This is a genomic window from Symplocastrum torsivum, from assembly GCF_059505465.1.
In genome coordinates this window covers 1-57671 of record NZ_JCACKQ010000121.1, presented here as the reverse complement: position 1 = coordinate 57671, position 57671 = coordinate 1, and the positions used below count along the sequence as shown (strand labels likewise).

The window sequence follows — 57671 nt, the reverse complement described above, 5'->3', positions numbered from 1 at the left end:
CAAAATTAAAGCGGTCAAGGCTATCGTTAAACGATGTATCGAGACAATTGCTGGGTTGTTGTTTAATCGAGTTATTCATGTTAAACCTTGGCTAGAAGCCGTTAAAACGATGAGCCTAGAAGTCAGGCAGTAGTAGCTATGCCTATCCCAAATCGCTTTCAGGGCACCTACCACGAGTGCAACTGAACTTTATTTATAAATTGAGAAATCAGCTAGTCCTATTTTTTAGGGCAAGAGCGCCTTCTCTCTCTACCTTAAAACACAATCTCTATCTACCTATGTAGAGAATACATTACGTTAATGCAATTACTGCATTAAGCAGACGTATAGCCCTCCTGGCTGTACGTTTCCATACTTGGGATAGGTATAGGCAAGTTTCCCCAACCACAGGAGGTATGTCGTTCGCTAGAGGGAACAACGACTGGCTTCATCTAATTTTTTATAAGGTAGATAGCTTGCTAACTTAATCAAGAGCCATTCAATGAATTCTGAAGAAAAGCCACTAATTAATCTATCAATTCACGAAAGCTCTGACCCAGAGATGCTTGAACGTGATGCCGAATCAAAAACTGGTAGCAAGCCAAATGACCAAGCCTCTAGTGAGGATAAGCCTGAGGGGATAGAGCCTGACTCTGATGTCATCTACGATGACAGGATAGCGGAGCGAACGCTAAATGTTGCTTCCCCAAATGCGGCAGCGATTGAATCAGGGATAACAGAAATTTAAAAGTTGCGATCGCTTTTGTCGTCCTACTTTCATCGGATTGATCACACGGCTATTTCATCGCTGCTGATTTCCAATTTCTTACACAAGGGGCTAGGGTAATTAAATCTTCAATATTGCGTTGCATGGTGGCGCAAATTGTGTCTAAGGGCAAGTCATTGGCATCATAACCAAAAGGATTTTCGATTTCGATACCAATTTCCTCAATCCCAAATACAGCAAAACTAATCAAACCCGACACAAAACCCGTCCACCCATTCAAGCCATCAACGAGTTGAAAGGGTAGGGAGAGGCAATAGATTAACAACAACTGCTTCAGGTGAATGGAATAAGCTAAAGGAATCGGAGTTTTCAAAATTCGCTCACAAGCCCCTAAAACATCTACCATCGTATCGAGTAGCTTAAGCATACCCGTGAGTTGATAAGTATTGAGATAACCTCGCCTCTGCTGTTCTTGGAGATAGTCTCCAATCCAAAAAGCAATTTCTAGAGGTGGATGATTCATCGTTTTGAGCAGTTGATATTGCTCTTGTGACATCAACGCCTCTAGCTCACTGTTTACTGGCTCTCCTCGAAGATGTAACTTAATAGAAACAGCAAAAGCCACTAACAATCTCAGTGTCGTCACTTTTGCTGTTCGATCTTCTGGCGTATGTTCTTCAATCGCTCCCCAAATCTGCCGAGCAAAATTACGGACTGTATTCACCAAAGTTCCCCAGGCTTTACGACCTTCCCAAAACCGTTCGTAAGCTGTATTTGTCCGAAAAACCAATAGTAAACCTAAGACAATGCTAGGAACAACTCCACTCAAAACTGACAAGGATACAGAAAAACCAAAGTGGTGAAGTATTGAAATAAAAACGCCAAAGACACTGGACAAAAGGACTCTGGGAAGAATAGAGGGAATAACTGACCCTTGTAAACGTAAAGCGACTCGAAACCAGTGATTCTTCTTCCAATCTGTATCATTGCTCAGTTTTGACTTAGCCATATTTGCTCTATCGCATATCGTATCCAAACAAATTGGGGTCAACTTCACCCAAGTTTAAATCATTCAAACCATACTCTTCCCAACGTCGTTCTACCATTGCAGCAACATCTGGATCTGATTCTAAAGTTGCACCCCATTCATGGTCAGTTTCTGGAGGCATTTTTGTTGTTGCATCAATTCCCATGCGACCACCTAAGCCAATTTTTTCGCTAGCAAAGTCCAGGCTATCAAACGGTGTACTGGGCAAAATAAAGACATCCCGCACAGGGTCAACTTTAGAACTAATTGCCCAAACAACTTGACGTGGATCGCGAATATTAATCGTTTTATCAACAACAATCACAAACTTTGTGTAAGTAAATTGTGGTAAAGCACTCCAGAACGCCAATGCCGCACGTCGCGCTTGTCCGGGGTAGGCTTTATCAATGGAAATAATTGCCGCTTTGTAGCTGAGGGCTTCCATTGGTAGGAAAAAGTCAACAATTTCTGTGACTTGTTGCCGCAGAATCGGAGTATAGATGCGGTTAAGTGCGATCGCCATCATCGCTTCTTCTTTCGGTGGACGTCCACTGAACGTTGTAAGATAAATCGGGTCTTTGCGGTGTGTCATGCAGTGGAAGCGAATCAACGGCGAATCCTCTACCCCACCGTAATACCCCATATGGTCACCGAATGGGCCATCTGGCAGTATTTCCCCTGGCGTAATCGTCCCTTCTAGGACAAATTCCGAATCGGCTGGTACTTCTAGATCCACCGTCTTACATTTAGCTAGCTGAACGCCAGAACCGCCATATAGTCCAGCAAATAGCCATTCTGATAAGTCAACCGGAATCGGTGTCGCGGCTGCCATGATAATTAAGGGGTCAACACCAAGTGCGATCGCAATTTCTAACTTTTTCCCTTGTTCAGCCGCCTTCCGCAAATGCCTTGCACCACCCCGCACGGATAGCCAATGCACCGTCATTGTGTTGCGTGATTGTAGTTGCAGGCGATATACCCCAACATTCGCGGTTCCCGTCTCACAATCTTTAGTAATGACTAACCCCAACGTGACAATCTTCCCGGCATCACCTGGGTATGGGCGAATCAGTGGTAACTCCGTCAAATCCACATCATCGCCTTGAGTCACAACTTGCTGGCAAGCTGGGAAAAAATCACGTCCTGGCTTGGCTTTCACCACATCAAATAAGATTTTGCCAAACTCTACCGCCTGGGAAATCTTTTTCGGTGGCTTCGGCTGTTGCAGCATCCCTAGCTTCTTACCCAGTTCCTCAAGTTCCTCTGGGTGCTGCATATTCATTGCCCAACAAATCCGTTCCACCGTACCCATCAGGTTCACGGCTACCGGATAAGATGCCCCTTTGACATTTTCAAACAACAAGCCGGGGCCACCGCGTTGCAGCATCCGGTTGGAAATCTCCGCAATTTCCAAATCTGGGTCAACTAGAGTTGTAATTCTCCGTAATTGCCCGCGTTCCTCTAGTAGTTTGATGAATCCCCGCAAGTCTCTCGCCATAATTAGATATTAAGAAGTATGAAGCGCCATCTTTATATTATGAGGGGAATCCTAAATATGAGGATCGCCCTCTTTCAGCTCAGGAGTAAATCAGGACAACCATCGCAATCATGTTGGATAACCCCAGTGTGACACCCATTAATGATTCTGCCCTCATTGAGGAAATCAGCCTCTATATTTACCAAGCCATTCTCAAAATCCAGCAGCAGCACCCTAACTTGCTAAGGGAAAAGTATAGGAATGTTCCGTTGCACAATCCCAAAAATCAGTCTACCTTCCTCGTAAAGCTGAAAGAAGGATTCAGCAAGGCTCAAGACCAGGAAGCACTGATTATAAATGTCCAAAAATTCCTGCAAATCTTGCTAGTTTCCAGCTACTTCAAGCTACCTGATTACGATAACTTGATAGAAAAAATTCGTTCTTCAACTCAACACTTAGTCTTGGATAGCTCAACAGATGTTGGACATTCGCAGCAAGTCAAACCATTGACATCTACGCTATCGAGAGCATTACCAGAACCTTCAGAAGGAATTGCTATTTTACTTCTTGATGCGGAAAACTTAAAACTTGACGTTAATACCGAAAAATTCTTGACCGGGGTTTGTGTTTATCCTATTCAAATCAAAGTTGCTTTTGCTAACTGGAGTAAGATGGGTAAGCAAGATGTAGAATTTCATGGACGTGGCTACGAACTCATTCATGTTCCAGCGGGGAAAGACAGTGCTGATGTAAAAATGGCAACTGTTGGTTCTTCTATTTTTGTGCATTATCCGACAGCAAGAGAAGTTTTAGTTTGTTCGTCTGATGGGGTAATGACTCATTTATGTAACACGCTTCAAACTCATGGTTTAACAGTATATCGAGTTCGTAAGCAAGCAGACAATTTAACAGTATTTAATAGCAAAACAAATCAAACTCAGATTCTTTCTCTCAAGCCTTCATTAGAAGTTCCCTCGCTGGAGCAAGCAATCAGTCAGCTTAAAGAGTTAATTAAAGTAGAGCAACAAGATACCAACAATCCCTGGGTAAAACTCTCTAAAATTTCCAAATTATTTCACACCAAGTACAAACTAACTATCTCTCAAGTTGTGTCAGCTCATCTTCCAGGAAAGCGAGCTAGAGATATTTTTACCGAAAATAGCAAGGATTTTGTAGTTCATCAGCCTTCAGATGACGCTGAACTGTATCTAACTTTATTTGAAGTTAATCATCCAGATACTGTGAGTCGTCAAAATGGGGTTAAGGAAATTGAGTCAAAAACGAATTCGTTCCCTAGAAAAATCAACTCAAGAGTAGAACTAGAACAAGCCCTAATAAAACTTTTAACTGAATTAACTACAAAATCGCCTGGGAGTTACATTGGTCTTTCAACGCTTGGAACTCAGTTTAGTAGACAATATCATCAACCAATTACCAAGATGATGAAAAGTTTACAGTTGAACGGTAATTTTATAAAATTTTTACAGTCTTGTAGTTATTTTAAGCTGAAGCAAACAGGCAAGGAATGGCAAGTTGCGATCGCTCAACCTGAACCTGCTACTTTAAAATGATGCTACTTAATCACAAATTAGTGAAATAATTCCCCTTGCTTAACCAGTTCCGCTAAGCAATTCCGATATGCTAGCGTGGAAAAGCTTAATTCACCCTAACCAGCCCTTTGTCCATCAATAAGATATGTCCAGATTCATTGATTTAATTGTTGCGGGTGGCCCGGTAATGATACCAATTGTGGGGCTATCTGTCGCAACCTTTGCCTGCGCCTTGGAGCGGGGCTGGTTTTGGTTCCAGTTGTTGAGACAAGAAGATAGAATTGTCCACGATGTTCTGGCTGCAGCACGGGTTGACTTAGACAAAGCTGCCGCTATTGCCTCTCAAGCGCAGGCACTCCCGATTGGTCGCTACCTATTAGCACCATTAAAGCTCAAGAACCCTACCCCTGAAACCTTTCATCTGGCATTAGAAGCTGCTGGTGACAAAGAATTTGTCCGGATGCATAAAGGAGATAAACTTCTAGAAAGTGTGGTTGGTCTTGCACCTTTACTCGGTTTGTTAGGTACCGTAACGGGTTTGATTGTCACGTTTAATAACCTTAATATTGGCGGTGATGGTGCGAGTGAGAGCACAACCAAGGCAGCGGCTGGTATTGGTGAGGCTCTGATCACGACAGCCGCTGGTATGATTGTGGCAATCATTGCTTTGTCATTTTTCCGAATTTTCGTTACCTTACAATCGCAACAAATAGACTATTTTTCTGAAGTTGGTAGCGAATTAGAATTAATCTACCGACAAACTTGGTACGAACCCTCTTTTCCTAATAAAAGCTCATCTATCAGCGATCAGCTATCGTCTGAATATTAGGTCTTCAGAGTAAATATAATATCTAAAATCTAGAATCCCAACTTAACATAATGCGCTTCAAATCTAAGCATAAAAGCTCGCAGATGCCAGAAATTAACCTGGTGCCAATGATGGATGTCATTATGACAATTTTGACATTCTTCATCATTGTGTCCATGACTTTAACAAATCAGCAGAATGCGGTTAATGTGACTCTACCTAGCGCAGGTGAGGGACTCAGTGAGCAGAAAACACCCGATCCACTAGTTGTGAGTATTAACGAGCAGAGACAACTATTTCTAGGGAAGCAACAGATTACTGAAGAGCAATTAGCTCAACCAATGCAAGCTTATTTGCAGCAACACCCAGAAGGAGCAGTTGTTTTAAATGCAGACCGTAAATTGCCCTACGAAGAGGTTGTGAAGGTTCTTGGAAAAATGAGGGATATTGGAGGCGATCGCGTTTCTCTGGCAATTGAAAGCTAAGCACGATGCCGCTTTGTCGGTCTTATTGCTGAGAAACCTCAAGCGCGATCGCTCTGGCCAATTCCTCTGTCTCATCCCTATTCTAAGAAACCATCTGTCTTCTTAGAATAGGGATAGCAGGTTCGTTTAAGAAAGAGAAGGGAAAGGTTTGTCAGTTTCATCGTAGGTATAGCCTTGCTTTTCACGAACTAGAGCGAAACCTTCTTGTAGTGCAGTAAGGCGATCGCCCATCCAGTGGTGTCCCGGAATTAAACCAGCAATACCCAACTTTTCTAAGCGACGTTTTACCTTCCCGGTTGCCCCAACAACTATCACTTGCCGTCCCGCATCAATCGCCTCTTGAATTGCATTTTCAATTGCCAAAGAAGAGGTTACACCCAGGATAGGAACTTCCCCTAAATCGACAATCAAAACATCATAATTAGCAATGGCACTATGTTCTCTCGCAATGGCTTTGGCAACACCGAAAATCATCGGTCCACTAAGATGGAACAGTAAAACTCGCCCGTTTGCTAAATCTAAAAGTTGCTTTTCTTCGTCAGTGAGGACAATTTGATCGTCAGCGTCAGTAATTGCTTTCACGGAATTGGATTGAAGTTCGTCAAGGCGCTCGATCGTCAAGATATTCGCGATAAATACACCGACAGCTACGGCTATCATTAAATCGACAAACACCGTTAGCAGCACCACAGTATAGACAATTCCGGCTGCCTTCCAAGAAATTTTATGAACCCGTTTGAGAAAACCCCAATCAATAATATTAATCCCTACTTTTAAGACAATCCCAGCTAAGACTGCAAGGGGAATACCAGACGTTAAGGGAGCCGCCCACAACACGACGATTAAAAGAACTAAAGCCCGACTAATACCCGATAATGCAGTGCGTCCACCAGCTTGGATATTAACTACAGTAGCCGTTGTCGCTCCAGCACCCGCAATCCCACCACATAAGCCAGTAATCACATTAGCAATACCTTGACCAATTAATTCTTTATTGGATTTATGTTCGGTGCGAGTGAGACTGTCAGCTACGAGACAAGTTAACAGGCAGTCAATGGAACCCACTATTCCCAAGACTATCGAATTAACAAACATTAATTGCAAATTTTCAGGGCTAAAAGTAGGCATCTGGAAATTAGGCAAACCCGGAGTAATTTCTCCAATTGTGGCAATCGTGCGAATCTCAAAGCCACTCAATAAAGTCAGAGAAATTGCCGTACCAATGACTAAAGCGACCAGTTGCGGCGGAACTACGTTTTTAAGTTGACGAGGGTAAAAGAAAAGAATGGCTAAGGTTATTACCCCTAAAAGGGTTTCCCAAGGATTGATGTTAGTGATTAAGGTAGGTAGATTCTGAATCACGCCAAGGACACCCCCTTTAGGCGTTTCTTGTCCTATAAAAGGAGCGATTCGCAGAAAAATCAGAATGACGCCAATTCCGGTCATAAATCCAGAAATCACGTTGTAGGGCAACATCGTAATATATCGCCCCAATCGCAATACCCCAAAGAGGATTTGAAAGACTCCTGCCATTATCACAACAGTAAATGCCATTGCCAGACCATTTTCAGGATTATTAGCGGTTAGTCCGGCAATGACAGCGGTGACAATGACTGTCATCGGGCCTGTTGGTTCAGAAATTAGACTTGGTGTACCGCCAAATAAAGCGGCAAAAAATCCGACTAATATTGCTCCCCATAATCCGGCAGAAGCACCAGCCCCAGAAGCAATACCAAATGCTAATGCCATCGGTAAGGCAACAACCGCCGCTGTTAACCCCCCAAGAATATCTCCTTGTACGTTGCGAAAATGGATTTGATTGGTTATTTGCATGAAAGGTTTTCCTCTATTAAAAAATTGGTAAGCGTTCAGCTATTAGCCATCAGCCGTCAGCTTTAAAATATGCTTTTGGGCTTTGTATTGGCACGAATAGTAAGTTAGCTAAACACCTCTATAGCTAATAAAAGCTGATAGCTGATGGCTGAATGCTTACGTTAACGAAATAGCAATACAGGAATATTGCTACTTCTCAGTAGTTGGGCAGTGGTACTACCAATCACTAAATGGCGAATGCGGCTATGTCCGTAAGCTCCCATTAGCAAAAGACTGATATCATGCTGGGTAATATAGTTGGCGATCGCTTTTTCTGGTTCACCCTCTATGACGCTACAAACTGGCTCAAATCCTGCTTCTTGCAATCTTTCTTTCCCTTCATCGAGTCTAGCGTTCGCCCTTTGATATGAGTCATTTTTTGTCACCTTCAGTAGATGTATATCTAAACTTTTGAAGAAAGGATTCTCTCCTAAAAATTGCAGTATCTTCTTGGCAGTTAGACTGCCATCATACGTAACCAAAACGCGATCAATCCGTTTAAATTCACGGGGAGTCACTAAGCAAGGCTTATGACTACTACGAACAATTCGATCCACATTTGCCCCTAAATGTCCAGAAGCAAAATCTGCTGCTTCTCCCCGTTTACCTAAAACAATCAGAGCTGAATTTTCTTCAAACTCATGAAAACAATCCACCAGAAATCCTGTTTTATGAGTTAAATTAAACTTTTCTATGCCTTCAGCTTTTAGAGTCTCGGCGGCATTTTGTAAAATCAATCTTGCTCGTTGGTTGTTCAGCTTGGCTTTTTCATGTTCTAAATTCACCAACTCATTCAGCAATTGTTCGGAAGCGCCAAGCCCAATGCTACCGCTTAAGTTACCAGTAGATGCTACTTTCTGACTGCGAATATCTGTAACAGACAAAACATTGATTTGGGCATTGACTTTTGTGGCAAACCAAGCTCCATATTTATAAACATTTTCAGCAAAAGATGACCCATCGGTACAAAGTAAAATAGTTTTCATCGTGGTTTTAGACCCTGAAAATTAAAGGATTGAAACGTAAAGATACTACTGCTTTTTCAGGGCATCGGACTTTTGAGAAAGTGCCAATTTATTCAGCAAGGTCGTACTCGCTTCATTCAGCCCGATTAGCTCCACTTCTGCTCCATTGCGGCGAAATTTAAGTACCGCTTTATCGAGTACCTCCACTGCCCCTTGATCCCACAGGTGAGCATAGGTTAGATCGATAGTGACGCGCTCAACCAGTTCTGTAAAATCAAAAAACCCTAGAAACTCATCTCTCGATAAAAAGAAAATTTGTCCGGCTACTTTATAAATGCGATGCGAACCATCTTCACTCAGCATTTTATCCACAAATACCAACTGGGCAATCTTGTTAGAGAAGAATACTGTACTCATGACGATGCCTGTCACCACGCCAAGGGCAAAATTTCGGGTGAAAATTGTTACAAACATCGTCGTTAACATGACGGCGGTTTCAGTGCGGGGGATGCGGGGAAGATTTTTGAAGGATGACCAACGAAATGTACCAATTGACACCATGATCATCACGGCTACTAATGCCGCCATCGGCATTTGCTTGACCCAATCTTGCAAAAACAAAATGGCAAATAATAGGAAAACCCCAGCCGCAAGAGTTGATAGTCTTCCCCGTCCGCCAGACTGCACATTAATCACCGATTGCCCAATCATTCCACACCCAGCCATACCCCCAAAGAAGGCTGTGATGATATTGGCAATGCCTTGTCCTCTGGCTTCTTGGTTTTTATCACTGGGGGTATCGGTGAGTTCATCCACCAGTGAAGCGGTTAAGAATGAAGCCAATAAACCCACGATCGCCAAGGTCAGGGAATAGGGCAGGATAATCTCTAGTGTCTCTACAGTTAACGGGACTTGGGGCAGGGCAAATAAGGGTAGGGTGGTGGGTAACTCTCCCATATCCCCAACGGTGGGAACATCGAGTTTGAGAGCGATCGCAGCTATCGTCATCACCGCCAGTGCCACCAAGGGAGAGGGGACGACTTTGGTAAAGCGAGGCAGAATGTAAATAATCCCCAAGGAAAGGACAGTCAGCACGTACACCGTCGGCGGCACATTCGTCAGTTGGGGCAACTGGGCGAGGAAAATTAACACCGCCAGCGCATTGATATAGCCAATCATCACCGCCCTGGGTACAAATCTCATTTGGCGTCCCAGTTTTAGCACCCCAAACAAAACTTGAAAGACCCCTGTTAACAAGGTTGCCGCAAATAGATACTGCAAGCCATGATCTTTGACTAAATCAATCATCAACAGAGCCATTGCTCCTGTGGCAGCAGAAATTGACCCCGGTCTACCTCCTAAAAACGCCGTCGTGACCGCAATAATAAATGAGGCGTAAAGCCCGACTTTGGGATCGACCCCGGCAATGATCGAAAAGGCGATCGCTTCTGGAATCAGTGCCAGCCCCACGACTGCACCTGCCATAATGTCTCGCCGAGTGTTAAAAAACCACTCTCGCCTCAGAATTGTCCCGTTCAAGTTTCCTCCTCAAGTAGCTGTCTGAAAAAAAGGCAAGACTCTTGACGCACTGCGTTTGGGCACACCTATCATGCGATCGTGAGAGAAACAAGTACTATGAAGAGTAAATAAACTGTTGCTGGCGCTTTAATTCAGAGTCTACAAAGACCGCACTGCAGTAGCTAAGTACTAGGTATTGGTGAAAACGAATAACTCGTTTTAAATCATAAGGGAGCCTTTCTACAAGCTCATGCCTCAAGCACACCTGAGGGGTTAGTTAACTTACTAACTGCAACGCGAAGCAATCTAATTCAGACCAGCCTTTACTCGCCAAGCTTTGTACTGTTGGACGAGAACACCCTTTCTTCACAGCAAGACCTTAGTTCCACGCTAGGGTGGACAATTCCAAATACTTAAAGCTACTGAAGAGATTGCTTTGTGCGACATTACTTGCATCTGTTGCCGATGAATACCCATAAGGAAACTTATGGTTTGAAGCAAGCATATCACAAGGATTTTACAATCTGCAATGAAAATATATATTTTCTACTTTGTAGCCAGGAAACCATTGGATTTGAGCAATTTGCGAGTTATGCGCCGATTTTGGGATTGGCGATAATAGTGCCATTCAGCTTGTAGTAACCGCTAAAGCGGTTATAAAAGAAACTCTATGTACGAACGGTGCGATCGCCTGCTCAAATCCACTGACTCACCGCCGCCTCATCAAGTTGATCACAATTGGCACACACTCACCCAACCGGACACAACCCACTAATTATGTGTAATTATTTGTGTAAATCAATTAAAACTGTTGAATCGCCTAACAGGTGCTATTGATTAGATAGAGTCTTGTATTCCATAATTTAAGCCGTGGGTCACTATCTCGCTACAAAAACGAACCGACTCAGCCTGTTGGCGATCGCTCATCAGTGCCCACCTTAAGTATTGCCCTGTCACTATTACCTTAATTCTGGTAAAGCCTGTGTTGAGTTTCAAGAGCGGCTTTACCTATGGAATGAGCCAATCGAGTTCATGCGACTCTAGACTCTCAAGATAGGGCGAGTAGAAGGATTAAATCATGGTTGTAACATCATCTGAGTTAGAAGACGGGATTGCTCAAGCGGTTGAGCACCGTCGGAATTTTGCGATTATTTCCCACCCCGACGCGGGAAAAACAACACTAACAGAAAAGCTGCTGCTCTACGGAGGAGCCATCCAAGAAGCAGGAGCCGTAAAAGCGAAGCGGACACAGCGCAGTGCCACCTCTGACTGGATGGCATTGGAGCAACAGCGGGGAATTTCCATTACCTCCACCGTATTGCAGTTTGAGTATCAAGATCACGTCCTCAACCTGCTAGATACCCCTGGACACCAAGACTTTAGCGAAGACACCTATCGCACCCTAGCAGCCGCCGATAACGCGGTGATGCTAATCGATGCCGCCAAAGGACTGGAGACGCAAACTCGCAAGCTGTTTGAGGTGTGTCGCTTGCGCCGCCTACCCATTTTTACCTTCATCAACAAGCTCGATCGCCCCAGCCTGACTCCCTTTGAGCTGATGGATGAAATTGAGCAAGAGTTGGGCTTAGCAACCTATGCCGTTAACTATCCCATTGGCACAGGCGATCAGTTCCAAGGGGTGTTTGAGCGCAGAACGCGCAAAATTCACCTATTCGAGCGAACCGCCGCCCACGGCAAAAAGAAAGCGTCAGACACCACGATTAACCTCGACGATTCCCAGATTGAATCACTCATTGATCGCGATTTGTATAACCAGTTCAAAGAGGAATTAGAAATCCTGGAAGGCGCAGGTGCAGAGCTAGATTTGCCAGCCGTTCATCGGGGTGAAATGACACCTGTGTTCTTCGGCAGCGCGATGAATAACTTCGGGGTGGAACTGTTCTTGCAATCGTTCCTAGACTACGCGGCAAAGCCAGAAGCTTACGAGAGTAACCTAGGTGAAGTATCGCCCACTTACCCAGAATTCACCGGGTTTGTATTCAAGCTTCAGGCAAACATGGACCCGAAACACCGCGATCGCATCGCCTTTGTGCGCGTTTGCTCTGGTAAGTTTGAAAAAGACATGGTAGTGAAACACGCTCGCACAGGGAAAAGCATCCGCCTGTCCCGTCCGCAAAAGCTATTTGCTCAAGAGCGAGAGTCGGTGGAATATGCTTACCCCGGCGATGTGATTGGGTTAAACAATCCGGGAGCGTTCACCATTGGCGATACGGTTTACACGGGTGAGAAGTTGGTGTATCCCGCGATTCCATCCTTCTCACCTGAACTGTTTGCTTACTTGAGAAACGCTGACCCCAGGCAGTACAAGAACTTCAACAAGGGAGTTGCCGAGCTTCAGGAAGAGGGCGCGGTACAGATTTTGTACTCCACCGATGAGAGTAAACGGGAACCGATTCTAGCTGCCGTGGGACAACTCCAGTTTGAGGTGGTGCAGTTCCGGTTGGCTCAGGAATATGGTGTAGAAACCCGCTTGGAACCCCTAGGCTTTACCGTAGCGCGTTGGGTGACAGGAGGTTGGGACGCTTTGGAAAAAGCCGGACGACTGTTTAACACGTTTGTGGTGAAAGACCGTTGGGAGCGTCCAGTATTGCTGTTCAAGAATCAGTGGAATTTAGAGCAGGTGGTGTCTGACCAACCGAAACTCGAACTCAGTCCCATCGGCTTGCCGCCTGCTGTGGATTAGATCGCATCCCAGTCTATTCATTAGTTATTAGTTGCTACAGATAAAGCCTTAGGTCATTGAATCTATCTGTGCAAGGTTTGTCGTTGGCGAACCACTCAACGATACCTGAGTTGGTTCGCTGTTAATCTAAAGTACAGTTGCCAAACGCGAGTCTCTAAATTCGCCTTCTCCGGCGATTAACGTTGAAGCTTTTCTTTACGAAGCAGCTCTTACGCTTTGCTATCGCATAAACAACTGAGTGAAGTAATAACTGTTACCTGTGCGCCAAACCCCGATACCTGTTTCTCGATATTCAGGACGCAAGATATTCTTGCGATGACCTGGACTATCCATCCAACCCTGCACTGAGGCGGGCACGGGTTGAGGGATATTAGTACACATAAACAGATTCTCACCCAGCATGAAGTAGAAAATTATTCCTGCTGAGCGTACCCGTTCTACCATCGTGCTACCCTCCGGACTGGTGTGGCTGAAGAAGTCTTTCTCTGCCATCTCCTGACTATAGTCACGCGCAGCCTGAGCTAACTTTTCATTATTCTGAAGTTCACTCAAACCCTGCTTTTGACGAATTTCATTAATCCGCTGGCGCACCTGTGCTTCCATTTGCGCCGTTGCAGGAGATTGGGGTGTAGCAAGGGGAGTTGGTGGGGAACTGGAGGGAGTATCGAACTCAGGCAACTCCGAAAGAAATTGGGTGACAGAATCACATCCGGACAAAATCAGGGTAAGTGCCACCCAAACAGACCATCTCATAGGGTGTTTAGCTCAGGTTGATTTTTTCATTCTCGCCACTACTGGCTTTCTCGCCTGTGGTGATTGCTTTCACTAAGCCAATCGTGTGTGCCACAAAGCTTGACGGTGCATCCCAGTATTCCGCCTTCTGTACATTGACCTTAAGCAAAGCAATATCCGGTTCATCCAGTCCTTTGGGAAACCAGGCTTGGAGTTCTGGCTTCCACAATTCCTCTATCTTGCTGCGATCTTGCACTAATTGAGCGGTACCTGACATTGAGACATATCGTTGCTTATTGGGTGCTGAGAAACTAACGTTGACTTGTTGATGCTGCTCAACTTCCGTGACTTTATGGGAACTGGCATAGATGAAGAACCAGACGCTACCATCAGCTTCGATCTCCCCATTCGTTGACATCGGGCGGCTATGCAGAGTCCCGTCCTCGTCTATTGTCGTTAGCATCCCAGTGTCAATGTCTTTGACGAGTTCACGCAGCTTCTTAATTTCTTCGTTGTGGTCTATGGAAGTTGTCATCTCTAGTTGCTCTTTATTTCGACACGAGTATGAAGGTTCTCTTACGACCGTTGTAATGGCTCGTAAGGCTATGATTCAGTGTTAACGTTCATAGGTCTGGATTGCCTAAGTCTAGGGGTGGAGTTCTGCTTGTCTAGGTTTTAATTTCCATACAGCTAATCCTGGATTTTCAGCCCATACTGATTGCAAAGGGCTAGCAGTTTTTGGGTGAAACGCGATCGCACGCTCTCCGGCGAGACGATTTCGCAATCTTCCGCATACTGCATCACTTCACGGAGAAACCAGAAGGTACTCGATATTTTTCTCACACTCGCCGGACTCGCGGTTGATCGGGTTGTTGGTATTCACCCCTCACTACTAACTTCTAATTCATACTGTTGGCATTGAAGCCGCAGCTTTTGCTTTACTTGTTCACGTACACTCTCTGGCGACACCACTACACAATCTCCCCCGTATCGTAAGACTTCTCGAACTAGCCAGAAGGGATTTGACACGCGCCGCACTACTTGTCGCACTTTTTCTTCCTTTACCACTAATGTGTCATCACTTATATCTGCGTCTCTTGATTCATAGGCTTTCACCATTCCTCGTTTAAAGTGCAAGTACACTTTTAGGGAATCTAACCTTTCCTTACGCCATTGTCCGTCTATTGCAACGATTGACTTAATCCGATCCAGGCGTAGACAGCGATTGTGGATGAGTTCGGGAAAGTCACTATCTTTGATGTCTTCAGTCTCTTCACACCAGATTTGTAGGTAAAAACGCTTTTCTTCAAAGGAAATCTCGGCGTAACGAACGGTGAACGCCAACTCCTGTTCTTGGGCATTGCCATAAAGCAAACGAAAGGGTTGCTGATTGTTGATGTGTTGCTCGACAAGGATACGCCATGCCACGGTAGGCTGGCTCACCTCTTGGAGGAGAGATTGGCGCAGGGGTGATTCCAGGTTTCCCCGCTCTACCAACAGATGTGAGAGGGTTTGAGCTTCTCCAACGTATCCTGAATCAATGAGGACTTTAGTTGCTTGCCGTAGCGCTGCTACTTGAGTTGAGTTTAGGGTGAAAGACTGTCCGACTTCTAGCTGCTGTTGTGCGATCGCGACAATCAAACCTGACACACTGGGTTCTTTGCCCCAGAGAATGTTTAATCGGCAAGCAATCGCCTCTAGCTGCTCCTTGGTTCCTGGCGGAATTGACAGTGTAATCGTTTCTTTTTTTCTCGGCATTTCCTAAATACACTTGCACTTTCTAAAAAGCTATGCCAAACTCTTTAATGTAATTGTATATGACTCGATTACAGACAAGTGCAAGGGCAAGGCGAGAGAGGAATGTTTCTCGCATGGAGGTTTCCTGGCATGAACTAGTCGATCTGGCGATCAAGTTGTCAGATAAACACTGAAAAAATCCACAACAGAAATCTATCGAGCTTGAAATATCGGTAGATTTCACAGTTCCAAATCTTTACTTGCTTCCATAAACTCAGTTCTGAAACTGGGATATCCTCACGAGGCTCAGCATGATTACTGACACGGCTCAAACCAAAATACTGATTAGCGCCCTAGCCGCAGATGTCATACCTGTTAAGAGGTCGGAGTTGATTGTGGCGTTAGCAAGTAAGCCAAATGCGGTGGCGATCGCTCAAACCTTTGACGACCCCAAACTCATCAGGAAGCTAAGGCTTGCAGATAGCAACGGAGTGAGTAACATCTCTCTGGATCTGGATTCTGATGGAGATAGGGTAATTTATCAAGACCAGGAAATCGGCAAGATTCAAATTTTATTCAAGTCACCGCTACCTGGTGAATTACAAGCTCGACTGGCTATTGAAAGCGCGATAGATAGGTTTTTGGAGTATCTGCAAAAGTTACACCAGATAGTTGTGCTGGATGAAAGTAACCATCATGTGCGTGTTTTCATCCCAGTTAACAAAGCCTTAGGAGACTTCAAAACGCACTGGGAACGCTTCCTGAAAGATGTTGCTTTTTCAGCTAAGGGTAATCTCAAGTTCAAGTTACCAGGACTGGTGCAGACGTTTATCGTAATGCTCAACGCCATTACTTTGTCTGGACGTGGTTTCAGTACTTTAGACGTACCGATTTTGACACAGGAGCAATCAAATGTTCTAGCGGCTTGGTATTTTGCCGTTTTCCGAGATGTCAAAAATCGCCAAAAACGCCGTGGGGAGCAAATAGCGGCAATACAAAATTTAATTGATGAGGCACGTAAGCCTAAGGAAAAGGAGTTAAAAGATAAGGAGGCAATGCAGGCAAAGGAACAGAAGAAATACACTGAGTATTTTAAGAAAGGGTTTAGGAAAATTTTGGAAGAACAGAACTCTTTCTGGCAAGAATTAAATGCAATTGAAATAAAATTCACCGAACCGGGACTATCTAAAGCTCAACAGCGCAAGCTACAGAATCAGCAAGAAAAACTTAGAGAAAAAGTTATCTTTAGTCAAGAGTCTGTTCAAGACAAACTAAATCTGCTGGAGCAATGTGGGGGAAATCCATTTGAGTTTGTTCAATTAGACCAAAAACAAAACCCTACTAGGTTTAAGGTTATTGACTCTCTTGCCAATAACTTTAGTAGAACGGCTACAGACCAAATTAACTCGACTCGTGGTGACATATTTACTCAGTGCATTTCTGAGATGTATCGCCTGTTGGAGACTAAGCCGAGTGAGCCATTACCTGAACCTCTACTGACGGAGAAACCCGTTTTGTCAGCTGTGCGATCGCCTGGAGATGACAGCAAAGAATTTTGCTATTCCTGCGGTGTTGCTCTCGATCCAAAAACTGCAAAATGGCAAGTTCTCAGATTCATGTTTGAGCGACCATCTCAGCGTCGCCAGTCGTCATCCAGTGAAGGCAGACCATATATCTGTTCATCTTGTTCAGCGTTAGCATTTGCCTCTCCACTGAAGGTTACAGAGGAGAGTATAATTCTTCGACTTGAACCTACTGATGGAAGCACAGCTACTGAATTAAAGATCAAAGATTACATCAGGATGCTGACTAGTAAAGAGCTACATCTAAGTGCAGGTCGATATTTAGTGCTAGCTTCAGATCGGACTAATGGAGGTGATTTTGCATCTCAAAAGCTGGGTCAGATTCAGTATGCCTTGGTAAAAGTAGCTTCTATTTTCCCCGCTGAGGTTCTAGGCGATTTTAATTTTTCGTTATTTACCCAGAGTAGTCATCCAATTCATCTTGAAAGTAGGTACTTAATTTTTATTAAAGGTTTAATGGAGGGCTATAGCCAGTCGATTGTTATTTCTGGAAAAGAAATCAATATGACTCTAGGTGATGCAGTGCGCTATGTAGAGCAAGATTTACCTTTTTTAGCAGAGTATAGCCTTACAAAAAATTCTAGCGTTTCTCATGTTCTGACGTTAGAACAGGTTCGTGAAGCTTACTGGGAAAGGTTGCAAAAAGATTTGGAAGTAATAGGAGTTTCTATGAATTCAGATAATCAAATATCCAAACGGGCAACTTTGTACAGAGATGTAGCAGCTTTAACTGGCTTAACTTATGCTTTTGCTCAGTCATTGGAGAGTACAGTCAGAAGGCTAAAACCAGAGGATACAGAGCGAGAAGTCAGCAAGCTGATTGAAAAAGTAGAGGATGCTGTAGCTTTCTGTTATTACGCAACTCTCGGAGATGAAAATAAGACAAGCGTTGAAGCACGTTTTTATCACTATCCTGGCAACTACTTTATCTATGAACGGGCTAAAGAGTTACTTGAGAAGCTAGAAATTAGAGGGCGTGAAGAAAAAGATAGCTCAGGCAAAATATACCTGAAGTTCTATGCCGATGATGTTATCAATGCTTATGCTCATTTTGCCAAACATGACTATGCACAAGAAAAAGATTGGAAAGATTTAACCTATCAACTCAAACTTTCTCTGTACACCCGTTTTCCTGAATTGGTTCGCAAACTGAAATCTACAAGTGAGAAATAATCATGGCTACTGGACTTCCAAAAACTGATGCTAAAAATCCACGTCTACACTTTGACATTTATGCAATTCTCGAAGGTTCTCAAGAGCTTTATTTTGGGCATGAGGTACAGGTAAATGTAAACCTGGTTGAGACAGTGAAGCTATCTACTAAGGATGGGCGATCGCTAGAAAAATGCTACATCTCACCAACAAAACGCCGAGGCGTAGAGCGGCGATGTCTGATTTGGGCACCCGTGAAAACCGGAGAACTACTTGGTGATAAACAACAGTGTGGTATCCCTAAAACTTGCGCTGAACCAGACTGTCCGATCTGTAGTTCTTATGGTGGTTTGATTGCTGGGAAAAAAACTTTAATTGGTCGTGTTACACATGGCGGTGGCGTAGCTGTCCAGGAAATTTATCCGGTAGATAAGCAACGAGCGATGCATCCTTCACGCATTGCAAGCCCTGAAACGGGTAAGGATGAAACTCCAATTCCTTTCAAACGCCAATACAACCAACCCGGATTGCTCTATCCAGTGTCGAATCATGCGCTGAGTATCACCGATCTAGAGTTTTCTTCAGTTGCCTATGCTTTCCTAGATGCACTGCCTCGAATTGGTTCTGGTAATCCGAAGGGAATTGCGATCGCAGAACACAATCAAAAACCTCTGCTAGTCCTGGATCGATATCTGGTTCCCAAAGGTAAGCGTCCAATCATCTCTCCTTCAGAAACTAATCCAGAAGTAGCGATTGAGGAGTTTATGCGGCTATCTAGGACACCAGAAATAAATTCTGACCACATTCAGACAAGCCACTTTGAGCGATGGATTGGTGATGCGGCTTTAGAGAAATTGCAAGAGTATTCCAGCAACTTCGTTGACCACGTTTTATAGGCATAACCTATGTACTGCCTTGAATTCAAAATTCAGCCTACGGCAGCAATGACATTTCGCATTCTGCCTGGGTCAATTCTCAACATTGCGACTTACCCCTTTGTTCCTCCAACCACTCTATCTGGATTCCTGCGAAGACTGGTAATGCTAAGTGCGGGGCTAGAAATTCCTGAAACTTCTGTCAATAAGGACAATCCGCCAACTTATGCCTTGCCGCCTCGTTACTTAGCTCTGGGGGCGTATCCAGTATCGAGTAAATGGAGTGGAGTTCACCGTACCTATCGCAAAGGAATGCGCGAGTTTACTCACGATACTTTTTCCAGATTGTATGTGGAGGAGGACAGAGCAAATTTTCAGCTTCACACCTGGGAGTATCTGATTGCAGAGGAATTGGTTGCTTATGTAGTTAGTGAATCTGCTGCTGGGCTAGAACACTTCCAAGACTTAGAAGGGTATGGCTGCAAACTTGGCAAAGAAGGCTATGCAGTAATTACAGAAGTTTCTGAAGAACCAATCGAGCTAGAACGCACAACTATTGCCGCTCATCCATCAACACTTCTGCCGATGGAAGCACTGCTACAGGATCGTCAATTTGTAGGCGGTTGCGATATTTACAACCTTTATCGCTACAACTGGGCAATAGATGTCCAAACTCACTCTGAACAGGAAGGATTTTTAGACAGCAATCCTACCTCTATCCAAGGTTTTGTTCCTTTTGTTGCAGCCTATTTCTCCCATTCCATCAATCCTGCTCCTACACTCGATTACTACACCAATGGGGAAATCTATATCCCTGTCTCTCTCGTAAACCTGTTGAAAGGGGAAGTTTATGTCTAAGCCAGAACGCAAGCATCCTTATAATTTTGGTCGCGTCTTTTTTCCCGAAAAGCCTAAGACACCTATCCCCAATAAAATATATTTTCAACCGCTTGGGAATCACGTCGGTAATGTTGTGCGGTTAGTCCGAGCTTGGAACCTTGATGACTTCCCAGGCGCAACAGTGTCAGACAGACAAGCATCTTTCAAACGAGTTTTGGAAGCTGCCAAAGTTCATGATATGGCAAAGCCTCAGACTTTTTCTATCAAGGTTGAAACTACCCCAAAACATGATCCAAAAGGAAAATTCAAGGAGTATATTTACTCCTTTAAAGGACATCGCTTTGAAGCTGTCACTTCCGATACTTGGGCGCAGTATTTAGCTAGAGGACACCATTACTTCTCTGTTGATGATATCAGCCGCGATTCCTACAATCTGAAGAAAGAGTCACAAGAATACGCTGATATCTTGGCTCAAGAGCCTCTTGCTTATGCCCGTGAACTTTACATATTGGAGATGTGCGATCAGATTGAGGCAGAGTTAGCTTGCCGAATTATCGGAGATGACGATCAGGCAGAATCTCGCGCTTTCATGGATTACACTACTGCAAATTCCGAGTTAGATAACCAAACTTACTTGATTGACCCGTGGCCTTTCAAAGACAACTCTATTCCCTTGTCGTTTGAATATTGGTCTATGCAGCTTAGTCAGGAAGATAAGGAGAGTTTGCAAAGCTGCATCAAGGCAGAGCAGGATTATAAGTTGGGAACGGCTTTGGATAAAATCGTTAAGAATTGGTGGCAGTTTCACAAAGGCAAGCCTGAAAAAGCAGAACCTAAGCCAGCTATCCTTAAACCCTATGAATCAGTTAATAATCTGAAACATTGGGATTGCCAAACTATATACAAGGCATTGGGCGGAGATAAGTTTATTCCTAACCCAATGCAAGAAGAAATGTTTGATGCGATCGCTCATAATAAGCATCCCACAATTTTACTCAAAGCTCCTACGGGTTCAGGAAAAACTGAATCTATTCTATTTCCGGCTTTAGCTCAGGGCTATCGTCTTTTTTTGCCGCTTCCTGCTCGCAGTTTGCTAGAAGACCAAAAAGAGCGGGTTGAGAGATACCTCAAGCAATTCTCGAAATTACAACCAGAACGTGAACTATCTCTCGTGGTTGATACGGGAGCGCAGATGTATCGTTGGGTATATCGCAACGGTGAGGAAATTAAACCTAGAATTAATCCCAGGCGTCATCTTTACAAGGGAGATGTGATTTTAACGACACTAGATAAGTTCCTTTATCGCTATTTTGCCTTTGGCGACTCGCACAAGTCCTTCGTTTTTCCTCTCAGAATTAACCAGAAAGAGACTTTAATCTGCTTTGATGAGGCTCATAGCTACGACGATATCTCATTTACTAACTTCCACAGCCTATTAAAGTCACTTTATGAAGCAGGGCGATCGCTTGTTTTGATGACGGCTACCATGCCGCAAGAACACATTGAGCGTTTTGATTATCTGGATATTATTGATTATATTGATGATACTGAAAATGCTGAGGAATTCTTCCAGTTTCAGCAGCAGGTTCTAAAGCAACCTCACGTAAATCAAAGAGAATTTGAATGGATTAGCAGTCTTAAGCGTGACAGAGAAAATCCGGAAGCTTTCCAAAATGAGTTTGCTCAAATCATTATTAAGGAATGGCAAGTAAAACCAAACCGCAGAATCATTGCTGTAGTTGAAACAGTCAAAGATGCCGCTGCAATTTATCAGCAGCTAAAATTTCAGTTTGGCATTAATAGTGAGAATGACGAGAGATTCTTATTTCTCTATCATGGTAGAATTGCAGATCAAGTTAGACCCGATATTTACAAACAACTGCAAAAACGAGATGCAGGCAATCAATCTTACATCCTGATAACAACCAGTGCTATCGAAGTAGGCTGCGATTTAAATAGCGATGTACTGATTTCCCAGATTTGTCCGCCTGAAAATCTGGTTCAGAGAGCTGGACGCTGCAACCGTAAAGGAAATGTACCAGATGCAAAAATAATCCTAGTAGGTGATGATATTCCTGATTTTGCTAATACTCTTGATGAGGCTGCATTGCAGAAGTATCAAAATACGCTCCGAGATTTGGCAAGTTTTGAAACTGCAAAAATTTCAGAGTGTATCTCTGTTACTCAACAGGTAGATGATTATCGAGTTGTTGAACTATTTTCTATGCTCCATGAATATGTCTACCAAGCTAATCGAACTTGTCAGCATCTCCATAAACGTGGTTTGATTCCTACCAGAAGTTGGACTCCATCAGTCAAGCTAGAATTCATTAGTCAAGAAACTCATAGCATCTCAGTGCCAATCGATAGGCTTTACACTGGCGAACAGTATGCAAATATTCATGCCTATGAAAAATGGTACGACAAGGAAAATACACGTTGGGATACAGAACACTTACTTAGATGGGGGTCAGCTTATGGAAAGGAAATCACTATCAGAATTCATCCAGAAAAAAAGGGGGTAGTTTATGATGTTTCTTTGCAATCATATTCCTATGATGAAGAACTAGGTTTTGTGGAGCTTCCTAGAATCTTCATAAAAAAGTGGGTTGATGGTGCTGATGAAAAACTGTTGCATGTAGAAGGTAAACACAAAGCAATCGTAAGCTATACAAAATCTCTCAGCAAAGAAAGAGTAGATTACTAAGCACAACAAATGGTAACAACCGTTAGAAAGTAAGTGATAGTCTAGGCGATCGCATCTACCCAGGAAACTCAACAATGACCATTAAAGAACTAATCGAAGCACTCTCTAAATTTGACTCAGACACACCTGTAGTTGTGGGTGGCTACGAAGGCGGCTACAACGATGTCACTATCGTGAAAGCCGAATCCATTCAACTTAATGTCAATAAACAGCACTACTATGGCGCACATGGTCGCACTGATGAGCAGTACGAACCTGTTCCTAGTGTGCCATTTGTAGAAGTTGTTTACCTTGGTGGCTTCAACCCCGTTGCAGATGAGTCATACCTGTCTTATCGCTAAACTTCCCCAGTGGAATCTAGAGATTAGGAGTCATGCACTATGGCAAAAGCACTCGATCTGAATCAATCCTATACCGCAAGCAAAATCTTTGAACTCAAAATAGAAGTAGACGAACTGGTTGCTGAATTTGGCTACTCCCTAACTCGTAAAAGGTTGAACTTGCCCCAGTACTCTGGAGAACTCGATCGCCTTTCAGAACTGAGAGAACGAATTGAGGAAGTTTTGCCCTACGTCAACTTAGCAAATGAAGCAAGCCGTCGAGAAATTCTCATTGCTCCGGTTGTACTCGATTTAGTTCACTACACCCATGCCCAGCTAAAAATTGAGTATCCAATTAAAGTAACAGAGCCGCTTCAGGGATGTTTTGATTACTTGCTTAGGACTCAGACGAGATTACTAGTTATTAAAGCAAAACAGGAATATCTGACCAATAGCTTTACCCAATTAGCAGCAGACCTGATTGCTTTAGATCTGTGGACAGATTCAACACAACAGCCAGAAATCATGGGAGCTGTCACAACTGGAACCCTTTGGCAGTTTGGGGTTTTACATCGCGCAAAGAAACAAATTGACCAGGGTTTCAATAGCTATCGGGTGACAGAAGACTTAGAACCACTCATGCGTATTCTTGTAAATGCTTTGTTGATTTAGTCAACATTCAGTTTGCACATCAATTTACAGCACCATCCTAGTATCGTTTTCGGGATGTATGAGCAATGCCACATAGCTTAGTCCTTAATCTCATTCCTGCCTCACCCATCTACCCCCAGTTCCTCACGGGACGCCATCTACACGCCCTCTTTCTCAACCTTGTAAGCTACGTCGATCGCAAATTAGGCGATCGCCTTCACGAGCAAAAAGAGCAAAAAGCCTTTACTCTCAGCCCCCTTCAGATTGCCAAGCGTCCGACTCGTGACCCGATTTTACAGTGGCAACACAACCAACCGATTCCTGCTGGTATGCCTTGCTGGTGGCGCATTTCTCTGCTTGATGATGCCTTATTTGGTCACCTAAATCAACTTTGGCTCAACCTCAATCCTCAACACCCTTGGCATCTCGGTTCTGCTGATTTGCAGATTACTAGTCTCCTGGGTACGCCTCAATCCACTCAGCCTTGGGCAAACTTTTGCACCTATGCCCAACTCTACGAACAGGCTTCCCAATGCGATCGCCAAATTGAATTTTCCTTCTGTACACCGACTGCCTTTCGGCAAAGCCAACATGACTCAGCCCTCCCTACACGAGAGAGTGTCTTTAACAGTCTACTCAATCGCTGGAATCAATACAGCGGAATTGAGCTACCCAAAACCCTAATCGAACAGCCCCTCTTTCCCAGCTTCTTCGATATTCGCACCGAAATGGTAGCCGACCAACGTAGCAAATTCATTGGCTGTGTGGGAGTTATAAACTTTCGCCTCTTAGGAGACGTTGAACCCCTGGTTATCAAGCAAATCAACGCCCTTGCTGACTTTGCTCTCTACTGTGGTGTCGGTAGAAAGACACCGATGGGGATGGGCATGGTGCGGCGATTGAGTTAGTCTTCATCGCCCTTCATCTTACCCAATCCAAATTCCCATAACAGTAATTATCGGTAGTTTAGCCGAAAAATTACTCTGCTCAATGTTCAAAACTCCGTGCGTCTCCTCTAACAAATCCATGAATGACACTGACTACATTCCTATCGCCGCCGTGAATCAATACGCCTACTGTCCTCATCGCTGCTGGCGGATGTTCTGTGCCGGAGAGTTTACTGACAACCAGTACACCATTGAAGGTACCGGACTGCACGATCGCGTACACACTGTTGGCGAAGGACACCGGGAAGAAACCTGGCAAGTTCGAGCAATTTGGCTCAAATCAGAGCGTTACAAGCTCATCGGTAAATCTGATTTAATCGAATCCACCGATGGACAGATTTATCCAGTTGAATACAAACGAGGGCGACGAGGCGAATGGGACAATGATGAACTGCAAGTCTGTGCCCAAGCCTTATGCCTTGAGGAAATGAGTGGGAAAACTATCAATCAAGGCTATATCTACTATGCCCACTCTCATCAACGCCAGCCCGTCGAGATGACGATCGCATTACGAGAAAGTACACTTGCCACCATCCAAGCAGTGACAACTTTATTGAACACGAGTCTTGTCCCTAGCGCTGTTTACAGCAAACGTTGCTCTGGATGCAGTCTTTACACCCAATGCTTACCCCAGGCTGTCGATAAAGTAGGACGTTACCAGGAAGCTTACTAGAAGGTGTTTTCAAACCCTTCGATCCCCCCCAGCTCCTCACTAAAGCTCCGGCCTTAAAAAGGGGGATTTAGGGGGATCTGCACTACATAAACGAAGCTAACAAAGTTTGAAAACACGCCCTAGGGGGCAAAATGCAGGATTTGCAAGTTAAAAGCGAGGATTCAGAATTCGCTAAAGCGAGAAGTTTGCAAACATACCCCAACTCACTAAGGAGTAAATCATGGGAACCGTTTATGTTACCCAAGACGATGCCTTTATTGGCAAGACTGATGAACGTTTGTGTGTGAAAGCCAATCAACAAAAGCTTTTGGATGTACCTCTCATTAAAGTCGATGGCATTGTGGTGTTGGGACGGGCGACTGTTTCCCCAGCCGTCGTGATGGAACTACTAGAACGCCACATTCCTTTGAGTTTTCTTACAGGAACAGGACGCTATTTAGGTCGTTTGGAGCCAGAAATGACGAAAAATATCTTTGTTCGTAGAGCGCAGTGGCAAGCAGATGGAGAATCTGAACAGGCAGTGCATTTGGTCAGAAGTTTTGTCAGAGGTAAGCTGAAAAACTATCGTAATATACTGCTGCGTCGAGAGCGGGAATGTCCTGAAGTGAGTCTGCAATCGGGTATTACTCGGTTAGAGCAAGCACTTGCACCACTGGAGACGACAGCAACAATTAATTCACTGCGAGGTTTAGAAGGCGCAGGCAGCGCTGCCTATTTTGGTAGCTTCAATCAGCTTATCAAAGGCTCAGAGTTTCAGTTTGAAGCCAGACGTCGCCGTCCGCCAACTGATCCAGTGAATGCTTTACTCAGCTTAGGCTATTCGTTGCTTCGTCACGATCTTCAGTCTGCTGTGAATATCGTTGGCTTTGACCCTTATCTAGGTTATCTACACTTTGAACGGTATGGTCGTCCTTCGCTAGCGTTGGACTTGATGGAAGAGTTTCGCCCTTTGGTTGTAGATGCGATCGCATTAGCTGCACTGAATAAGCGATCGCTTTCTCCCACTGACTTTACAACGGAACCAATCTCTGGGGCTGTTTCTTTGACTAAGGAAGGACTTCATACTTTTCTGCGACTGTATGAGCAGAAAAAACAGTCAAAATTCAAGCATCCTGTACTTGGTCGTCAGTGTACCTACCAGGAAGCATTTGAGATTCAATCGAGACTCTTGGCGAAGTATCTGATGGGCGAAACCAAGAAATATCCCCCTCTGGTTCTCAAGTAGAAGTGAGGTTAATAGCACTGATGTATGTTGTCATTAGCTACGATATTTCAGAGGACAAGCGCCGAACTAAGATTCACTCACTGCTTAAGTCTTATGGTCAGTGGATGCAGTTCAGTGTGTTTGAGTGCGACCTAACCGAGACTCAGTATGCCAAGTTACGAGTGCGCCTGAGTAAGTTGATCAAACCTGAGCAAGATAGCATCCGCTTTTACTTTCTCTGTTGCGGTTGTCAGAGAAAGGTTGAAAGAATTGGTGGTGAGCCACCTCGTGATGACACGATTTTCTTTGCTGATGGTGGGGGCTAGCGATGTAGGTGCGTTGTGCGCGGAGGGGTAGGTGTTTAGATGGAGCGTAAGCAAAAAATGGCTGAACTTCCTTGTCGAAAAGGGTTTAAATGCGATCGCTCCTCTAACACCATCCGCGCAACTTGTTTTTTGCTTTAATAGCAATGGTTTCAGCTTATGAACTCTCAGAATTTACTGGCTAGTCATGGCTTTCAGTGTTAGGATAATTGCAACTCGCGCAACTGCACCTCGAAAACTAAATACAGTAAGCTTTTCTGGTGCCTGCGGTTCCAACCACTATGAATCCCTATCAGGGATTGAAACTACCCTGGCAAGCCGCAATCCTGACGTGAAGTAAGGTTCCAACCACTATGAATCCCTATCAGGGATTGAAACCTCAAGTACTGAAGCTCAAGAGCCAGAATAAGCACGAGTTCCAACCACTATGAATCCCTATCAGGGATTGAAACCCAGTATCGCCGCTGACTTGGAAACTGAGGTTTGGTTCCAACCACTATGAATCCCTATCAGGGATTGAAACGGGAACTCCTCAAACCTTTCGATGCGGTAGCAGAACCGGTTCCAACCACTATGAATCCCTATCAGGGATTGAAACGGAAGCCGCTCACGAAGAAGGCACAATATCTGAAGAGTTCCAACCAACATGAACCCTACCAGCAACTCAAAGGCAGAAATGAGTAACAGGGGTAAACTGAGAATGATAAGCTAACAAATGCATTTAAAAACTATCTAGGGTAAAGATTTAGATGACTGGCTCAACCCAGGTTCCGTATCTATTACGGGCAGCCCGTGGCGAAGTATTAGACCGTCCGCCCGTATGGATGATGCGGCAAGCAGGGCGTTATATGAAAGCTTATCGGGATTTACGGGATAAATATCCTTCATTTCGCGATCGCTCCGAACGACCAGATGTTGCAATTGAAATCTCGCTGCAACCTTGGAAAGCATTTCAGCCAGATGGGGTGATTTTGTTTTCCGACATTGTGACACCGCTACCTGCCCTAGGCATTGAGATGGATATTGCGGAAGGCAAAGGACCAATCATTGAGTCACCTATCCGCACCCAAGAACAAGTTGATCAACTGCACCCCTTAGAACCCCAAGAATCTCTTCCCTTTATCCAGGAAATTCTCAAGGCATTACGGCAGGAAGTTGGCAACCAATCAACTGTACTAGGCTTTGTTGGTGCGCCTTGGACACTAGCGGCGTATGCAGTTGAGGGTAAGGGTTCCAAAACCTATTCGGTGATTAAAGGCATGGCGTTCTCAGAACCCGCCATACTCCATCAACTTCTTGGGAAACTAGCCGATGCGATCGCAGTTTACGTCCGCTATCAAATCGACAGTGGTGCCCAAGTTGTCCAAATGTTTGACTCCTGGGCAGGTCAACTCAGTCCTCAAGACTATGAAACTTTTGCCCTACCTTATCAGCAGCGAGTTGTCAAGCAAGTTAAGGAAACGCATCCAGATACACCTCTCATTCTGCTGGTGAGTGGCAGTGCAGGTGTGCTAGAACGGATGGCGCACTCTGGTGTAGATATCGTCAGTTTAGACTGGACGGTTGATATGGCAGAGGCGAGACAGCGATTGGGTTGGGATGTGAAAGTGCAGGGAAATATGGACCCTGGTGTGCTATTTGGCTCACAGGAGTTTATCCGCGATCGCATTCTCGATACCATTCGTAAAGCAGGAAACCGAGGACATATCTTTAATCTCGGTCATGGCGTTTTACCAGGAACTCCGGAAGACAATGTGCGGTTCTTCTTTGAAACAGCTAAGCAAGCTGACAAATTACTAACCGTTCATGCCTAATCCCTAGGGGGTGTTTTCAAAGTATTTGTTATTGCACTCAAAGCAAGGAAGATCCCCCTCGCATCCCCCTTAAAAAGGGGGACTTTGAGCAGATTCTCCCCCTTTTTTAAGGGGGGCTGGGGGGGATCTGAAGGTTTAAAGACACCCTAATCCAATTAAACGCCTCCCTCGTTCTCCCCATTCGGGTTGAACAAAAGCTGATTATCATTAGAGTTAGTGGTTGCGAGTTCAAGCTTTTGGTGACACGCCAAGCGCTGACTACGCAACCAGAACTCACGAAACAAATCCTTGGATTCGGAAGTCCAAACTATTCAAGCCCCAGTTTTATCCCGCTCGTTAAATCCAAAATCGTCGCCTCCAACATTGAATGAACCCTAAGCGGATTTTTTTGACGGGTGCCAGTGGCTGCATTGGTCACTACATCACCGAAGCGTTGATTCAGGAAACTGATCATGAGTTGTACCTCTTGGTCAGGAACCCAGCCAAACTCGGATTTGACTACGAAGCACGTCCTGGTATCACGATTATCCAAGCTGATTTGCTTGAGATTGAACGCTTTGATAAGTTGCTCAAAACGATGGATGTGGCAATCCTGGCAGCAACAGCTTGGGGAGGACCACAGGAAGCGTTTGATATTAATGTCGTTAAAACAATCCGGTTGATGAACCTGCTCAACCCCAGTATTTGTGAGCAGGTTATTTACTTCTCTACAGCTAGCATTCTGAATCGGAATAACGAATTACTGAAGGAAGCGGGTCAACTGGGTTCTGATTATATTCGTTCCAAGTACGACTGTCTGGGACGATTATCAAAACTAGCGATCGCCTCTAAGATTACCACCCTATTTCCAACTTTGGTATTGGGGGGAGATAGCAATAAACCCTACTCCGCTGTCTCATCTGGTATCGCTGATGTGGTGAAATGGGTTGACCTAATTCGCTGGTTGAAAGCGGATGCGAGTTTCCACTTCATCCACGCACGAGATATTGCTCAAGTCGTGCGCTACTTAGTTGACCATCCGTCCTCCAAGGACTTAAATCTAGAGGAAGATGCAGTAATACGCGATCGCATGGTTTTAGGCAATCAACGAGTCACTGCAAACCAGGCTGTAGAAGATGTTTGTGCCTATCTAGGGAAAAAGATTTATTTTCGCCTACCCCTGACTATCTGGCTTGCCAACGTCATTATCGTTCTGTTCAGAATTCAGGTGGCAGCTTGGGATAGATTTGCGATGAACTATCGGCATTTTACCCATCAAGACGTTGTTAATCCAGGGACATTTGGTTTACCAACCTATTGCCCTACGTTCACGGATGTCCTAAAGATTAGCGGCATTCCTGAAGCTAGGAACTGATAAAAATTACTCAACGCTGAAAGCTGACTGCTGAAAGCTACCAACCCCAAGTTCCAGCCCCGCCTTTGAATGGTCCGACAATATCCTTGGTAACCCAACCGCCATAGAAATTTCCTGGCTGTGGCTGCACTTGTTCTCCATCAACGTAACAAGCATCCATCAGATGAGCATAGAAAGCTAAATAATCTTTGATTGGCGCAAAGGTTGGTGTGGGAGTGGGATAAGCCCAAGCCGCATTGGTAGCTTGTTTGTCACCGACAACGACTGTGTAGTAAATTGCTCTTCCCTTCCACTCACAAAACGACCCTTGAGCGGATTTTACTAAATACTCCATTTTGATGTCTTCAGGAGGAAGGTAGTAAACCGGAGGATGGCTAGTTTCTAGGACACGCTGCCCTCTACGAGTATCGGCAATCGTGATGCCATTGAAGATAATCTGAATCGGTTTCGGTGTTTCCTCTAGTCGGGGTGGACGGGGATAATCCCAGACAGACTCTTGACCAGGTTTGGGTTCAATACGGCGGTTCACGCTGATTCATTCTCCTGCTTGCCTATATTAACTATTGTAAAGGTGAGGCGATCGCCTTTCGCTGTACCTTGAGGGGTGTTCCTTTTTCGGTCGGCTGATAGAGAAGCTGTATCTCAACGGCTTGGATAATCTGGATTGTTAAGCGGTGGCTGTGACTAAAGTCTGCACTCCCCCCACCGATATGGTATTAGACAAGCGTAAAAGCGTTTTCTGTGATGGTATTCGATTGAATCCCTGTTAGTGATGCTAGGAATTCATTGGTATTCGTGACACGAATTTGGGTATCACTGCCATCTTGAGTAATTGTGAGCGTACCAAATGTCAGGTTATTGGTTAGCCCAATCAAGTCGGTGCCCACAACAAAGTCAGTGATTGTAGCTTTGCCTTCACCAGTAGCGAGGACGAAGGTATCAATGCCAGTACCTCCAGTTACTTGGTCGTTGCCAGCACCACCACGGAGAATGTCATCGTCAGCACCGCCTGTGAGTTGGTCGTTACCTGTGCCACCTATCAGGATGTCTTTACTATCCTCACCGTATAGTTTGTCGTTACCGATACCTCCTTCTAGGGTGTCGTTGCCGCTACCGCCCCAGAGTTCATCGTTACCAGCTTCACCAAATAACTTATCGCTACCAGCATTGCCGAAGAGGTTGTCATTCTTATCGCCTGCATTGATTTCGTCGCGCTTGTCTGTACCGTTAAGGGTGTCATTGCCTGAAGTGCCGTTGATGACGTTCACAACAGGGTTGACGGTGAGGCTAACGGTTCCGGCGTTGGAGGTAGCGCCTTGATTGTCTTGAACAGTATAGGTGAAGCTATCGCTGCCGAAAAATTCCAGATTCGGAGTATAGGTGAGTGTGCCATCTTCATTGACTAAGATGGTGCCATTGCTAGGGGCAGTTGCGATCGCCAATGTCTCCGACACGATGGTAGTATTGCCATCAGCATCGGTGTCGTTGGCTAAAACCGAGATAGTTACGGCTGTATCTTCGTTAGTTGTAGCTGTGTCATTGTTGGCGACAGGTGTGCTATTCGCTTGCGGTAGGGTAAAGCGGGCAACAAGTGGGTCGTGGTCGCTGACTTGATCTGCAAACTCGGCATTGAGATGTACGATATCAATCTCTGCTGCGGCTGTTGTGCTGAGATTGTCGCTAACCAGGATGTGGTCGAGTGCTTGGGAGTTGCCTTCAAAAACGTAGGTATATTGCTCATTGAGTGGTAACGTCTCAACCAGGTTCGTCAAGTCGTCCCCTTTTAAAGTAGCTAGGGGATTTGAGAACTGAAAGTCATTCAGGTCGCCCATGACTACGACATTCGCATTAGGGTCTTCGGCTAAGATGCTTTCTACAAAGTTGTTAACAATCTCAGCTTGCTGTAAGCGTTGAGCTTCTGAGGTTAGTGTTGGCGGTTGGTTGCTGCCAAATAGAGGTTGGTCGCCACCTTTGGAGTTGAAGTGGTTGCCGATGACAAAGACACTGTTGCCGTTGAAGACAAACTCGCCTACCAAAGGTTTGCGGCTGTTGGCAAAGGCATCGCCATTTGAAAGGTCGGTGTCGATAATTCGACCCGGACTCGCGGAAAGTTCTAGTCCCGCTTCACCACTGGTTACTGTGGTGTTGGTTGTGGAGGTACCGCCGGGAGTGTCTACGAAGTCAACTCGCTCAGGGTTGAAGAGGAAGCCGACGCGAATATTACCCCCAGGTTCACCTCCATCTTGGTCGTCTACTGGATTAACCTGACGGTATTCGTAGGTTGGGGCACCTGCGGCTGCGATCGCATCGATTAAAGTTTGATAAGTTAAGTCAGCATCAACAACACTGTCATTTGTCGCACCGTTGTTGTCCTGGATTTCCTCTAAGCTGATGATGTCAGGTGATTGGAGATTGTTGACGATGACATTGGCAAGGCTTGCGAATTTGGTACTGCCATCACTGGGGTCAAGGTTCTCAACGTTGAAGCTAGCAACGGTTAGTTGGTCTTCAGTTCCAGTTAATGTGGTCGTCTCCCGTGTCAGTCCGCCAGAAGTGACGCTGGGTAAGGATGAAGTATTCAGCAGCTTGTAGTTACCAAAGCTGTAGTCAATCACACCTGTAATCGTGCCACTGAACTTGTCACCGACATTTACCTGGGGTTCTGAGGAAACCAACACGTCATCAATAATGATGCGTTCTGGATTAAAGTCACCCGGTTGGATAATGATGCCACCACGCGGCGTAAGGGTAGTAGCATTCGCCCCATTGTCAGCAACCACAGGGATTTCACCAAAATTGCTGGTAGGGCCAACAGCAACCGCGTTATTCACCTGCACTAGCATTCCTTCCACACTTTCGTAGAAGTCGATGCCGTCTTGGGCTGGGTCGAAGGCGCTAAACTGGTCGTTGTCAATCACTTGAGTGGGGATTGCGCGTCCACCATTACCCAAAATTGTCGCGACGGGTAAAGGATTGCCACTGGAGAGTTTATTAATCGTCAGGCTTCCCCCAATTTGGGTGATAGAAAGATTCCCACTACTAGCACCGCCGGAAGTGAACTCGCTGACTGTACCGCTAACCAAGATTGAGTCACCAACGATAACAGTAGGTGCTGCGGAGGTAAAGACAAAAATCCCTTCTGATGTTGCATCATTGGCATCAGGATTGGGGTCTTGCAAATAAAAGCCATTAGAACGAACAGCGGTGACAATCCCAGGTACGTTGGTAACGGTTTGTCCGGCGAAGGATGAGGTATGAGCAGCACCTTGAATATCGTAGATGCGGGTAGTTCCGGCTGTGGTGTCGTCGTCTGTTACGGTGAGGCTGGTTGTACCACTGGTAAAGTTAGTGGCAGAGGCGGTTAAGGTTACGGTTTGTGAGCCATCTGCGATCGCATCATCAATTGCACTAACATCAAACGTAGTTGATGTCTGATTAGCGGCAATCGTCACAGTGGCAGCAACAGTTGCCTCGCTGGTGTCACTGCTTGCCAAGGTGACGGTGAGAGATTGGCTTATATCTCCGGTGCGGGTAACTGTGCCAGTAGCGGCAGCTTCACCTGCGGCTTCTGAGAAGGAGGCAGGGGCAATACTCAAGCTGAGGGATGGGGTTGAGTTATCACCGACTGTAAATGAACCAGACGGTTGTGTAAATCGGGTAGTGTCGTTGACTGTCCAGTTAGCTGAGTTGCTGATTTTCTCTAGTAATTCTGCCTTGGTTCCAGACGTGCCATTGCTGATGTTGTAGATTGCGTTATCAACTTCTGGAATAGATACGGCTGTTAAGCCATTCGTTAAACCAGCCGGCAATGCCGAGGTGTTGGAATTGGTTGCATCAGTTGCCCACCCTGAACCGTCACTGTTTACCGCATAAATAAAGGTCGGACTGATTGCTGTGCCTTGGTAGGCAAGAATTTGATCACCATCAGCCGAAAATGCCACACTACTGAGGCTGGGAGTGATAATAGTTCCTGCTGTAAGATCTGTGCTAGCCGTCCAGGTAAAGGTTCCCTCGCCACTTCTAAAGCCACCACTGCTAAGCCAGCCATTATCTGTAAACGAAATACTCGTTCCAGAGCCAATATCCGTTAGTAATACAAAACTAAACTCATCAGGATTATCAAAGTTAAAACCAGTAATAGCGATGTCACCAGCCGAGAGCGTTGTGGGAGCCATGAAAATTTCCTTGCGGTAGTTGTTGGAGTGTTTGAGTGTTTGAGTTACTGAGATGCGATCGCTTTTTTCCGCAGAGTTTTAGCTAGCTCCGGATTGAATTTCCAGACCTAGTTATTAGCACTGTTTATTGAGATTGGATCAGCTTGAAGGAGGCGCTTACAAGACTTTAGGGAGGGTTAACCCATGCTTAATAAAATCGCTGACCTAGTTGCCAGGTATCACTGAAGTTCTAAGACAATTTTTCTCAAGACTCGGCGCAGTAGTTTTAAACACATCAGTCATCCAAAAAAAGCGATCGCTGTTCAACATCATTAGTTGGTGCTGTATCTAAGATCAAAATGAGCAGCGGGATAGAGGCGCTTGTTTACAAGAGCCATATTTGAAAATACAAGCTAGATGTTAAGGATTGACGAGTATTTCCTCAAGGAAATGTTAAATAAGCTACAGACATATTACTTGGTCTTTTAACTTGCCACCCCATTCGCTGTAGGAACTTTGCTGTTCACTGCTAGTGGGTAGTAGTTAACACATCTGACTTTGAGTACAGGCGTTTCACCTACCCAGCAGGAAATAATGAAGCTGGCGATCGCAATTCAAGAGACACTTGCTCACAAGTTTGGCAGTTCATGGAAATCGAATCCGTACCCGTTACTATTACCTTATTTCTGATCTCCGTCTTGGTCATTGCCGTCGCTGGAACTAGGATGGCAAGAATTGCTGACCGTTTAGCCGACGCAACGGGACTGGGTGAAGCCTTTGTCGGGGCACTGTTTTTGGGTGGTAGTACGTCTTTAGCGGGGATTGTCACTTCTATAACCGCTGCGGCTCAGAATCATCCAGAACTCGCCGTCAGCAACGCTTTGGGTGGGATTGCCGCTCAAACGATGTTTTTGGGCGTAGCGGATATCGTATATCGCAAAGCCAATTTAGAACACGCGGCGGCTTCTGTTGCGACTCTTGTGCAAGCAACACTTCTAGTGACGCTATTGGCAATTCCCTTAATGGCTATGGCCGGCCCAGACATCAGTGTGTTTAGTGTTCATCCAGCTTCTTTGATCATCCCTATTGCCTATTTTTTCGGGTTGCGTCTAGTTTCTGAGGCACAAAAAATGCCAATGTGGGGTCCACGGCAAACGGATGAAACACGAGTTGAGGAAGTGGTTATAGACAACAAATCTGAGCAATCTGAATTGACCCGTTTATGGTTACAGTTTGCTCTGTTAGCCGTGATTGTTGCGATCGCAGGTTACAGTGTCGGCACCGCAGGGGTAGCTCTTTCGGTTCAGACTGGTCTTTCGGAATCGCTTGTCGGTGGGTTATTTACAGCATTATCCAATTCTTTACCGGAACTTGTAACAATGATTGCCGCCGTCCGCCAAGGTGCACTAACTTTAGCGGTAGGAGGCGCGATTGGAGGGAATAGCTTTGATGTGATGCTACTCGCTTTCTCTGATTTTGCTTATCGTCAGGGTTCAATTTATCACGCTTTAGCGGCTCGACAGGTTTTTGTTGTCGCCTTAACTATTCTGATGACAGGCATCTTATTATTGGGCCTGTTGCGGCGAGAGAAGCATGGAATTGGAAATATCGGCTTTGAGAGTGTTCTGGTACTCATCTTATATTTAGGAGGTTTCTCTCTACTATTCTTCCAAACCTAATCAAAGCAATTAGGTGCTGTGAAAGTGGAGGTGAAGCCAATTCGTTAGCAAGATGGTGGCGATATTCAACAACAATGCCGTTTCAGCCTTTTGATTTACTCGAAAGCAGGGGCAAATTGGGTAACTTATCCAGGACATTCACTGTTTTAAGCTTCTACCCTTTGGCGTGTAGTGTTGATGCCAGCTTTATACTGTTCATCCTGTCGCACTATCAGACGCCGTAATGTAAAAATAGCTGGGTTGACTTCAACAAAAGAGCGATCGCGATCCTTTTGATATATTTCCTGCTCATTTTCGTTCATCTCAATATCTTGCTGAACGACTTTTGCTAGGACAAAGTGCCTGAGTACATAGCGAATCAGGGGTTTGAAGGGGGCTAAAATTTTGGGAATTTTGACTTTGGAAAAAAACAGCCCAAAGGACTGGCTTTCTGTGTTACTAGCTGGAAGTCGCAGTAAGTAAACGCGGGAAATGTCGCCCAGGCTACTGGTAAGGTTAGGGTACAGGTAGCGAACGGTGATTTGTCCCTTTGTTTCCTTGATGCCCCACTTGCTCAAGCCGAGTAACGGTGCTAAGGGGTTTTGATAGGCAACGTCATACTGTGCCTGCATCATCTCTGGCGATTCTTGGATCTTTACCAACTTGGTATCGTACCAAGCTTGATACTTCCGGTGTAGATAACCGTGGAACAAGTCGATCGCATTCTCATTGCAGATCGAGAAGTGCGATCCGAAGCTAACTTCTAACCGAACCAGAAACCAGTCGTCATCACCATATTCGGGAATATCAATAATTGCTCTCTCAGATGCAAGGGCTGGATCGCCAGGGAAAACCCACACCAATCCATACCGCTCTTGCACCGGATAACTGCGAACATTGGCTTTGGGAAGCTTTTGTCCTTGAGTTAGGTAAGGAATTGCAACACACTCACCACTACCTCCGTCAAACTCCCAACCGTGATAGGGACACACAAGATGGCAGCCGTTGACAACACCTTTATGCAAAGCCACACCCTTATGAGGGCAAGCATCGTCAACGACACGAATCTGTCCGGTTTCATCCCGAAAGACTGCTAGGGGTTGGTTCCAAAACTTTGCTGTCAGAATTTTTCCAGGCTTCAGTTTGTCTACACGAGCGATCGCATACCAATGATTCGGGTTAGCGTCTGCTTCTCTTGCAGCTATGTAAATTGTCTGGCTTCTTTGAGCTGTCTCAAGTTCCACGCAAAATCCTCTAAGCTTTTGCCCAAATACTACCAGAACTTAAAGCCGGAAGAGTGGCTTAATACTCGCTGGTGCCGTAGGGACTTGAGCCATCAGGCATAATCGCTAGCCGTAAGTCAGCGCCACTTGTATTTGTACCCTGCATGACAGCTTTGTGGAGATTGGCGTAACGCAAGTTAGCCTTACTAAAATTTGCCCCGGTTAGATTTGCCTCAGTTAGGTGTGTTCCATACAAACTTGCACCAGTTAAGTCAGCTTTTTCTATTTTTGCACCTGTCAGATCAGCATCCCTAAGCTCAGCATGATGGAGGTTGGCGTTGCTTAAATCAGCGTAAATCATGCTAATGTTCATCATTTGAGCATTAGTGAAATTCGCCCCTTTGAGGCTGCTCTTTTTCAAGTCAGCTCCCTGTAAGTCAGCACCTTTCAAGTTAGCCTTGTCCAGGCGTACACCACTCATTTTTGCATCTTCTAAGATAGTATTCGTGAGGTTGGCGTTAGAAAGATTTGTATTTCTAAAGTCTGCCCCAGTCAAATCAAGTCCACTGAGATTCAGATTGCTAAGATCACAACCTGCACATTTCTTGGTTTTGACAATCTTTTCAACATCTACTTGCTTGACTTTTAAGGGGCGAATAACTTGCTGAGCCAATGCATTAGGTTTGGGTAGCGATATACCCAGCTTTTCAATGATTGAAAGACGAATTGCAAGCGGTAGGGTGACTGCTGTAACGATCATTGCGAAACTCAAGAAAACTTTCATACTCATGGTAGATAAATTGGTAGATTTCGTTTGTGATATAAGGTCGCAGCAAATCTAGAGAAGCTAGGTAACTACTTCCTCTTCACTCTCATTTCAACTATTTATTCGTGAAAATAATAAAAACTTAGTTTAAGCGTTGAGAAAACTCCTCAATCGCTTTAAAATTAGCTGCTATCAAATCACTATTGAACATAAGATAACATTCAAGTTTGTGGCTAATATAAATCTCTCAGCGATATATGTAAAAAGTCTGTAAATATGAGGTTATTTTTCCTGATATTTATTACCAAGAAATAAAAATAGTTTTGATTGGAATTTGTTAATAAACTCTCTAGCAAACATACAAAAATCCCCCATTGCTGGGGGCGGTGCCTATTGGTGTCTAAGTTGATGTAACCCTAGACTTATAATCCAAGGAGTATAAATTGACTTTAGTCGTTATACTCCCACTAGGTCACGAGATTCTACACCAACGAGTTGTTGAGCAATCGCCATTCGTGCTTCTAGCTTCGCCACGGTAAACTGGTTACGCAGATATTCTAGATGTGCGATCGCACTTCCCTTTTCAGACATCAAGCGCATCATCGTATTCTGTGCCGTTTGGTATTCTTGGTCAACGCAGAGCAATTCAAAACGCCGTCCCCGACGCTGATTGTCATTCTTCAAGCCTTGCTCAAACGCTGCTACTCGGTCAGCATTGCCTTCCAGACGGGCGATGTGTTGCCCAACGGCAGCAATCTGCGAGTCTAATTCATTAACAACTTGTGCCGCTTGTGCGATCGCAGCAGGGTACTGACTCATTTTCATGTTTATCTTCCAATAAGAAAAGTATTTGTAAGGACACGCTTGGTGTCCTTGTTGTCCGGTGTCGAGGAGGTTGTTTGGACTACGCTACCAATTCTGATCGTTGTGCATTCACACTCACCGTTGGCATATCAATGGGAATCTGTGGCGGTTGAGGGGATGTTTTCTCTAAAACTTTGACTTCAATGTTGACAGCCACTAGATAAGAACCCGTTTCATCTCCCACCGCTTCAGCAATCAACTTGGCAAAATCTGGGCGTCCAGATGTAATTGGCTCACGTAAGGTGTACTGCTCCCATTCGTACTCGGCATTGGGGTTGATGCTGAGAATGTAGTGCTTCGTCATGGGGGTAAAAACCTTGTATTTTCAAGGGGTTCAGGCTTCAACAACAGTCAAATCCTACCTCTCTATTATAGTATTTCTGTACTACTTTTGGGAGTGAACACCTCGACCATCTCGCGAGGATTGTAGAGGTAGAGTGTTGTTAAACCAGACCTCCTGCTGAGGCAAGGGAATCGAAATCCCCGCTTCGTCTAAAGCCCCCTTCAGCCGTCGGCGAAACTCCCGCGCCACTTCCCATTGCTTTAGAGGCTGGGTTTTAATCCACACCCGAATCGTTACACCTCGACTACCAAAATCATCTACCCCTAAGACTTCTGGTTTATCGAGGATTTGTTCGCGCCAATGTCCGTCGCGAGTCATTTCTTGGGCGACGTTATTAATCAGCGCCAGCGCCTTATCCACATCCGTGTGGTAAGCCACAGGAATATTTAAGTCTGCTCGTGACCAATTACTCGAAAGATTGGCAATGATCTTAATTTCACTATTTGGAATCGTGATTAATCGTCCCTCAGCATCGCGCAACTGAGTAATCCGCAGATTCATGTTTTCCACTAAACCACCCACGTTTGCCACGTTGATTACATCCCCGACCGCGTACTGGTCTTCTAGGATGATGAAAAAGCCGTTGATTGCATCTTTAATCAAACTTTGCGAAGCCAAAGACACAGCAACTCCAATTAGCCCTGCACCAGCAAGCAAAGGCCCAATATTAACACCAATTACTGAAAGAGCCACTAGAGTTCCAACTGCAATCCAAGTAACTGTCACAATACTCTTAGCCACACCAGAAACCGTTGAGACTCGCAGTTGTACGCGCCGATTGGATTCTGGAGTTAGTAGGTAATTACTGGCAAGTACTGAGGAAAAGCGATCAATTAAGGCATAGCTCAGACGAGTAACCATATAAGTTGCCAATCCAACAATGCCTATTCGTAAAGGAAACCGTAGCCCGGTAATAATTAAAATCTGTATCATCCGGGTGTAAGGAAACAGCCCCAAAATAAATAAAGTTCCCCCTACCAAAATTCCCGCTTGAGCTAGCTGGAAAAAGCGATGCTGAACTTCTTTGACATTCCATTGTTGCTGTTGAGTTAGCTGAGTTGATATAGGCTGTGTGGGGGACGACTCAGAAGGGGCTAGCTGGTCTTTCGAGCGCTTTGATCGACGTTCCCAATAAGAGATTGCCAAGATAGCGACAGCCATTGCTACACCAGTGCCAGCCGCTACTCCGGCTTGACGAGTCAGAAACTCTGATTGCCGTTCCTGCTTCGCTCGTCTTAGCCCTTCTTCTAACTCTTGAACCAGTTCTTCAGCTCTAGTATCAATATCAACGCCTTTGAGATTGGCATCTTGGTCAGTAACGCTCATCAGGCGGACTTGCCTATCTCCGACAGAGACGTAGATATCGGGTATCTCTCCTTCTGTTTCTTGACGAACCTGTAATTGAGCAGAATCGTTTTTGAAGTAAGTGCTACTAATATCGCTCAATCGCTGATCAATATCTTCAATTCGGCTGTTTAAATCTGACTTAGGAGAGGCGATTTCAAATAGGCAACGACCATCAAGCCGGATACAACCGGGAACTACCTGATTGTTTTGGTCTTGATTCAGTAGGTTGGGAGTTTGCAGGTTCAAATCTTGGATTGATGGAAGCTGAGCCTTGACAGGCAACACAGCGCAGCCTGTAAAAGCGATCGCTCCAGCGATAGTCCAAGATAAAAAGCGTATTTTAAACATACTGTTGAATCAAGAAGTCAAGAGATCAGTCGCAATAAACATTACTTAAGTCATGGCTGTTAGGAGTTAGTGGTTAGTAGTCTCTAATTTTTCTACTATCAGCCTTTTGTAAATGTTTATTACACCCACCTACTTAACAAAGGATTCTTGCTGCTTATCGTCCATCAAAAGAAAGACATTATTTTCAGTAAGCCGCAAAATTTACCCGCTTTATTACGCTTAAACTTATGTCCTTGAGTACTTGTCAGCCTCTGTTTTCACCTCCCTCTTCGGTCAGATGGAGTAATCTAGTTAAGACTGCGATGCAAATTTTTGTTCAAAAGTACAATTCATGACTGCAACTGTTACTCAGCTCAAGCACGAAGTTAAAGACCTTTCCCTCGCTCCACTAGGCAAACAACGGATTGAGTGGGCTGGGAGAGAAATGCCGGTTCTACGGCAAATTCAGGAACGTTTTGCTCAAGAGAAGCCGTTTGAAGGCATTCGTTTGGTTGCCTGCTGCCACGTTACCACCGAAACGGCTCATTTAGCGATCGCTCTCAAAAATGGTGGTGCTGAAGCGGTTCTGATTGCTAGCAATCCCCTCTCTACACAAGATGATGTTGCCGCTTGCTTAGTTGTTGATTATGGCATCCCCGTATTTGCCCTGAAAGGCGAAGATGCTGAAACCTACACGCGGCACGTTGAAATTGCCCTCGACCACCGTCCTAATATCATCATTGATGATGGTAGTGATGTCGTTGCCAGTCTGGTGCAGCACCGCAAAGAGCAAATTGCTGACCTCATTGGCACCACAGAAGAAACCACCACTGGGATTGTCCGTCTCCGGGCGATGTTCAATGATGGGGTTTTGAGCTTCCCTGCAATGAACGTCAACGACGCTGACACCAAGCACTTCTTTGATAACCGCTATGGTACAGGTCAATCCACCCTTGACGGCATCATCCGGGCAACTAACGTCTTGCTTGCTGGTAAAACGATTGTAGTTGCAGGTTATGGCTGGTGCGGTAAAGGCGTTGCCCTCCGCGCACGGGGCATGGGTGCTAACGTCATTGTTACCGAAATTGACCCGACAAAAGCGATCGAAGCGGTGATGGACGGGTTCCGCGTGATGCCGATGGCAGAAGCTGCACCCCAAGGTGACTTGTTTATCACCGTCACTGGTAACAAGCACGTCATTCGCGGCGAGCATTTCGATGCGATGAAAGACGGAGCAATGGTTTGTAACTCCGGTCACTTCGACATCGAAATCGACCTCAAGTCTCTGGGGGCAAAAGCAACAGAAGTCAAAGAAGCAAGAACATTCACCCAGGAATATCAACTCTCAAACGGTAAATCCGTCATCGTACTAGGCGAAGGACGTTTGGTTAACCTGGCAGCGGCTGAAGGACATCCCAGTGCCGTGATGGATATGAGCTTCGCGAACCAAGCTTTGGCTTGTGAGTACCTGGTGAAAAACAAAGGGAATTTGGAACCGGGAATTCACTCTATCCCTGTTGAGGTAGACAAAGAAATTGCGCGGCTGAAGTTGCAGGCGATGGGAGTCAAGATTGACAGCTTGACTCCAGAACAAACTGAGTACATCAACTCTTGGACTTCCGGAACCTAGAATCAGGACGGGTGGGCGATGCCCACCCTTCTATCTTCCACAAAAATGAAGATTTTATCGGCTTGAGCTAGTCATTTACAAACTTGTGATGGAGAATGCCCAGACTTTAACAAAGTGGAGTCCGGGGAGTGTCAACAACCGCTTCTTTCCTATTGGCTGGCATTTGCAGTATTGACTCGGTATTGGGTGGCATTACAGTACTCAACATTTTTTAAATGTAATGGCTAAACTCTCTGTAGAATTACAACGCTATTTTTTTGAGGAAGAACGCTCTCCCCAGGTAACTTTGACTGAAATTCTGCAACTAGCAGGGGAGAGAATTTTTGGTTTTTTGTTCGTTATCCTGTCTCTACCTTCAGCGTTACCCGTTCCTGCTCCTGGTTACTCTGTCCCTTTTGGAATAGCCCTTTTTCTATTGGCTTTGCAGCTCATTTCCGGTGCTAAACTCCCCTGGTTACCCCAGAAGATTAGTAAACATCCGATTGAACTCAAGCAAGTGCAGGGAGTTCTGAAAGCGGGACTACCTTGGTTGCGGCGGATTGAGGTGATCTCTCGTCCTCGTCTGAGCTATATTTGCAACAGTTTGCCGGGACGGGTAACGATTGGAATTGCGATCGCGTTGATGGGCATTTCGATGATGATTCCCATTCCGGGTACAAATACGCTACCCGCTATGGGCATTTTTGTCACAGGCTTTGGCTTAATGGAGGATGACGGCGCGATCAGTTTGGGTGGTTTAGTCTTGTGTTTGATCGGTGGCATCCTTACCACTTCAATCCTGATTGCTATCTTAGTGGGTGGTACAAGTCTACTGGATCTGATCAAAGGTTGGCTGCGCTAGAAGTATTCAAGCTTTGAATTAAAATAACACCTAACCTAATACCCAGCACCCACTTATGCAGGAATGGATACTTAACACGATGAATTCCCTCGGTTACTGGGGAATTGGGCTACTGATGTTCGCGGAAAATCTATTTCCTCCTATCCCTTCGGAACTAATCATGCCCTTGGCAGGATTTACAGTATCAAGGGGTGATATGAACTTCTCGCTTGCCGTTTTGGCGGGAGTCGTCGGCACTATCCTAGGAGCGTTGCCTTGGTACTACGCAGGTAAACTCTTGGGTGAGGAACGCTTGAAGCATTTAGCTGACAAGTACGGGAAATGGATTACAGTATCCAGCCAGGATATTGATAAGGTAACGCGATGGTTTAGTCGGTACGGCAACAAAGCTGTGTTATTTGGTCGTCTTGTGCCAGGAATTCGTACCTTAATCTCGCTGCCAGCAGGTCTTAGTGAGATGCCCTTAGTGCCCTTTCTCATCTACTCAACACTCGGTACTACTGCATGGGTGATGCTACTAACCTTCTTGGGCTTCCAACTGGGTGAGAAATATGAGCTTGTAGAGGAGTACCTGGGTCCCGTTTCTAAAGTTGTGCTGCTTATTCTAATTGTTGCATTTATTGCTTGGGTTGTGATTAAACAACGAAAGGCAAAACGCAGAACATAACTCATCCCCTGCTTTCTCATAGGGGGATACAAGTATTATTTGTTGTTGGTTGTTGGTCGGAAACTAGTTTTTAACAAACAACTAATAACAAATAACTAATAACAAACTTTACACTTTTCAAGAGGTATCACAAAAGCTGGTCACTCGCCCACATCTAACTCGTAAGTTCATCACCACTGAACCGTTAGGGAAAAGTGGTGAAGGAGGCGAACAAAAGGTTTGGGATGCTATCCGAGAGGTTTTTGCAGATAGAGAATGTATTGGCTACTGGCGCTACCCAATTTTTTCTAAGGTGGGAAAGTCTCGGAAAGAGCCTGATATTCTGATTGTTGACTCTTCCCTCGGTTTAATTGTCATTGAAATTAAGTCAGTCACAATTGACCAGATTTTGGCGATCGCAGGTCATCGCTGGGAGTTCCAAAACTTCTACACCACCAGCAGCAACCCGTATGAGCAAGCGGAAAATCAACTATTTGCTTTGCTGGGATATTGCGATCGCGAACCGACTCTCCGCAGAAAAGTACCAGGTCGCGCCCTAGTTTGCTTACCCTTAATTACAGAAGAACAATGGTACGAGAGTGGATTTTACCAACTCCCTAGCTGTCCCCCGATTATTTTTCAAGACCAACTTGACACTCCCAAGCATGGGAAGCCAACTAAACAATCAACAACCAATAACCAACAACTAACTAACAACTCCCTGCTACAGCAGATTGAGCAAACGACTCCCATTATTAAAGGGTGCAACCTAACGAGTGAACAGTGGAAGTTGTTGCAAGCTGTGGTTAGCGGCACTCCTGTTTACCGCACAAAGCGTTCTGTTTCCGTAGGGGCGCACTGTGCGGACTTAAACCTTGGACAACATACGAATCCACAAAGCCGTGCCAGTGTTCTTACCGAAGTGCGGCAACGCTTATCAGAATTTGATTTACAACAGGAACACATTGGGAAAGAAATTCCCCCAGGACCACAACGGATTCGGGGTATTGCTGGCTCAGGTAAAACCGTGTTGCTGTGCCAGAAAGCCGCACATATACACCTAAAGCATCCAGAGTGGGATATTGCCTTTGTCTTTTTCAGCCGTAGCCTCTACCATCCGATCATTGCTCAGTTGGATAAGTGGCTACGTCGCTTCAGTAGTGGTGAAGTAGGATATGACCCAAAGAATCAAAAATTTCAGGTACTGCACGCTTGGGGAGCCAAATATCAACCGGGACTCTACAGCACGATTTGCAGAGCGGCTGGAGTGAAGCGTCTGACGGTCAATGATACTGAACGGAAGCAACCCAATGAAGCCTTAGCTGACGTATGCACACAGTTATTGCACAATACGGTCGTCCCTACGCTGTATGATGCCATCTTGATTGATGAAGGGCAAGACCTAATTGTTGATGATGAACTAAAGTACGAGGGCAAGCAGCCGTTCTACTGGATGGCGTATCAAGCCTTACGACCTATTGACCCCGCTCAACCAGAACAGCGGCGCTTAATTTGGGGTTACGATGAAGCCCAAAGCCTGGAAAGCTTGAAGATACCCAATGCCAGTGAGTTGTTTGGGGAAGACTTGGGGCATCTGGTGACAGGACAGTACAGTGGTGGCATCAGAAAGAGTGAAATTATGCACCGTTGCTACCGTACTCCTGCCCCTATTCTCACCGCCGCGCATGGCATAGGAATGGGGTTGCTGCGTTATGGTGGGATGCTTACAGGCATTACCCGTGCAGAGGATTGGCGGGCAATTGGATATGAGGTAACAGGTCGTTTTACTCCTGGTCAACAAATTACCCTGAGACGACCACCGGAAAATTCTCCCAATCTCATCCCGGAACTTTGGGAAGGGCAAGTGTTGGAGTTTGTGACTTTTCGCGATCGCCAAGAAGAGTTCACCTCTCTCGCCCAAAACATTCTCTACAATCTCCGTCATGATGGACTCAAACCCAGTCGAGAGATTTTGGTTATCGTTTTAGGTTCTGGTTTTGAGGCGATGAAACTAGAAACCGCTGTCGCAGAGTTCTTGATATCGCAAGGCATTGACATCTATATTCCCAGCACTCTGGACTGCAACATCCTCCAAGCCGACAAAGAAAACTATGACCCCAATAAGTACTGGTGTGAAGGTGGCGTTACCGTATCTCGCATCCACCGTGCCAAGGGTAATGAGGCGGACATGGTGTATGTGGTGGGTTTAGACAAGGTTGCAAAGGATGAGAGCAATCTCCAATTGCGTAACCAGCTATTTGTCGCCTTAACCAGGGCGAAGGGTTGGGTGAAGTTGAGTGGTATAGGTTCCTATCCCATGTATGAGGAAATGTGGCGGGTGATGCAGAGTGGGGACACCTTCACCTTTACCTTCAAGCGTCCGCCACAACGAGAGATTAGCGTTACGGATACAGGAGAACTGCTGAAGCGCTATGACACGGGTGGGAGAAATTTTCAGAATGCAGATTTGACAGGGGCACAGTTAGCAAGCGCAGATTTGAGGAATGCTAATTTAATTGGTGCGATTCTCAGGAATGCAGATTTGAGAAATGCCCAGTTGGATGGAGCAAAACTGGTAATTGCCGATTTGAGTAATGCTGATTTAACGAATGCCGAGTTGCGGAAAGCGAAACTGGTAGGGGCAACTTTGAGAGAGGCGCGGCTAAGTGGTGCTGATTTGAGGTGGGCAAAGCTGAGTAATGCAGATTTGAGGAATGCTCAGTTAGTTGGGGCGAAGTTGGTGGGGGCGAAATTGAGTGGCGCTGATTTGAATGGTGCTGATTTAACGGGCGCGAATCTTGAGGCAGCGGATTTGAGTGATGTGAATTTGACAGGGACAAAGATGCCGGATGGAAGTGTTTGTGAGTAGATGCGATCGCTTTGTCAACTCAGTGGCTACGACAGGGAATACTAACCTCAGAGAAACTGTTGCCAACCACGCCCATTAAAGGAGCTATGCATGAGTGCTGTCAAAATTCAGGCTACTGAGTATCCTATCCATAAAATATTTAGCAATGACTTTGTGTTCAGCATTCCCCTATACCAGCGCCCCTATGCTTGGACTACCGAACAAGCGGGAGAACTGCTTGAAGATCTGCTCACAGCTTTGGGAAACGGTAGTGAGCCGATTGATGAGGTAAATCCCTACTTTCTAGGGAGTATTGTACTAATCAAAGGAGATAAGCCAAGTGCTGAAGTAGTGGATGGTCAGCAACGTTTGACTACACTGACAATACTGCTGGCAGTTCTGCGGACGTTGGTACAACCCGAATTTGCCGCTGACTTAACCGATTTGCTCTACGAAAAACCAAGCTTGCTTTATGGTACTCCTCCTCGCTACCGTTTAACTCTGGCTAAGCGAAATGAAAACTTTTTCAAGGAATACATCCAGGATGAAGGTGGGATTAGCAAGCTCAAAGACTTAAACTCGAAGACGCTTTCGGACAGTCGGAAGAACATTAAAGAGAACTCGCTGTTATTTGTCAAGGAATTGCAAAAACTTTCCGAAACTCAGCGGACTCGTCTAGCGCAGTTCATTATTAAACAATGTTTCTTAGTAACGGTTTCGACTCCAGACTTGGACTCGGCATATCGTATCTTTTCAGTGCTGAATGAAAGGGGATTAGACCTTTCTCTAACGGATATTCTCAAAGCAGAGATTATCGGACTAATTCCTAAACCTCAAAACGAAGCTTACACTACCAAATGGGAAGATACTCAGGATAAGCTGGGGCGCGAGATGTTTCAAGATCTATTCGCTCACATCCGTATGATTTACCGCAAGGCAAAGCTTGGTAGCAGTGTACTCAAGGAGTTCCGTGAATTTGTTCGCCCCAGTGATAATCCTCAGGAATTCATCAATACAACACTTTGCCCTTTAGCTGATGCCTTAAACGTAATCAAAACAGCGACCTATCAAAGTGATAAACGTGCAGAAGAAGTAAATAAACTGTTTAAGCAATTAAGTCGAATCGATAATTCTGACTGGATACCGCCAGCTATTCTCTACCTCTCCCGTAATCACAATCACCCTGACCTACTGGTTCAATTCTTTACAGAATTAGACCGCCTTGCTGCGGGATTGATGATTCGACGGGCAAATATTAATGAACGTATTGAACGTTATAGTCGCTTATTGACTGCCATTGAACATGGGGAAGACTTATACACACCTGATTCACCGCTTCAGATTACTTCTGAAGAAAAGAATAATATTCTCAAGATGTTGGATGGCGACCTCTACCTAATTCAGAAAATTCGCCTGTATGTCTTGCTGCGTTTAGATGCTGCTCTTTCAGAAGGTGAGGCTTCGTATAACTTCTCTATTACTACTGTTGAGCATGTGCTACCGCAAAACCCCGCTTCTAACAGTATGTGGATGAAGTGGTTTCCAAGTCCGGAAGAACGAGAAAGATATGTACATCGTATCGGAAATCTGGTTTTGCTCTCCTCTGCGAAAAACAGCCAAGCACAAAACTACGACTTTGAGCTGAAAAAGCAGAAGTATTTCACGACGAAAACTGGCGTTTCACCCTTTGCTTTAACAACTCAAGTGTTGAACGAACAGGAATGGACGCCTGAAGTAATCGAGCAACGGCAGAAAGAGCTGATTGGTGTTCTCAAGAAAGTTTGGCTCTTATAGAGTAATACTGGATTTATATAGTATTAAGCTGTGGTTGCGTGAGCGCACCCTCACCAACTCCCATTAGTCCAGGAAGACATGGTGAAGATGGGAGAGTAGCTCGCGCTCTAACTAGCCCTCATCTTAAATTGAGCCATCCAAGCATCAGTCCCGAACACACCTGCCAAAAGAGCAGGAACACTAAAATCCGCATCCAGCTTTTCCCAGTGCAACCCATCACCGGATGGAGTAACTTCAACCTCAGCTAAATCCTCTGACGAAGCACCTGCCAAACCTTGTGCTAAATCTGGTGGAAAACTGAAAGTCGCCCCACTCTTCAAATTAATTACAATGCGATCGCTACTCTGGTCATAGTATGCAGACTCAGCCCTAGGCTCGACAGCATTCGCAATTGCTGCTGCTTCTCTTGCTTTTGCGATCGCTGCTTTCAGAGTTACCTTATCCAAATCTGGATTAGCCATGAATTTCCTTCCATTTTTCGAGTAGTTCTAATTGGTGTTCAGTGACGATTTCCAGCGCTTTAGCAACATCTTTGTTACTCATTCCTTCAATCTGAATCAGTTCAGGGCGTTCAGTTTCACCACCTAAGCTAATTCTTACCTGCCCTCCACCTTTGAAAACATGAACATGAGGGGGCAAGTGGTCGTTAAAGTAGATGCGGACAGCAAAGCCATCCTTCCTGAGTACAGTTGGCATAAGTGTATTCTGACAGGTTGGTGAGCGATCGCACCCTCATCAACTTCCATCAATTCAGGAAGGCATCGGCACGAGGAAGTGCGATCGCGTTCTTCACCACCTGCTACGATATGCCTAAAGCGGTGTCTCTTGGAGCAACCATCTCAGCTTAACCCGCAAAAAAATAGGAACCCTTTTCAGAGTTCCCATTTTGTTTAGTATTTCAAACTGCTTAGGCTTTAGTAGAAGCACATCAGGACTAGAAGCCCAAGAAGTGTAAAAAGCTTTGACCAGTTGTTAGCTCAACGATGACCGCAGCGAGGAAGCCGATCATTGCCAGACGACCGTTCCACAGTTCAGCAGTGGGGTTTGAACCAAACTCAAACTTGCTGCCAAACTCGCCATATTTGCGCTGAAACTGATCTTCGTAGGTATTTGTTGTTTTTGGTGAGTTAGTCATGATTTAAGCTCCAGAAGAAAATGTGTTTTGTCTTTGTTATTAACAAATGTAAACAATGCTTGCCTGATGTGCCGTCTGCCTTTAGAGGGGAAAGAATTAGTAAGAACGGTTAGAAAACTCTGCCTTGAGGTAGGAGATAGATAGTCGAAGCGAGTATTGTCACGGACGAACAAAAAAATCTGGGGTTTTGATATGTGCAGACAGGATGCCGTTCGAGAAGGCTAGGGCGATCGCATCTTCGCCAACGCCTACATCTATGTAGTTGAGACTTCCAGTTACCAAAAAGGCTTGTATAGGCGATCGCATCCTCACTCCTCTCTAACCGATTCAGGATGATACAATCGGCACTAAACAAAAGAGCAGAAGGAACCGAAGTCCAATAATGCTCTTAATGACTTCCTTGAACACCAACCTTTACCTCCTCCTCGAAAATCTTCTCTTCCTGGTGCTTGCCACATCATTTATTGTGATTGTCGGCTGGGCGTGGAGGTACTCAAAACCCTTTAGCCTTCTGAACCGCTTCCAGAATGGTTTAAAGTCTGGTTTGGTACGGTGCAGGTAGTGGGAGTATTACTTCCACTGCTGGCAATGCTTGTCTGGGGTGTATGGTGGGGTTACTCCAGCGTCTTGACTGTACTGAGTTGGTACTTTGTCATGCTGGGGTTGCAAATCCTCTCCGAGATTTTGACACTCAGGCAGTTTCACTCTGTCGTGTGGGTGATGGTTCCTTATCTATACCTGCCCTATCGCATCTGGCAGCTATATGAAGGTTTGACACTCCTAAGCCCTGAACCTGAGTTGATATGGATACGGAACTTATTGATTATCGAGATTGTCCTGTGGACTTTAAACTACGCCTTAGATCTGTCGCAGCTTCCAAGACTTCTTCGCTGGGAAGTCCAAGACAACAGTGACACCTTTAGCGAGTAGTAGAGTCTACCTCGTAAGGAACTCTCGCATATATTGATTCACGAGTTCAGGCTGTTCCTGCTGTACCCAATGGCTAACATTTGGGAGATAGCGGATTTGCAAGTCTCTTACAAATTCCTGTGTTCCGTAACTTAATTCCTTACCCAGGGCTTTGTCTGCCTCTCCCCAAATCATTAGAGTTGGCACCGTGAGGAGAGTCCACTCTTGTCGCAACATATTATCGAACCCATTGCGGTAATAGTTAATCATTGCTGTTAATGCACCCCGCTTTGCTGCCGCATTCTTATAAGCTTCTATGTCTTCTGGGCTGAAGGTGCTTTTGTCATTTGCCATAGCTGTCAAAGCGGTGCTAATTGCTTGATAGTCGGATGCTTGTAGAATCAGTTCTGGTAGCACGGGTATCTGGAAGAAAAAGACATACCAGCTACGCATCAACTGCTGGGGTGTTCGCAACCCTTCTGTAAATTTGGCAGGATGAGGGATGTTCAGTACAATCAGCCGATCTAACATTTCGGGATGAGCATGAGCAAAGTGCCACGCGATCGCACCACCCCAGTCATGAGCGACTAAAACGCAACGCTCATATCCTAGTCCTTGAATAACACCCTTTACATCCTTAATGAACTCGCTCATTACATAAGCCGATTGCTCTTGCGGCTTGTCACTTTCGTTGTAGCCACGCAGATCGAGGGCAACCACTTTATAATCCTTAGCAAATTCTGGAATTTGGTGTCGCCATGAGTACCAAAACTCTGGAAAACCATGCAACATCAGCATCAACGGGCCTTCCCCTTGAGTCACATAATGCAGCCTAATTCCGTTAGAGACAATGTACTCGTGTTTCCAGGTTCCTTCTAGGACAGTCATTTTATTAATGTCTCCTGAGTAGTTTTTGGAATCCTATCAACTTTTCCTTAATCCAGCCTCGCACCTGAGGATAGATAGGTGCGAGGCTCTTAAGTTTTAAAAAATAGTAATAGAAGTCTAATAGATTCAATCAACTAGGCACCCACAGAAACAATTAACTCAAGCCCTACTTAATAAGGTTTCTTCCATAGGCTGGTTACGAGTAAAGATATTAATTAATGAGTGTCTTATTAAGTTATGTAAATTTATTTAAGCCTAGCTGTATAAAGACAGTTGATAAAGTGCATCACAACTAGATGGATAGGTACGATAGTCTTACAACCTGTGTTTTAGCTGTTGATTAAAACTCTGGTGGACGATGTGGTTGCCTCCGTATCTAGCTTGGTCAACAAGAGCTAAAAAGCTTGACAGCATTAGATTACAGCTTGATGCCCTAGTTGTGCGATCGCCCAGTACAGAACGTTATGTAATTCCTCGTTCTGAAGACAGGTATTTTCACCTCACCTTTTGGACAGACTAGTTGGTTAGCTTTTCTATTTCTTCAGACGAGTTAAACGTTGAAGAGGTTTATCGCTAAAGATTGATTGAATTGATGTAGGAAAAACCTATGCTTATAGACATCAGAAACAAGATAAAAAAAACGGAGATTCAATCATGCAAATTTCTAAAGCGTCCAAAGTGCTTAGTGCTGGTGTAATTGCTGCAAGTTTAGCGGTTGTCCCTTTCACTCTTCCTGCACAAGCCCAAGATAATACAACTGGTACAACTGGTACAACTGGAACCAACACAGAAATTGAAACCGTAGATACCGAAGATAGCTTTGATTGGGGATGGTTAGGTTTACTCGGCTTAGCTGGATTAGCCGGTTTAGCTGGCAAAAAGCGTCAAGAGACTGTTCATCATGTTAATAATGACCCCGATGTAAGAGTACGCACAGGTTCTGACTATCGGTAATCCAGTAGCTTATCTTCAAATAGATAAAACAAAGTAGAGATTCGGAGACTAAATAATGAAAGCTTCCAAATTGTCCAAGTTAGTTGGAGCGGGTGTAATAGCTGCAAGCTTAGCGGTTGTTCCCTTGAGCATTCCTGCACAGGCACAGGATAATACCACTGGCACCTCGACACAGCAAGATGACGCGGCTGATACAGATGGTCCGATCGCGGATGGTACTGAGCGTGACAATAATGATTGGGGCTGGCTAGGTCTACTCGGTCTGACAGGATTAGCAGGTTTGGCTGGTAAGAAGCGTAAAGAAACTGTTCATCACGTTGATAGTAACCCTGATGTAGTTGTCCGTCCAGGTTCTGACTATCGCTCATAGTGTATTTATGGGGTGAGTTCGGGGTGAGCGCCACAGACATGGTAGCTGCTTTCACAATCTCAAAAGGTAACCACCCTTTATTGAGCGAGTGATATTGGTTACTAGATATGAGGGGAAGTAAACAGCTATCTGCCCCGTTCACACCAAAGTACCTTCTTGAGGCATAGACAAGGAGGTGCTTTTGTTATTGATTTCTTTTCCCCCTACTCAAAAGACGGCACTTCATGTGCAGGGAAGCCTGTGGGAGGTGTCGGTTCTACTTCTTCTGCTGTCCAGATTTGCTAGCACGATGCCAAAGCCGAACGTTTTGCTTGTCCCCTAGCCAGGTAAGCTGAGTGATACAAGATTCTGTCTTTTTAAAGACAAACAGGCAGAAAAATTCAAAAAGGCTAATACTCCTGAGCAGACATTACTGAGGAGTTTTGGTTTTATTTCCCTATTTAAATGTTGCAATCTCGAAACAATGGATAAGAACCAAGGCCAAGCTTACTGGCGTGCTAATACCGCTTTGATTCGGAATCTTTTGATTGTTTGGGCGTTAGTGTCTCTCATCTTCAGCATTCTGCTGGTTCAACCTTTGAACGCACTGCGTTTGGGTAGTTTGCCCCTTGGCTTTTGGATGGCACAGCAAGGCTCCATCTTAACGTTTGTCGTGCTGATTTTTATCTACGCCTTTCAGATGGACAAACTTGATCGCAAATTCGGCATCAGAAAGTGAGGGTGAATCATGTCGGTTGAAATTTGGACAATTTTGTTTGTTGCTCTTTCCTTTGCTCTATATCTCTACATCGGTTGGCGATCGCGTGTAAGCGACAGTTCCGGTTTTTACGTGGCTGGGCAAGGGGTTCCAGCAATTGCGAATGGTGCCGCGACAGCCGCAGATTGGATGTCGGCTGCGTCGTTCATCTCGATGGCGGGGTTGATTTCCTTCCTGGGTTATGATGGCTCAATTTACTTGATGGGTTGGACTGGCGGATATGTGCTGCTGGCTTTGTTACTTGCTCCTTACCTGCGGAAGTTTGGTAAATATACAGTGCCAGATTTCGTAGGCGATCGATATTATTCCAACGCTGCCCGTTTAGTTGCTGTTGTTGCTGCCCTCTTTGTTTCACTAACCTATGTGGCAGGACAAATGCGAGGTGTAGGCATTGTCTTCAGTCGCTTCCTTCAGGTAGACATCAATACAGGTGTGATTATTGGGATGGTGGTTGTTGCCTTCTTCTCTGTTTTAGGAGGAATGAAAGGCATCACTTGGACGCAGGTGGCACAGTATTGTGTGTTGATTGTTGCCTTCTTGATTCCCGCTAGTGCGATCGCTTTTTTACTCACAGGTAACCCGATTCCCCAGTTAGCCTTCACCTTCAGCGATATCGTTCCTAAACTCAATCAGCTTCAGGTTGATTTGGGTTTCCAGGAATACACGCAACCCTTTGCGAATAAGTCAATGCTGGACGTACTGTTCATCACAATCGCCTTGATGGTGGGCACAGCCGGACTACCCCATGTGATCGTGCGCTTCTATACAGTTCCTGATGTGCGATCGGCACGGTTCTCTGCGGGTTGGGCGCTACTCTTCATTGCCCTGCTTTATACGAGTGCGCCAGCCTTAGCGACGTTTGCCCGTTATAACCTGATCAATACCTTGCATAACCAACCGATTGAACAAGTCCGGCAACTGGATTGGGTAAGCAAGTGGGAAAACACAAAGTTATTGACCTTTGAAGATAAAAACAATGATGGGCGCGTTGAGCTAACACCTGATAAAGCAACTAGCGAAATTACAATCGACCCAGATATGATTGTCCTTTCAACACCAGAAGTTGCCAAACTGGCTCCTTGGGTGATTGCTCTCGTTGCCGCTGGTGGGTTAGCGGCAGCGCTGTCTACTGCATCGGGTTTACTATTGGTCATTTCCAGTTCCGTTGCCCATGATGTTTACTATCGAATCCTGCGTCCGGATGCATCGGAAGCGCAACGAGTATTCGTCGGTCGGGTGATGGTAGGATTTGCGGTGGCGCTGGCTGGGTACTTCGGGATTAATCCACCGGGATTTGTGGCGCAGGTAGTTGCCTTTGCCTTTGGTTTAGCCGCCGCCAGCTTCTTCCCGGTTATCCTTCTCGGCATCTTCGATCAACGCACTAATCGAGAAGGTGCGATCGCAGGGATGTTGACAGGTCTGATTTTTACAATCTTCTATATTGTGGGCGTGAAGTTCTATGGGATGCAACCCTGGTTCTTCGGTGTTTCGGCTGAAGGAATCGGTACCCTCGGAATGATCATCAACTTTATCGTTACTTTCGTCGTTTCTCGCCTGACTCCACCACCACCAGTGGAGATTCAGGAGATGGTGGAAGATTTACGTTCTCCCAGTGGTGAATTACCCGTTGAGGCAGTGCATTAAGTTAGAGAAGGGAGTAGGGGAAGAAGATTTCTTCCCTTGCTCACTTAAGCTGATGTGCATTTATGGCAGAAGGTAGAAGGCAGAGGGCAGAGGACAGAGGGCTTTTATGTTTATTACTAGTACGGGTTCCGCGTAAATCCTGAGATATCCTTTCAAGAATATGCAACTTAACACATTAAGTAAAAAGGCGATCGCTTCAAAGGAATCACGGTGCAATGCCTGAAAATCCCAATCAACCGAAAGACTATGATGCCGTTATCGGTGGTAATGCCCCAGCTTATAGCGGTCTTGTTTTAGGAGGGATTGAAGGGGTTAAGCAGCGGTTTGGTGTCGGTGATTTGCCAAGCCACAGCTACAGTATTGAACAAAGAATTGCTGCTTTAAACGATGCATTGAACTATGGTAAATCTGGCTTACAATTGGTGATTCAAGCTTTAAATGATGCTGAATGGCATATCCATCAAGCGGCATATTCTCTCCTCAATCCATACTCTGAGAATTATGTCAAGCAAGCGTTACTTCAATACAGTAGTAGACTGGCAAAGGAACTACTAAAGTGTTACGAGATTGGAGAACGGAATTTTCAGGGAGCTAACTTGAGTGGTGTGTACTTGCCTTGGGCAGTTCTGAGCGAGGCGAATCTAAGTAAGGCAAATCTGACTGAAGCATACCTCAAGCAGGCATATTTAAGCGGAGCCGATTTGAGTGAAGCAAATTTGAGTAAGGTCAATCTCACAGACGGAGAGTTGAGTGAAGCTAACCTCAATGGAGCAAATCTTAGTCAAGCCTATCTGAATAAAGCGAACTTGACTCAAGCAACCCTGATTAGAGCAAACTTAAGAAGTGCAGACTTGAGTGATGCAAACCTGGGTAACACCAACCTGAGTGAAGCAACACTAAGTTGGACTAACCTAAGCGACACTAACCTGAGTGGAGCAAACCTGAGTGGTGCTAATTTAGTTGGAGCAAAATTCACAAGCCTCGATTTAAGAGGAGCAAATCTGAGTGGAGCAAAACTAACTGGTGTTAACTTGGATGAGGCAAATCTGGATAGGGCGTATTACAACGACGAAACGGATTTTCCCATTGGATTTAGAGCTTATACTCAACTCATTGAACTCCTACAATAGACGTGGCAAAGCCTTGAGAGATAACTACTACTGCTACGTCACAACAATTGAGTTTTGCAAGAAGCCAATTGTGAACGATAAAACCTTGCGATGAGCAATAATCTCAATCAGCCTAAAGCGTATGATGTGGTACTGGGTGGTCAAACTCCAGTCCCGGTTAATGGTGCCGTTTTGGGAGGACTGTTAGGTGTCAAGCGACGCTTGGCTAGGAATAGTTCTAAAGATAGCCCGTACCTTATTGAGCAACGGCTCGATGCTCTTAAAGAGGCATTAAACTATGGAGCTGAAGGTTTAGAGTTGGTCATTGAAGCATTAAATGATGCTTCCTTGCAGGTACAGCGAACTGCCTACTCGCTACTTCAGGCTTATCAAGAGCCAAGTATTGTACAGGTTTTACAGGAGTACAACCCCTATCAATTCTTCCAATGCCTCTATAAGTATTCAACAGGAAAATCTACCACTTATGCGATCGCCATTACTCCTGATGGTCAGATGATGGTTAGTGGTGGTAATGACAGAATCATCACAGTCCGAAATTTAGGAAATGGCAGAATTATCCGCACCTTCACAGGGCATACTGGCTCAATTTATACCCTCTGCTTAAGTCCAGATGGAAAAACGCTCGTTAGTGGTGGTCGAGACACAACCCTGAAAGTCTGGAACCTCGGCACTGTAGGCAACTATAAGTCAATTTCTCCTACAAGCCGAGTGATTGGTGATGGACTCATCTACACTCTGACAGGACATTCCGAATCGATTAACAGCGTTGCAATTATCCCAAACCAGCAAATTCTTGTTAGTGGTAGCGAGGACAACTCTATTAAGCTGTGGGATTTAGCGACTGGTGAATATCTTGCCACCTTGGAAGGGCATGAAGCGGCGGTTAAGTCGGTGGCGATAACGCCAGATGGACAACTGCTAGTTAGTGGCAGCGCTGACAATGCGATTAAGCTATGGCAGTTACCTGATAACGCAGGTGAAGCGATTTGCCCTGACCCTATCTATACCTTAACTGGACATACGGATTGGGTTAAATGTCTTGCCATTACTCCCGATGGACAGACACTTGCGAGTGGAAGTCAGGATAAGACAATCAAGCTATGGCAGTTGGATACAGGAGAATTAAAAAGTACGCTGGTTGGGCATTGGGGCGAGGTAAATTGCATGGCGATTAGCCCCGATGGACAGAGACTTACCAGTTGTAGTTGGGATGAGACAATTCGCCTATGGCATTTAGGTACGCTTAAACAACTGCATAGCTTGTCAGGACATGAGGGGGCTATTGCCTGTTTTGCCATTAGCCCGGATGGACAACCCCTTGTCAGCAGCAGTTGGGATCATACGATTCGGCTGTGGGGGATGAGTAATTAGGGCTTGCTGCACAAAGCCGAAACCCTTAGCCATCAATAGTTTAAGCGG

The 57671-nt window shown here is 45.2% G+C and carries 54 protein-coding genes and 1 CRISPR repeat array; of the genes, 32 read left to right on the top strand and 22 right to left on the bottom strand.

Annotated elements, in window-relative coordinates:
- Window positions 1-481: 481 nt before the first annotated feature.
- Entirely contained in the window at window positions 482-727 is a 246-nt protein-coding gene (locus AC5JL3_RS29770) for a hypothetical protein (RefSeq protein WP_496077894.1), read from the top strand.
- Window positions 728-776: 49 nt separating this feature from the next.
- Here AC5JL3_RS29770 and AC5JL3_RS29765 read toward each other — a convergent pair whose 3' ends face one another.
- Window positions 777-1715: a bestrophin family protein gene (locus AC5JL3_RS29765; protein ID WP_496077893.1), complete on the bottom strand. Its 939-nt coding sequence runs from the start codon at window positions 1713-1715 to the stop codon at window positions 777-779.
- A gap of 7 nt (window positions 1716-1722) precedes the next feature.
- Window positions 1723-3231 (bottom strand): UbiD family decarboxylase, encoded by a 1509-nt coding sequence (locus AC5JL3_RS29760; protein ID WP_496077892.1) that lies wholly within the window; start codon window positions 3229-3231, stop codon window positions 1723-1725.
- 248 nt (window positions 3232-3479) lie between these two features.
- Between AC5JL3_RS29760 and AC5JL3_RS29755 the strand changes: the two genes are divergently transcribed.
- From AC5JL3_RS29755 to AC5JL3_RS29745, 3 genes are all read left to right on the top strand, one after another.
- Window positions 3480-4781 (top strand): NYN domain-containing protein, encoded by a 1302-nt coding sequence (locus AC5JL3_RS29755; RefSeq protein ID WP_496077891.1) that lies wholly within the window; start codon window positions 3480-3482, stop codon window positions 4779-4781.
- 124 nt (window positions 4782-4905) lie between these two features.
- On the top strand, window positions 4906-5589 hold the full coding sequence (locus tag AC5JL3_RS29750) for a MotA/TolQ/ExbB proton channel family protein (RefSeq protein WP_496077890.1): 684 nt from the start codon (window positions 4906-4908) through the stop codon (window positions 5587-5589).
- A gap of 83 nt (window positions 5590-5672) precedes the next feature.
- Window positions 5673-6053, top strand: a complete 381-nt coding sequence (locus AC5JL3_RS29745) for an ExbD/TolR family protein (protein WP_496077889.1) — start codon at window positions 5673-5675, stop codon at window positions 6051-6053.
- A gap of 126 nt (window positions 6054-6179) precedes the next feature.
- Here AC5JL3_RS29745 and bicA read toward each other — a convergent pair whose 3' ends face one another.
- From bicA to AC5JL3_RS29725, 4 genes are all read right to left on the bottom strand, one after another.
- A complete protein-coding gene (gene bicA / locus AC5JL3_RS29740; protein WP_496077888.1) occupies window positions 6180-7886 on the bottom strand; it encodes a bicarbonate transporter BicA in 1707 nt (568 codons plus the stop codon).
- A gap of 161 nt (window positions 7887-8047) precedes the next feature.
- The gene (locus AC5JL3_RS29735) at window positions 8048-8911 is read right to left on the bottom strand and encodes a universal stress protein (RefSeq protein ID WP_496077887.1); all 864 of its coding nucleotides are present in this window, start codon (window positions 8909-8911) and stop codon (window positions 8048-8050) included.
- A gap of 45 nt (window positions 8912-8956) precedes the next feature.
- Entirely contained in the window at window positions 8957-10429 is a 1473-nt protein-coding gene (locus AC5JL3_RS29730) for a SulP family inorganic anion transporter (RefSeq protein ID WP_496077886.1), read from the bottom strand.
- A gap of 816 nt (window positions 10430-11245) precedes the next feature.
- A complete protein-coding gene (locus AC5JL3_RS29725; RefSeq protein ID WP_496077885.1) occupies window positions 11246-11404 on the bottom strand; it encodes a hypothetical protein in 159 nt (52 codons plus the stop codon).
- 82 nt (window positions 11405-11486) lie between these two features.
- On the opposite strand from AC5JL3_RS29725, the gene prfC reads away from it, so the two are divergent.
- A complete protein-coding gene (gene prfC, locus AC5JL3_RS29720) occupies window positions 11487-13112 on the top strand; it encodes a peptide chain release factor 3 (protein WP_496077884.1) in 1626 nt (541 codons plus the stop codon).
- A 219-nt stretch (window positions 13113-13331) separates the two neighbouring features.
- On the opposite strand, the gene AC5JL3_RS29715 is transcribed toward prfC, so the two are convergent.
- The 4 genes from AC5JL3_RS29715 to AC5JL3_RS29700 all read right to left on the bottom strand — a co-directional run bounded on the left by AC5JL3_RS29715 (window position 13332) and on the right by AC5JL3_RS29700 (window position 15602).
- Entirely contained in the window at window positions 13332-13865 is a 534-nt protein-coding gene (locus tag AC5JL3_RS29715; protein WP_496077883.1) for a CAP domain-containing protein, read from the bottom strand.
- A 7-nt stretch (window positions 13866-13872) separates the two neighbouring features.
- Entirely contained in the window at window positions 13873-14379 is a 507-nt protein-coding gene (locus AC5JL3_RS29710; protein ID WP_496077882.1) for a pyridoxamine 5'-phosphate oxidase family protein, read from the bottom strand.
- A 155-nt stretch (window positions 14380-14534) separates the two neighbouring features.
- Entirely contained in the window at window positions 14535-14687 is a 153-nt protein-coding gene (locus AC5JL3_RS29705; RefSeq protein WP_496077881.1) for a WCX domain-containing protein, read from the bottom strand.
- A 36-nt stretch (window positions 14688-14723) separates the two neighbouring features.
- Window positions 14724-15602: a helix-turn-helix transcriptional regulator gene (locus AC5JL3_RS29700; protein ID WP_496077880.1), complete on the bottom strand. Its 879-nt coding sequence runs from the start codon at window positions 15600-15602 to the stop codon at window positions 14724-14726.
- A 290-nt stretch (window positions 15603-15892) separates the two neighbouring features.
- Between AC5JL3_RS29700 and AC5JL3_RS29695 the strand changes: the two genes are divergently transcribed.
- The 12 genes from AC5JL3_RS29695 (at window position 15893) to AC5JL3_RS29640 (ending at window position 30024) form a co-directional block, all read left to right on the top strand.
- On the top strand, window positions 15893-18337 hold the full coding sequence (locus AC5JL3_RS29695; RefSeq protein ID WP_496077879.1) for a hypothetical protein: 2445 nt from the start codon (window positions 15893-15895) through the stop codon (window positions 18335-18337).
- Window positions 18338-18339: 2 nt separating this feature from the next.
- Window positions 18340-19212: a hypothetical protein gene (locus tag AC5JL3_RS29690; protein WP_496077878.1), complete on the top strand. Its 873-nt coding sequence runs from the start codon at window positions 18340-18342 to the stop codon at window positions 19210-19212.
- A gap of 48 nt (window positions 19213-19260) precedes the next feature.
- Complete coding sequence (locus tag AC5JL3_RS29685; RefSeq protein WP_496077877.1) at window positions 19261-20049, top strand: hypothetical protein; 789 nt, start codon at window positions 19261-19263, stop codon at window positions 20047-20049.
- The gene (gene cas3 / locus AC5JL3_RS29680) at window positions 20042-22738 is read left to right on the top strand and encodes a CRISPR-associated helicase Cas3' (protein ID WP_496077876.1); all 2697 of its coding nucleotides are present in this window, start codon (window positions 20042-20044) and stop codon (window positions 22736-22738) included. The genes AC5JL3_RS29685 and cas3 overlap by 8 nt, the downstream gene beginning before the upstream one ends.
- A 74-nt stretch (window positions 22739-22812) precedes the next feature.
- The gene (locus AC5JL3_RS29675; RefSeq protein ID WP_496077875.1) at window positions 22813-23079 is read left to right on the top strand and encodes a hypothetical protein; all 267 of its coding nucleotides are present in this window, start codon (window positions 22813-22815) and stop codon (window positions 23077-23079) included.
- Between the two features lie 39 nt (window positions 23080-23118).
- Window positions 23119-23730: a hypothetical protein gene (locus AC5JL3_RS29670; RefSeq protein WP_496077874.1), complete on the top strand. Its 612-nt coding sequence runs from the start codon at window positions 23119-23121 to the stop codon at window positions 23728-23730.
- Window positions 23731-23795: 65 nt separating this feature from the next.
- A complete protein-coding gene (cas6, locus tag AC5JL3_RS29665; RefSeq protein ID WP_496077873.1) occupies window positions 23796-24617 on the top strand; it encodes a CRISPR-associated endoribonuclease Cas6 in 822 nt (273 codons plus the stop codon).
- 118 nt (window positions 24618-24735) lie between these two features.
- Window positions 24736-25329 (top strand): CRISPR-associated protein Cas4, encoded by a 594-nt coding sequence (gene cas4 / locus AC5JL3_RS29660; protein WP_496077872.1) that lies wholly within the window; start codon window positions 24736-24738, stop codon window positions 25327-25329.
- Window positions 25330-25549: 220 nt separating this feature from the next.
- On the top strand, window positions 25550-26554 hold the full coding sequence (cas1d, locus tag AC5JL3_RS29655) for a type I-D CRISPR-associated endonuclease Cas1d (RefSeq protein ID WP_496077871.1): 1005 nt from the start codon (window positions 25550-25552) through the stop codon (window positions 26552-26554).
- A 20-nt stretch (window positions 26555-26574) separates the two neighbouring features.
- Window positions 26575-26859 (top strand): CRISPR-associated endonuclease Cas2, encoded by a 285-nt coding sequence (gene cas2, locus AC5JL3_RS29650; protein WP_496077870.1) that lies wholly within the window; start codon window positions 26575-26577, stop codon window positions 26857-26859.
- Between the two features lie 266 nt (window positions 26860-27125).
- Window positions 27126-27454: a CRISPR direct-repeat array (repeat unit 37 nt; unit sequence GTTCCAACCACTATGAATCCCTATCAGGGATTGAAAC).
- Window positions 27455-27605: 151 nt separating this feature from the next.
- Complete coding sequence (gene hemE / locus AC5JL3_RS29645; RefSeq protein ID WP_496077869.1) at window positions 27606-28670, top strand: uroporphyrinogen decarboxylase; 1065 nt, start codon at window positions 27606-27608, stop codon at window positions 28668-28670.
- A 367-nt stretch (window positions 28671-29037) separates the two neighbouring features.
- The gene (locus tag AC5JL3_RS29640; RefSeq protein ID WP_496077868.1) at window positions 29038-30024 is read left to right on the top strand and encodes an NAD-dependent epimerase/dehydratase family protein; all 987 of its coding nucleotides are present in this window, start codon (window positions 29038-29040) and stop codon (window positions 30022-30024) included.
- A gap of 37 nt (window positions 30025-30061) precedes the next feature.
- Here AC5JL3_RS29640 and AC5JL3_RS29635 read toward each other — a convergent pair whose 3' ends face one another.
- Window positions 30062-30553 (bottom strand): DUF427 domain-containing protein, encoded by a 492-nt coding sequence (locus AC5JL3_RS29635; protein WP_496077867.1) that lies wholly within the window; start codon window positions 30551-30553, stop codon window positions 30062-30064.
- A 187-nt stretch (window positions 30554-30740) separates the two neighbouring features.
- On the bottom strand, window positions 30741-34199 hold the full coding sequence (locus AC5JL3_RS29630; protein ID WP_496077866.1) for a DUF8508 domain-containing protein: 3459 nt from the start codon (window positions 34197-34199) through the stop codon (window positions 30741-30743).
- Between the two features lie 626 nt (window positions 34200-34825).
- On the opposite strand from AC5JL3_RS29630, the gene AC5JL3_RS29625 reads away from it, so the two are divergent.
- A complete protein-coding gene (locus AC5JL3_RS29625; protein ID WP_496077865.1) occupies window positions 34826-35857 on the top strand; it encodes a sodium:calcium antiporter in 1032 nt (343 codons plus the stop codon).
- Window positions 35858-36003: 146 nt separating this feature from the next.
- Here the strand turns inward: AC5JL3_RS29625 and AC5JL3_RS29620 are convergent, their stop codons facing one another.
- From AC5JL3_RS29620 to AC5JL3_RS29600, 5 genes are all read right to left on the bottom strand, one after another.
- The gene (locus AC5JL3_RS29620; RefSeq protein ID WP_496077864.1) at window positions 36004-37080 is read right to left on the bottom strand and encodes an aromatic ring-hydroxylating dioxygenase subunit alpha; all 1077 of its coding nucleotides are present in this window, start codon (window positions 37078-37080) and stop codon (window positions 36004-36006) included.
- A gap of 58 nt (window positions 37081-37138) precedes the next feature.
- Entirely contained in the window at window positions 37139-37849 is a 711-nt protein-coding gene (locus tag AC5JL3_RS29615) for a pentapeptide repeat-containing protein (RefSeq protein ID WP_496077863.1), read from the bottom strand.
- Window positions 37850-38281: 432 nt separating this feature from the next.
- Window positions 38282-38644: a hypothetical protein gene (locus tag AC5JL3_RS29610; protein WP_496077862.1), complete on the bottom strand. Its 363-nt coding sequence runs from the start codon at window positions 38642-38644 to the stop codon at window positions 38282-38284.
- 85 nt (window positions 38645-38729) lie between these two features.
- The gene (locus AC5JL3_RS29605) at window positions 38730-38993 is read right to left on the bottom strand and encodes a hypothetical protein (RefSeq protein WP_496077861.1); all 264 of its coding nucleotides are present in this window, start codon (window positions 38991-38993) and stop codon (window positions 38730-38732) included.
- Between the two features lie 81 nt (window positions 38994-39074).
- Complete coding sequence (locus AC5JL3_RS29600) at window positions 39075-40727, bottom strand: mechanosensitive ion channel family protein (RefSeq protein ID WP_496077860.1); 1653 nt, start codon at window positions 40725-40727, stop codon at window positions 39075-39077.
- A 331-nt stretch (window positions 40728-41058) separates the two neighbouring features.
- On the opposite strand from AC5JL3_RS29600, the gene ahcY reads away from it, so the two are divergent.
- From ahcY to AC5JL3_RS29575, 5 genes are all read left to right on the top strand, one after another.
- On the top strand, window positions 41059-42336 hold the full coding sequence (gene ahcY / locus AC5JL3_RS29595) for an adenosylhomocysteinase (RefSeq protein WP_192218530.1): 1278 nt from the start codon (window positions 41059-41061) through the stop codon (window positions 42334-42336).
- A gap of 220 nt (window positions 42337-42556) precedes the next feature.
- Window positions 42557-43177: an exopolysaccharide biosynthesis protein gene (locus AC5JL3_RS29590; RefSeq protein WP_192218531.1), complete on the top strand. Its 621-nt coding sequence runs from the start codon at window positions 42557-42559 to the stop codon at window positions 43175-43177.
- 79 nt (window positions 43178-43256) lie between these two features.
- Window positions 43257-43844 carry a DedA family protein gene (locus AC5JL3_RS29585; RefSeq protein ID WP_496077859.1) on the top strand — a complete coding sequence of 196 codons (588 nt, stop codon included), beginning with the start codon at window positions 43257-43259 and terminating at the stop codon, window positions 43842-43844.
- A 91-nt stretch (window positions 43845-43935) separates the two neighbouring features.
- Complete coding sequence (locus AC5JL3_RS29580) at window positions 43936-46692, top strand: pentapeptide repeat-containing protein (protein ID WP_496078009.1); 2757 nt, start codon at window positions 43936-43938, stop codon at window positions 46690-46692.
- A 90-nt stretch (window positions 46693-46782) separates the two neighbouring features.
- On the top strand, window positions 46783-48465 hold the full coding sequence (locus tag AC5JL3_RS29575; protein ID WP_496077858.1) for a DUF262 domain-containing protein: 1683 nt from the start codon (window positions 46783-46785) through the stop codon (window positions 48463-48465).
- Window positions 48466-48572: 107 nt separating this feature from the next.
- On the opposite strand, the gene AC5JL3_RS29570 is transcribed toward AC5JL3_RS29575, so the two are convergent.
- Window positions 48573-48926, bottom strand: coding sequence for a DUF2442 domain-containing protein (locus AC5JL3_RS29570; protein ID WP_496077857.1), 354 nt, complete (start codon window positions 48924-48926; stop codon window positions 48573-48575).
- A complete protein-coding gene (locus tag AC5JL3_RS29565) occupies window positions 48919-49161 on the bottom strand; it encodes a DUF4160 domain-containing protein (protein WP_348259437.1) in 243 nt (80 codons plus the stop codon). The genes AC5JL3_RS29570 and AC5JL3_RS29565 overlap by 8 nt, the downstream gene beginning before the upstream one ends.
- A gap of 2 nt (window positions 49162-49163) precedes the next feature.
- Here AC5JL3_RS29565 and AC5JL3_RS29560 point away from each other — a divergent pair, with 2 nt between their 5' ends.
- Window positions 49164-49313 (top strand): hypothetical protein, encoded by a 150-nt coding sequence (locus tag AC5JL3_RS29560; protein ID WP_496077856.1) that lies wholly within the window; start codon window positions 49164-49166, stop codon window positions 49311-49313.
- Window positions 49314-49399: 86 nt separating this feature from the next.
- On the opposite strand, the gene AC5JL3_RS29555 is transcribed toward AC5JL3_RS29560, so the two are convergent.
- Window positions 49400-49600 carry a chlorophyll a/b-binding protein gene (locus AC5JL3_RS29555; RefSeq protein WP_496077855.1) on the bottom strand — a complete coding sequence of 67 codons (201 nt, stop codon included), beginning with the start codon at window positions 49598-49600 and terminating at the stop codon, window positions 49400-49402.
- Window positions 49601-49759: 159 nt separating this feature from the next.
- The gene (locus AC5JL3_RS29550) at window positions 49760-49906 is read right to left on the bottom strand and encodes a hypothetical protein (RefSeq protein ID WP_496077854.1); all 147 of its coding nucleotides are present in this window, start codon (window positions 49904-49906) and stop codon (window positions 49760-49762) included.
- Between the two features lie 255 nt (window positions 49907-50161).
- Here AC5JL3_RS29550 and AC5JL3_RS29545 point away from each other — a divergent pair, with 255 nt between their 5' ends.
- Entirely contained in the window at window positions 50162-50530 is a 369-nt protein-coding gene (locus AC5JL3_RS29545; protein ID WP_496077853.1) for a hypothetical protein, read from the top strand.
- Between the two features lie 6 nt (window positions 50531-50536).
- Here AC5JL3_RS29545 and AC5JL3_RS29540 read toward each other — a convergent pair whose 3' ends face one another.
- A complete protein-coding gene (locus tag AC5JL3_RS29540; RefSeq protein ID WP_496077852.1) occupies window positions 50537-51397 on the bottom strand; it encodes an alpha/beta fold hydrolase in 861 nt (286 codons plus the stop codon).
- 358 nt (window positions 51398-51755) lie between these two features.
- Here AC5JL3_RS29540 and AC5JL3_RS29535 point away from each other — a divergent pair, with 358 nt between their 5' ends.
- The 7 genes from AC5JL3_RS29535 to AC5JL3_RS29505 all read left to right on the top strand — a co-directional run bounded on the left by AC5JL3_RS29535 (window position 51756) and on the right by AC5JL3_RS29505 (window position 57623).
- Entirely contained in the window at window positions 51756-51917 is a 162-nt protein-coding gene (locus tag AC5JL3_RS29535; protein WP_496077851.1) for a hypothetical protein, read from the top strand.
- A gap of 134 nt (window positions 51918-52051) precedes the next feature.
- Window positions 52052-52351: a WGxxGxxG family protein gene (locus AC5JL3_RS29530; protein ID WP_496077850.1), complete on the top strand. Its 300-nt coding sequence runs from the start codon at window positions 52052-52054 to the stop codon at window positions 52349-52351.
- Window positions 52352-52406: 55 nt separating this feature from the next.
- Window positions 52407-52721, top strand: coding sequence for a WGxxGxxG family protein (locus tag AC5JL3_RS29525; protein ID WP_496077849.1), 315 nt, complete (start codon window positions 52407-52409; stop codon window positions 52719-52721).
- A gap of 463 nt (window positions 52722-53184) precedes the next feature.
- Entirely contained in the window at window positions 53185-53439 is a 255-nt protein-coding gene (locus AC5JL3_RS29520) for a DUF4212 domain-containing protein (protein ID WP_496077848.1), read from the top strand.
- A gap of 9 nt (window positions 53440-53448) precedes the next feature.
- The gene (locus AC5JL3_RS29515; RefSeq protein WP_496077847.1) at window positions 53449-55122 is read left to right on the top strand and encodes a sodium:solute symporter family protein; all 1674 of its coding nucleotides are present in this window, start codon (window positions 53449-53451) and stop codon (window positions 55120-55122) included.
- A 215-nt stretch (window positions 55123-55337) separates the two neighbouring features.
- On the top strand, window positions 55338-56252 hold the full coding sequence (locus AC5JL3_RS29510) for a pentapeptide repeat-containing protein (protein ID WP_496077846.1): 915 nt from the start codon (window positions 55338-55340) through the stop codon (window positions 56250-56252).
- Window positions 56253-56342: 90 nt separating this feature from the next.
- Window positions 56343-57623 (top strand): WD40 repeat domain-containing protein, encoded by a 1281-nt coding sequence (locus AC5JL3_RS29505; protein WP_496077845.1) that lies wholly within the window; start codon window positions 56343-56345, stop codon window positions 57621-57623.
- The last annotated feature ends 48 nt before the right edge of the window (window positions 57624-57671 follow it).

What these genes read in the sequence shown, in the direction of transcription:
- AC5JL3_RS29770 (WP_496077894.1), top strand. Translation starts at nt 482, where the DNA reads ATGAATTCTGAAGAAAAGCCACTAATTAATCTATCAATTCACGAAAGC.
- AC5JL3_RS29765 (WP_496077893.1), bottom strand. Translation starts at nt 1,715, where the DNA reads ATGGCTAAGTCAAAACTGAGCAATGATACAGATTGGAAGAAGAATCAC.
- AC5JL3_RS29760 (WP_496077892.1), bottom strand. Translation starts at nt 3,231, where the DNA reads ATGGCGAGAGACTTGCGGGGATTCATCAAACTACTAGAGGAACGCGGG.
- AC5JL3_RS29750 (WP_496077890.1), top strand. Translation starts at nt 4,906, where the DNA reads ATGTCCAGATTCATTGATTTAATTGTTGCGGGTGGCCCGGTAATGATA.
- AC5JL3_RS29745 (WP_496077889.1), top strand. Translation starts at nt 5,673, where the DNA reads ATGCCAGAAATTAACCTGGTGCCAATGATGGATGTCATTATGACAATT.
- bicA (WP_496077888.1), bottom strand. Translation starts at nt 7,886, where the DNA reads ATGCAAATAACCAATCAAATCCATTTTCGCAACGTACAAGGAGATATT.
- AC5JL3_RS29735 (WP_496077887.1), bottom strand. Translation starts at nt 8,911, where the DNA reads ATGAAAACTATTTTACTTTGTACCGATGGGTCATCTTTTGCTGAAAAT.
- prfC (WP_496077884.1), top strand. Translation starts at nt 11,487, where the DNA reads ATGGTTGTAACATCATCTGAGTTAGAAGACGGGATTGCTCAAGCGGTT.
- AC5JL3_RS29715 (WP_496077883.1), bottom strand. Translation starts at nt 13,865, where the DNA reads ATGAGATGGTCTGTTTGGGTGGCACTTACCCTGATTTTGTCCGGATGT.
- AC5JL3_RS29710 (WP_496077882.1), bottom strand. Translation starts at nt 14,379, where the DNA reads ATGACAACTTCCATAGACCACAACGAAGAAATTAAGAAGCTGCGTGAA.
- AC5JL3_RS29700 (WP_496077880.1), bottom strand. Translation starts at nt 15,602, where the DNA reads ATGCCGAGAAAAAAAGAAACGATTACACTGTCAATTCCGCCAGGAACC.
- AC5JL3_RS29695 (WP_496077879.1), top strand. Translation starts at nt 15,893, where the DNA reads ATGATTACTGACACGGCTCAAACCAAAATACTGATTAGCGCCCTAGCC.
- AC5JL3_RS29690 (WP_496077878.1), top strand. Translation starts at nt 18,340, where the DNA reads ATGGCTACTGGACTTCCAAAAACTGATGCTAAAAATCCACGTCTACAC.
- AC5JL3_RS29685 (WP_496077877.1), top strand. Translation starts at nt 19,261, where the DNA reads ATGACATTTCGCATTCTGCCTGGGTCAATTCTCAACATTGCGACTTAC.
- cas3 (WP_496077876.1), top strand. Translation starts at nt 20,042, where the DNA reads ATGTCTAAGCCAGAACGCAAGCATCCTTATAATTTTGGTCGCGTCTTT.
- AC5JL3_RS29675 (WP_496077875.1), top strand. Translation starts at nt 22,813, where the DNA reads ATGACCATTAAAGAACTAATCGAAGCACTCTCTAAATTTGACTCAGAC.
- AC5JL3_RS29670 (WP_496077874.1), top strand. Translation starts at nt 23,119, where the DNA reads ATGGCAAAAGCACTCGATCTGAATCAATCCTATACCGCAAGCAAAATC.
- cas6 (WP_496077873.1), top strand. Translation starts at nt 23,796, where the DNA reads ATGCCACATAGCTTAGTCCTTAATCTCATTCCTGCCTCACCCATCTAC.
- cas4 (WP_496077872.1), top strand. Translation starts at nt 24,736, where the DNA reads ATGAATGACACTGACTACATTCCTATCGCCGCCGTGAATCAATACGCC.
- cas1d (WP_496077871.1), top strand. Translation starts at nt 25,550, where the DNA reads ATGGGAACCGTTTATGTTACCCAAGACGATGCCTTTATTGGCAAGACT.
- cas2 (WP_496077870.1), top strand. Translation starts at nt 26,575, where the DNA reads ATGTATGTTGTCATTAGCTACGATATTTCAGAGGACAAGCGCCGAACT.
- hemE (WP_496077869.1), top strand. Translation starts at nt 27,606, where the DNA reads ATGACTGGCTCAACCCAGGTTCCGTATCTATTACGGGCAGCCCGTGGC.
- AC5JL3_RS29640 (WP_496077868.1), top strand. Translation starts at nt 29,038, where the DNA reads ATGAACCCTAAGCGGATTTTTTTGACGGGTGCCAGTGGCTGCATTGGT.
- AC5JL3_RS29630 (WP_496077866.1), bottom strand. Translation starts at nt 34,199, where the DNA reads ATGGCTCCCACAACGCTCTCGGCTGGTGACATCGCTATTACTGGTTTT.
- AC5JL3_RS29625 (WP_496077865.1), top strand. Translation starts at nt 34,826, where the DNA reads ATGGAAATCGAATCCGTACCCGTTACTATTACCTTATTTCTGATCTCC.
- AC5JL3_RS29615 (WP_496077863.1), bottom strand. Translation starts at nt 37,849, where the DNA reads ATGAGTATGAAAGTTTTCTTGAGTTTCGCAATGATCGTTACAGCAGTC.
- AC5JL3_RS29610 (WP_496077862.1), bottom strand. Translation starts at nt 38,644, where the DNA reads ATGAGTCAGTACCCTGCTGCGATCGCACAAGCGGCACAAGTTGTTAAT.
- AC5JL3_RS29605 (WP_496077861.1), bottom strand. Translation starts at nt 38,993, where the DNA reads ATGACGAAGCACTACATTCTCAGCATCAACCCCAATGCCGAGTACGAA.
- AC5JL3_RS29600 (WP_496077860.1), bottom strand. Translation starts at nt 40,727, where the DNA reads ATGTTTAAAATACGCTTTTTATCTTGGACTATCGCTGGAGCGATCGCT.
- ahcY (WP_192218530.1), top strand. Translation starts at nt 41,059, where the DNA reads ATGACTGCAACTGTTACTCAGCTCAAGCACGAAGTTAAAGACCTTTCC.
- AC5JL3_RS29590 (WP_192218531.1), top strand. Translation starts at nt 42,557, where the DNA reads ATGGCTAAACTCTCTGTAGAATTACAACGCTATTTTTTTGAGGAAGAA.
- AC5JL3_RS29585 (WP_496077859.1), top strand. Translation starts at nt 43,257, where the DNA reads ATGAATTCCCTCGGTTACTGGGGAATTGGGCTACTGATGTTCGCGGAA.
- AC5JL3_RS29575 (WP_496077858.1), top strand. Translation starts at nt 46,783, where the DNA reads ATGAGTGCTGTCAAAATTCAGGCTACTGAGTATCCTATCCATAAAATA.
- AC5JL3_RS29570 (WP_496077857.1), bottom strand. Translation starts at nt 48,926, where the DNA reads ATGGCTAATCCAGATTTGGATAAGGTAACTCTGAAAGCAGCGATCGCA.
- AC5JL3_RS29565 (WP_348259437.1), bottom strand. Translation starts at nt 49,161, where the DNA reads ATGCCAACTGTACTCAGGAAGGATGGCTTTGCTGTCCGCATCTACTTT.
- AC5JL3_RS29555 (WP_496077855.1), bottom strand. Translation starts at nt 49,600, where the DNA reads ATGACTAACTCACCAAAAACAACAAATACCTACGAAGATCAGTTTCAG.
- AC5JL3_RS29550 (WP_496077854.1), bottom strand. Translation starts at nt 49,906, where the DNA reads ATGCGATCGCCTATACAAGCCTTTTTGGTAACTGGAAGTCTCAACTAC.
- AC5JL3_RS29540 (WP_496077852.1), bottom strand. Translation starts at nt 51,397, where the DNA reads ATGACTGTCCTAGAAGGAACCTGGAAACACGAGTACATTGTCTCTAAC.
- AC5JL3_RS29535 (WP_496077851.1), top strand. Translation starts at nt 51,756, where the DNA reads ATGTGGTTGCCTCCGTATCTAGCTTGGTCAACAAGAGCTAAAAAGCTT.
- AC5JL3_RS29530 (WP_496077850.1), top strand. Translation starts at nt 52,052, where the DNA reads ATGCAAATTTCTAAAGCGTCCAAAGTGCTTAGTGCTGGTGTAATTGCT.
- AC5JL3_RS29525 (WP_496077849.1), top strand. Translation starts at nt 52,407, where the DNA reads ATGAAAGCTTCCAAATTGTCCAAGTTAGTTGGAGCGGGTGTAATAGCT.
- AC5JL3_RS29520 (WP_496077848.1), top strand. Translation starts at nt 53,185, where the DNA reads ATGGATAAGAACCAAGGCCAAGCTTACTGGCGTGCTAATACCGCTTTG.
- AC5JL3_RS29515 (WP_496077847.1), top strand. Translation starts at nt 53,449, where the DNA reads ATGTCGGTTGAAATTTGGACAATTTTGTTTGTTGCTCTTTCCTTTGCT.
- AC5JL3_RS29510 (WP_496077846.1), top strand. Translation starts at nt 55,338, where the DNA reads ATGCCTGAAAATCCCAATCAACCGAAAGACTATGATGCCGTTATCGGT.
- AC5JL3_RS29505 (WP_496077845.1), top strand. Translation starts at nt 56,343, where the DNA reads ATGAGCAATAATCTCAATCAGCCTAAAGCGTATGATGTGGTACTGGGT.